54 protein-coding genes and 3 pseudogenes (1 of these 57 cut by a window edge) are annotated in these 56,662 nt (G+C 71.7%); 34 read left to right on the forward strand and 23 right to left on the reverse strand.

Features of this window, described 5'->3' with window-relative positions; translation table 11 throughout:
* Nucleotides 1-46: 46 nt before the first annotated feature.
* Nucleotides 47-1,492: a glyceraldehyde-3-phosphate dehydrogenase gene (locus tag ABZ471_RS12390; RefSeq protein WP_359065334.1), complete on the reverse strand. Its 1,446-nt coding sequence runs from the start codon at nt 1,490-1,492 to the stop codon at nt 47-49.
* 166 nt (nt 1,493-1,658) lie between these two features.
* On the opposite strand from ABZ471_RS12390, the gene ABZ471_RS12395 reads away from it, so the two are divergent.
* The 6 genes from ABZ471_RS12395 to ABZ471_RS12420 all read left to right on the forward strand — a co-directional run bounded on the left by ABZ471_RS12395 (nt 1,659) and on the right by ABZ471_RS12420 (nt 8,016).
* Nucleotides 1,659-2,864 carry a hypothetical protein gene (locus tag ABZ471_RS12395; protein WP_359065336.1) on the forward strand — a complete coding sequence of 402 codons (1,206 nt, stop codon included), beginning with the start codon at nt 1,659-1,661 and terminating at the stop codon, nt 2,862-2,864.
* A gap of 123 nt (nt 2,865-2,987) precedes the next feature.
* Entirely contained in the window at nt 2,988-3,623 is a 636-nt protein-coding gene (locus ABZ471_RS12400; protein ID WP_359065338.1) for a DUF998 domain-containing protein, read from the forward strand.
* Nucleotides 3,624-3,730: 107 nt separating this feature from the next.
* Nucleotides 3,731-4,561 (forward strand): PP2C family protein-serine/threonine phosphatase, encoded by an 831-nt coding sequence (locus ABZ471_RS12405; protein WP_359065340.1) that lies wholly within the window; start codon nt 3,731-3,733, stop codon nt 4,559-4,561.
* Between the two features lie 99 nt (nt 4,562-4,660).
* On the forward strand, nt 4,661-5,686 hold the full coding sequence (locus ABZ471_RS12410) for an MASE1 domain-containing protein (protein ID WP_359065342.1): 1,026 nt from the start codon (nt 4,661-4,663) through the stop codon (nt 5,684-5,686).
* Nucleotides 5,687-5,731: 45 nt separating this feature from the next.
* The gene (locus tag ABZ471_RS12415; RefSeq protein WP_359065344.1) at nt 5,732-6,205 is read left to right on the forward strand and encodes a MarR family transcriptional regulator; all 474 of its coding nucleotides are present in this window, start codon (nt 5,732-5,734) and stop codon (nt 6,203-6,205) included.
* A gap of 74 nt (nt 6,206-6,279) precedes the next feature.
* A complete protein-coding gene (locus tag ABZ471_RS12420) occupies nt 6,280-8,016 on the forward strand; it encodes an MFS transporter (RefSeq protein WP_359065569.1) in 1,737 nt (578 codons plus the stop codon).
* Here ABZ471_RS12420 and sph read toward each other — a convergent pair.
* The 4 genes and pseudogenes from sph to mgrA form a co-directional block, all read right to left on the reverse strand.
* Entirely contained in the window at nt 7,989-8,972 is a 984-nt protein-coding gene (sph, locus tag ABZ471_RS12425) for a sphingomyelin phosphodiesterase (protein WP_359065346.1), read from the reverse strand. The genes ABZ471_RS12420 and sph overlap by 28 nt on opposite strands.
* Nucleotides 8,973-9,107: 135 nt before the next feature.
* A pseudogene (locus ABZ471_RS12430) lies at nt 9,108-10,167 on the reverse strand (cation:proton antiporter); the annotation flags it as partial.
* 32 nt (nt 10,168-10,199) lie between these two features.
* Nucleotides 10,200-10,382 carry a hypothetical protein gene (locus ABZ471_RS12435; RefSeq protein WP_359065348.1) on the reverse strand — a complete coding sequence of 61 codons (183 nt, stop codon included), beginning with the start codon at nt 10,380-10,382 and terminating at the stop codon, nt 10,200-10,202.
* A gap of 119 nt (nt 10,383-10,501) precedes the next feature.
* Nucleotides 10,502-11,545, reverse strand: a complete 1,044-nt coding sequence (gene mgrA, locus ABZ471_RS12440; protein WP_359065350.1) for an L-glyceraldehyde 3-phosphate reductase — start codon at nt 11,543-11,545, stop codon at nt 10,502-10,504.
* Nucleotides 11,546-11,816: 271 nt separating this feature from the next.
* On the opposite strand from mgrA, the gene ABZ471_RS12445 reads away from it, so the two are divergent.
* Nucleotides 11,817-12,656, forward strand: a complete 840-nt coding sequence (locus tag ABZ471_RS12445; protein ID WP_359065352.1) for a chitosanase — start codon at nt 11,817-11,819, stop codon at nt 12,654-12,656.
* 4 nt (nt 12,657-12,660) lie between these two features.
* Here the strand turns inward: ABZ471_RS12445 and ABZ471_RS12450 are convergent, their stop codons facing one another.
* Nucleotides 12,661-13,278 carry a DUF4328 domain-containing protein gene (locus ABZ471_RS12450; RefSeq protein WP_359065354.1) on the reverse strand — a complete coding sequence of 206 codons (618 nt, stop codon included), beginning with the start codon at nt 13,276-13,278 and terminating at the stop codon, nt 12,661-12,663.
* A 188-nt stretch (nt 13,279-13,466) separates the two neighbouring features.
* Here ABZ471_RS12450 and pgm point away from each other — a divergent pair, with 188 nt between their 5' ends.
* Nucleotides 13,467-15,107 carry a phosphoglucomutase (alpha-D-glucose-1,6-bisphosphate-dependent) gene (gene pgm, locus ABZ471_RS12455; RefSeq protein ID WP_359065356.1) on the forward strand — a complete coding sequence of 547 codons (1,641 nt, stop codon included), beginning with the start codon at nt 13,467-13,469 and terminating at the stop codon, nt 15,105-15,107.
* A gap of 126 nt (nt 15,108-15,233) precedes the next feature.
* On the opposite strand, the gene ABZ471_RS12460 is transcribed toward pgm, so the two are convergent.
* Complete coding sequence (locus ABZ471_RS12460) at nt 15,234-16,151, reverse strand: SGNH/GDSL hydrolase family protein (protein ID WP_359065358.1); 918 nt, start codon at nt 16,149-16,151, stop codon at nt 15,234-15,236.
* Nucleotides 16,152-16,678: 527 nt separating this feature from the next.
* Between ABZ471_RS12460 and ABZ471_RS12465 the strand changes: the two genes are divergently transcribed.
* The 11 genes from ABZ471_RS12465 to ABZ471_RS12515 all read left to right on the forward strand — a co-directional run bounded on the left by ABZ471_RS12465 (nt 16,679) and on the right by ABZ471_RS12515 (nt 29,931).
* Nucleotides 16,679-17,203 (forward strand): hypothetical protein, encoded by a 525-nt coding sequence (locus ABZ471_RS12465; RefSeq protein ID WP_359065360.1) that lies wholly within the window; start codon nt 16,679-16,681, stop codon nt 17,201-17,203.
* 401 nt (nt 17,204-17,604) lie between these two features.
* Entirely contained in the window at nt 17,605-19,734 is a 2,130-nt protein-coding gene (locus ABZ471_RS12470; protein ID WP_359065362.1) for a hypothetical protein, read from the forward strand.
* Nucleotides 19,735-19,819: 85 nt separating this feature from the next.
* Nucleotides 19,820-21,331: a GT4 family glycosyltransferase PelF gene (pelF, locus tag ABZ471_RS12475; protein WP_359065364.1), complete on the forward strand. Its 1,512-nt coding sequence runs from the start codon at nt 19,820-19,822 to the stop codon at nt 21,329-21,331.
* Nucleotides 21,328-22,731 (forward strand): hypothetical protein, encoded by a 1,404-nt coding sequence (locus ABZ471_RS12480; protein WP_359065366.1) that lies wholly within the window; start codon nt 21,328-21,330, stop codon nt 22,729-22,731. The genes pelF and ABZ471_RS12480 overlap by 4 nt, the downstream gene beginning before the upstream one ends.
* A gap of 52 nt (nt 22,732-22,783) precedes the next feature.
* Nucleotides 22,784-23,785 carry a GDP-mannose 4,6-dehydratase gene (locus tag ABZ471_RS12485; RefSeq protein ID WP_359065368.1) on the forward strand — a complete coding sequence of 334 codons (1,002 nt, stop codon included), beginning with the start codon at nt 22,784-22,786 and terminating at the stop codon, nt 23,783-23,785.
* A gap of 24 nt (nt 23,786-23,809) precedes the next feature.
* Nucleotides 23,810-24,523 carry a sugar phosphate nucleotidyltransferase gene (locus tag ABZ471_RS12490; RefSeq protein ID WP_359065370.1) on the forward strand — a complete coding sequence of 238 codons (714 nt, stop codon included), beginning with the start codon at nt 23,810-23,812 and terminating at the stop codon, nt 24,521-24,523.
* A gap of 7 nt (nt 24,524-24,530) precedes the next feature.
* Nucleotides 24,531-25,445, forward strand: a complete 915-nt coding sequence (locus ABZ471_RS12495; protein ID WP_359065372.1) for an NAD-dependent epimerase/dehydratase family protein — start codon at nt 24,531-24,533, stop codon at nt 25,443-25,445.
* Complete coding sequence (locus ABZ471_RS12500) at nt 25,442-26,104, forward strand: spherulation-specific family 4 protein (RefSeq protein WP_359065374.1); 663 nt, start codon at nt 25,442-25,444, stop codon at nt 26,102-26,104. Before ABZ471_RS12495 ends, ABZ471_RS12500 begins: the two co-directional genes overlap by 4 nt.
* A 64-nt stretch (nt 26,105-26,168) precedes the next feature.
* Nucleotides 26,169-26,825 (forward strand): 1,4-alpha-glucan branching protein, encoded by a 657-nt coding sequence (locus ABZ471_RS12505; RefSeq protein WP_359065375.1) that lies wholly within the window; start codon nt 26,169-26,171, stop codon nt 26,823-26,825.
* Between the two features lie 236 nt (nt 26,826-27,061).
* Nucleotides 27,062-28,924, forward strand: a complete 1,863-nt coding sequence (locus ABZ471_RS12510; RefSeq protein WP_359065377.1) for a M1 family aminopeptidase — start codon at nt 27,062-27,064, stop codon at nt 28,922-28,924.
* Nucleotides 28,925-29,076: 152 nt separating this feature from the next.
* Entirely contained in the window at nt 29,077-29,931 is an 855-nt protein-coding gene (locus tag ABZ471_RS12515; protein WP_359065379.1) for a lysozyme, read from the forward strand.
* An 18-nt stretch (nt 29,932-29,949) separates the two neighbouring features.
* On the opposite strand, the pseudogene ABZ471_RS12520 reads toward ABZ471_RS12515, so the two are convergent.
* From ABZ471_RS12520 to ABZ471_RS12530, 3 genes and pseudogenes are all read right to left on the reverse strand, one after another.
* Nucleotides 29,950-30,042: pseudogene (locus ABZ471_RS12520) on the reverse strand.
* Between the two features lie 212 nt (nt 30,043-30,254).
* A complete protein-coding gene (locus ABZ471_RS12525) occupies nt 30,255-30,608 on the reverse strand; it encodes a hypothetical protein (protein WP_359065381.1) in 354 nt (117 codons plus the stop codon).
* A 124-nt stretch (nt 30,609-30,732) separates the two neighbouring features.
* Entirely contained in the window at nt 30,733-31,473 is a 741-nt protein-coding gene (locus ABZ471_RS12530) for an SDR family oxidoreductase (protein ID WP_359065383.1), read from the reverse strand.
* A gap of 485 nt (nt 31,474-31,958) precedes the next feature.
* Here ABZ471_RS12530 and ABZ471_RS12535 point away from each other — a divergent pair, with 485 nt between their 5' ends.
* The 7 genes from ABZ471_RS12535 (at nt 31,959) to ABZ471_RS12565 (ending at nt 36,420) form a co-directional block, all read left to right on the forward strand.
* The gene (locus ABZ471_RS12535; RefSeq protein ID WP_359065385.1) at nt 31,959-32,582 is read left to right on the forward strand and encodes a sigma-70 family RNA polymerase sigma factor; all 624 of its coding nucleotides are present in this window, start codon (nt 31,959-31,961) and stop codon (nt 32,580-32,582) included.
* Nucleotides 32,579-33,250: a hypothetical protein gene (locus ABZ471_RS12540; protein WP_359065387.1), complete on the forward strand. Its 672-nt coding sequence runs from the start codon at nt 32,579-32,581 to the stop codon at nt 33,248-33,250. The genes ABZ471_RS12535 and ABZ471_RS12540 overlap by 4 nt, the downstream gene beginning before the upstream one ends.
* 102 nt (nt 33,251-33,352) lie before the next feature.
* Nucleotides 33,353-33,529 (forward strand): hypothetical protein, encoded by a 177-nt coding sequence (locus tag ABZ471_RS12545; protein ID WP_359065389.1) that lies wholly within the window; start codon nt 33,353-33,355, stop codon nt 33,527-33,529.
* Nucleotides 33,530-33,975: 446 nt separating this feature from the next.
* Nucleotides 33,976-34,425: a spore-associated protein gene (locus ABZ471_RS12550; protein ID WP_359065391.1), complete on the forward strand. Its 450-nt coding sequence runs from the start codon at nt 33,976-33,978 to the stop codon at nt 34,423-34,425.
* 333 nt (nt 34,426-34,758) lie between these two features.
* Nucleotides 34,759-34,974, forward strand: coding sequence for a hypothetical protein (locus ABZ471_RS12555; protein ID WP_359065393.1), 216 nt, complete (start codon nt 34,759-34,761; stop codon nt 34,972-34,974).
* Nucleotides 34,975-35,024: 50 nt separating this feature from the next.
* Nucleotides 35,025-35,693 (forward strand): hypothetical protein, encoded by a 669-nt coding sequence (locus ABZ471_RS12560; protein ID WP_359065395.1) that lies wholly within the window; start codon nt 35,025-35,027, stop codon nt 35,691-35,693.
* A gap of 70 nt (nt 35,694-35,763) precedes the next feature.
* On the forward strand, nt 35,764-36,420 hold the full coding sequence (locus ABZ471_RS12565; protein WP_359065397.1) for a hypothetical protein: 657 nt from the start codon (nt 35,764-35,766) through the stop codon (nt 36,418-36,420).
* Nucleotides 36,421-36,530: 110 nt separating this feature from the next.
* Here ABZ471_RS12565 and ABZ471_RS12570 read toward each other — a convergent pair whose 3' ends face one another.
* From ABZ471_RS12570 to ABZ471_RS12580, 3 genes are all read right to left on the reverse strand, one after another.
* Nucleotides 36,531-37,643, reverse strand: a complete 1,113-nt coding sequence (locus ABZ471_RS12570) for an AI-2E family transporter (RefSeq protein WP_359065399.1) — start codon at nt 37,641-37,643, stop codon at nt 36,531-36,533.
* Between the two features lie 188 nt (nt 37,644-37,831).
* Complete coding sequence (locus tag ABZ471_RS12575; protein WP_359065401.1) at nt 37,832-38,266, reverse strand: DUF2267 domain-containing protein; 435 nt, start codon at nt 38,264-38,266, stop codon at nt 37,832-37,834.
* A 26-nt stretch (nt 38,267-38,292) separates the two neighbouring features.
* Nucleotides 38,293-39,723 (reverse strand): carotenoid oxygenase family protein, encoded by a 1,431-nt coding sequence (locus ABZ471_RS12580; RefSeq protein ID WP_359065403.1) that lies wholly within the window; start codon nt 39,721-39,723, stop codon nt 38,293-38,295.
* A 394-nt stretch (nt 39,724-40,117) separates the two neighbouring features.
* On the opposite strand from ABZ471_RS12580, the gene ABZ471_RS12585 reads away from it, so the two are divergent.
* Genes ABZ471_RS12585 through hypE form a run of 7 tightly spaced genes read left to right on the forward strand, consistent with a single transcriptional unit; the run spans nt 40,118 to nt 48,113 of the window.
* Nucleotides 40,118-41,839: a hydrogenase maturation protein gene (locus ABZ471_RS12585; protein ID WP_359065405.1), complete on the forward strand. Its 1,722-nt coding sequence runs from the start codon at nt 40,118-40,120 to the stop codon at nt 41,837-41,839.
* Entirely contained in the window at nt 41,836-42,417 is a 582-nt protein-coding gene (locus ABZ471_RS12590; RefSeq protein ID WP_359065407.1) for a hydrogenase maturation protease, read from the forward strand. Before ABZ471_RS12585 ends, ABZ471_RS12590 begins: the two co-directional genes overlap by 4 nt.
* Nucleotides 42,418-42,477: 60 nt before the next feature.
* Nucleotides 42,478-43,200, forward strand: a complete 723-nt coding sequence (gene hypB / locus ABZ471_RS12595) for a hydrogenase nickel incorporation protein HypB (RefSeq protein ID WP_359065410.1) — start codon at nt 42,478-42,480, stop codon at nt 43,198-43,200.
* The gene (gene hypF / locus ABZ471_RS12600) at nt 43,197-45,611 is read left to right on the forward strand and encodes a carbamoyltransferase HypF (protein WP_359065412.1); all 2,415 of its coding nucleotides are present in this window, start codon (nt 43,197-43,199) and stop codon (nt 45,609-45,611) included. The genes hypB and hypF overlap by 4 nt, the downstream gene beginning before the upstream one ends.
* 3 nt (nt 45,612-45,614) lie before the next feature.
* Entirely contained in the window at nt 45,615-45,905 is a 291-nt protein-coding gene (locus ABZ471_RS12605; protein WP_359065414.1) for a HypC/HybG/HupF family hydrogenase formation chaperone, read from the forward strand.
* Nucleotides 45,902-47,047: a hydrogenase formation protein HypD gene (gene hypD, locus ABZ471_RS12610; RefSeq protein WP_359065416.1), complete on the forward strand. Its 1,146-nt coding sequence runs from the start codon at nt 45,902-45,904 to the stop codon at nt 47,045-47,047. The genes ABZ471_RS12605 and hypD overlap by 4 nt, the downstream gene beginning before the upstream one ends.
* Nucleotides 47,040-48,113, forward strand: coding sequence for a hydrogenase expression/formation protein HypE (hypE, locus tag ABZ471_RS12615; RefSeq protein WP_359065418.1), 1,074 nt, complete (start codon nt 47,040-47,042; stop codon nt 48,111-48,113). The genes hypD and hypE overlap by 8 nt, the downstream gene beginning before the upstream one ends.
* 60 nt (nt 48,114-48,173) lie before the next feature.
* Here hypE and hypA read toward each other — a convergent pair whose 3' ends face one another.
* From hypA to ABZ471_RS12660, 9 genes and pseudogenes are all read right to left on the reverse strand, one after another.
* Complete coding sequence (gene hypA, locus ABZ471_RS12620; RefSeq protein ID WP_359065420.1) at nt 48,174-48,521, reverse strand: hydrogenase maturation nickel metallochaperone HypA; 348 nt, start codon at nt 48,519-48,521, stop codon at nt 48,174-48,176.
* Nucleotides 48,522-48,528: 7 nt separating this feature from the next.
* Nucleotides 48,529-48,678, reverse strand: coding sequence for a hypothetical protein (locus tag ABZ471_RS12625; RefSeq protein WP_359065422.1), 150 nt, complete (start codon nt 48,676-48,678; stop codon nt 48,529-48,531).
* A 50-nt stretch (nt 48,679-48,728) separates the two neighbouring features.
* Nucleotides 48,729-48,935, reverse strand: a complete 207-nt coding sequence (locus ABZ471_RS12630) for a hypothetical protein (protein ID WP_359065424.1) — start codon at nt 48,933-48,935, stop codon at nt 48,729-48,731.
* 20 nt (nt 48,936-48,955) lie between these two features.
* A complete protein-coding gene (locus ABZ471_RS12635; protein WP_359065426.1) occupies nt 48,956-49,546 on the reverse strand; it encodes a DUF5947 family protein in 591 nt (196 codons plus the stop codon).
* Complete coding sequence (locus ABZ471_RS12640; protein WP_359065429.1) at nt 49,543-50,139, reverse strand: NifU family protein; 597 nt, start codon at nt 50,137-50,139, stop codon at nt 49,543-49,545. Before ABZ471_RS12640 ends, ABZ471_RS12635 begins: the two co-directional genes overlap by 4 nt.
* Nucleotides 50,132-51,913, reverse strand: a complete 1,782-nt coding sequence (locus tag ABZ471_RS12645; protein WP_359065431.1) for a nickel-dependent hydrogenase large subunit — start codon at nt 51,911-51,913, stop codon at nt 50,132-50,134. The genes ABZ471_RS12640 and ABZ471_RS12645 overlap by 8 nt, the downstream gene beginning before the upstream one ends.
* A gap of 64 nt (nt 51,914-51,977) precedes the next feature.
* Entirely contained in the window at nt 51,978-53,039 is a 1,062-nt protein-coding gene (locus ABZ471_RS12650; protein WP_359065433.1) for a hydrogenase expression protein HypE, read from the reverse strand.
* A gap of 57 nt (nt 53,040-53,096) precedes the next feature.
* The gene (locus tag ABZ471_RS12655) at nt 53,097-54,662 is read right to left on the reverse strand and encodes a hypothetical protein (RefSeq protein ID WP_359065435.1); all 1,566 of its coding nucleotides are present in this window, start codon (nt 54,660-54,662) and stop codon (nt 53,097-53,099) included.
* Between the two features lie 147 nt (nt 54,663-54,809).
* Nucleotides 54,810-55,438 (reverse strand): annotated as a pseudogene (locus ABZ471_RS12660) (LysR family substrate-binding domain-containing protein); the annotation flags it as partial.
* Between the two features lie 187 nt (nt 55,439-55,625).
* Here ABZ471_RS12660 and ABZ471_RS12665 point away from each other — a divergent pair.
* The gene (locus ABZ471_RS12665) at nt 55,626-56,453 is read left to right on the forward strand and encodes a nucleotidyltransferase domain-containing protein (protein WP_359065437.1); all 828 of its coding nucleotides are present in this window, start codon (nt 55,626-55,628) and stop codon (nt 56,451-56,453) included.
* Nucleotides 56,454-56,469: 16 nt separating this feature from the next.
* On the opposite strand, the gene ABZ471_RS12670 is transcribed toward ABZ471_RS12665, so the two are convergent.
* Nucleotides 56,470-56,662 carry the final stretch of a PP2C family protein-serine/threonine phosphatase gene (locus ABZ471_RS12670; protein WP_359065439.1) on the reverse strand. 947 nt of this gene lie beyond the right edge of the window, so 193 of the gene's 1,140 nt are visible here — the last part of the coding sequence; its start codon lies off the right edge, out of view; its stop codon occupies nt 56,470-56,472.

Genomic DNA, 56,662 nt, shown 5'->3' on the forward strand with positions numbered 1-56,662 from the left:
CCGGAACCCCGGTCGGCGGCCGCATGTGTCACACAGGTCCCCGGCGTCAGACCGCCGTCGACGGGTACGTCGGGTACTCGACGCCCGAGACATGCTGGACGACCCGGACGACCTGGCAGGAGTAGCCGAACTCGTTGTCGTACCAGAGGTAGAGGATCGCGTTGTCCCCCTCCACCTTGAGGGCACCGGCGTCCACGATCGAGGCGTGGCGCGAGCCGATGAAGTCGCTGGAGACCGCGTCCGGCGCCGTGGTGAAGTCGATCTGGCGCTTGAGCGGCGAGGTCAGCGACACGTTCCGCAGGTAGTCGTGGACGTCCTCGCGGGTGGTCTCGCGGGCCAGCTGGAGGTTGAGGATCGCGATCGAGACGTCCGGCACCGGGACGCGGATCGAGCTGCCGGTGATCTTCGCCTTGAGGTCGGGCAGCGCCTTCGCGACGGCGGAGGCGGCACCGGTCTCGGTGATCACCATGTTGAGCGGCGCGGAGCGGCCGCGGCGCTCGGACTTGTGGTAGTTGTCCAGCAGGTTCTGGTCGTTGGTGAACGAGTGGACGGTCTCCACGTGGCCGCGCAGCACACCGTACTCGTCGTCCATCGCCTTGAGCGGCGGGACGATCGCGTTGGTGGTGCAGGAGGCGCAGGACAGGATCTGCTCGTCCGGCTTGATCGTGTCGTGGTTGACGCCGTGAACGATGTTCGGGACGTCGCCCTTGCCGGGCGCGGTCAGGACGACCTTCTCGATGCCCGGGCGCAGGTGCTTGGACAGCCCCTCGCGGTCACGCCACTTGCCGGTGTTGTCGATGAGGATGGCATCCCGGATGCCGTACTCGGTGTAGTCCACGGACGACGGGTCGTCGGCGTAGATCACCTTGATCGCGTTGCCGTTGGCCACGATCGTGCTGCTGTCCTCGTCCACGGTGATCGTGCCGTGGAACTGACCGTGGATGGAGTCCCGGCGCAGCAGCGAGGCGCGCTTGACGATGTCCTGCTCGCCGCCGCCCCGGACGACGATGGCGCGCAGCCGCAGGCCGTTGCCGGAGCCGGCCTTCTCGATCAGGAGGCGGGCGACGAGCCGGCCGATGCGGCCGAAGCCGTAGAGGACGACGTCGCGCGGCTCGCGGCGGTCGATCTTGTTGGCGCCCGTGGCGCCGGCGACGGCCTCGGCGGTGAAGTCGGCCACGCTCAGACCGCGGTCGTCGGCCTTGTAGGTGGCGGCGAGCATGCCCAGGTCGATCTGGGAAGGCCCGAGGTCGAGGGCGGTCAGCGCCTGGAGGAACGGCATCGTCTCGGTGACCGACAGCTCCTCGCCGGCGATCTGCCGGGCGAAGCGGTGCGTCTTGAGGATGCTGACCACCGACTTGTTCACCAAGGAGCGGCTGTGCAGCAGGACGGTCACGTCCCGCTCGCGGTGCAGCTTCCCGATGATCGGGATCATCGACTCCGCGATCTCCTCGCGGTTCTTCCAGTTGGTGAACGGGTCGTCGTTGACAGTCACAGGTCCATCTTTCGAGCTAGGCAGCGCTCATATGCTAACCGCACCCTGTTCTGATCTTGATGGGGGTCTGCCGTTGGTCGGCCGTTGTTCCTGAATCAGGGTGGAACACCGTAAGAAAGCCGGGTCGTGGTTTGCACACCAGGACCGGCGTGATCAAGGTCGGAGAGTGAGCACGTCCTGCGTACCCCGGCCCGAGCCGGCCGCCCCGTCCCTTCCCCTCCGCCCCGCGCTGCCGCGGGTCGTGCGATACCGGATCCCCGAAGGCGCCCTGCGGGCCCTCACGGTGTTCGCGGCGGTCCGGCTGGCCGGGGTCGCCGCGGTGATCGTCGCCAACCACCTCAATGGACACCCGCTGGTCAGGAGCCTGGCCCACTCCTGGGACTCCCGCTGGTACCTGCACATCGCCACGCACGGCTACGGACACCTCATCTGGATCACCCAGAGCGGCGGCGTGCAGGCCGACTGGGCGTTCTTCCCGCTCTATCCGGGACTCATCCGGGCCGTGACCGCGATCCTCCCGCTCACCCCGGGCACGGCCGCGCTGCTGATCGCCTGGGCGGCCGCGGGCACGGCCGCGTACGGCATCTACGTCCTCGGCCACCACCTGTACGGGCGTGCCGTCGCCACCGCACTGGTCGGCCTGTGGGCCGTACTGCCACATGCCGTCGAACTGACCATCGCCTACACCGAGTCCCTCTTCGCCGCGCTCGCCGTCTGGTCCCTGTACTGCGTGCTCCGGGGCCGCTGGCTGTGGGCGGGTGCGCTGGCCGCGCTGGCGGGCCTGTGCCGGCCGACCGGATTCGCGGTCGCGGCGGCTGTCGGCCTCGCCGCCGTGCAGGAGGTACTGCGGCAGCGCGGCCGGGCACCAGCGACCCTGTGGGCCGGCGCACTCCTCGCGCCGCTGGGCTGGCTCGCCTATGTGCTCTGGGTGGGGGAGCGGACCGGGGACCTGCTCGGGGGCTACTTCCGGATCCAGAGCGCCTGGGACTCGCGCTTCGACTTCGGCGCCGGGGCCCTGCGCTTCCTCAGAGCGCTGTTCCTGCACGGCGGAGGCTTCGTCTACCCGGCGGCCCTGGTGATCGTCGCCGTAGGCGTCGTCCTCTTCGGGCTGCTCTGTCTCGACCGCGCCCCGTTGGTCCTGGTGGTCTTCGCAGGGGTGATGGTGCTGCTCGTGGTGGGCGGCTCCGGCTCGTTCTCGTCCAAGCCGCGCTTCCTGCTGCCGGTCTTCCCCCTGCTGATCCCGCCGGCACGCGCCTTCGCCCGCACCTGGCGGGCGCGACCGGCCCAGGCCCTGCTCGTCGGCGGCGCCCTGGCCGTCGTGTCCCTGCTGTACGGCGCCTACGTGATGGTGGTGGCGCACTCCCCGCTGTGAGCCGCCCCGTGGGGACAGCCTCACCTGCTTTCCGGGGGCCTGCCGCAGTGTTCCGGTGCCCTGCCGCGTGATCGGCTGTGGGCACCAGCTCCGAGCGGGGCAGGCCGAGGAGGGGCGGACAAGGTGCGGTATCGGTGGGGGTGTGCGGCGTGGGTCGCGGGCGTGATGCAGTTCTTCGTGTTCCACGGCATCGTCCAGTCGGCGTGGGCGAGACCGTACAGCTGGGCGCGGAACAACATCAGCGATCTGGGCAACGCGCACTGCGCCTGGCAGCCGGATCCCGAGCCGCGCTTCGTCTGCTCGCCCCAGCACACCCTGATGGACGCCTCGTTCGTCGTCCTCGGGGTGCTCTTCGTCGCCGGTGTCGCACTGACCGGGGGCCTGTGGCGGCGCGGTGCGACCGCGGTCGTGTCCCGGCTGCTGCTGGCCGGTGCCGGGACGGGGTACGTCCTGGCCGGGCTCGCGCCCGCGGACGTGAGCGAGAACCAGCACGTCCTGGGCGCCCTGCTGATCATGGGGACGGGCAACCTCGGCCTGCTGCTGGCGGGAGCGGGTCTGGAGGTGCCGGGTTCCCTGCGGTGGGGGAGCGCGCTGCTGGGCGCCGTGGCCCTTGCCGCGGTCGTGCTCTTCCTCTCCCACCACTACCTCGGGCTCGGCATGGGCGGCATGGAACGGGTCGCGGCGTTCCCCCTCCTGGTGTGGGCGGCCGTCCTCGGCGTCCGAGGTCTGGCCGTACGGGCAGCCGTGCCAAGGCCGTGAAGAGGGGGCAGGCCCGATGCGGGCACGCCCCCTGGGGCATGATTCTCCTATAACGGTAAAATCTAGGCGTTTGCCCTGACGGGCCACCGCCCAGCCGGAAGTGATCGATGCCCCGCAAGCGCTCCACGGACGACGGCGACGAGCTGCTGGCCAGACTCGGTTCGCTCACCGCCCAGGCACGGGAGCGCGCGGAGCTGCAGCGCAGCCAGGTCGAGCTGGCCATCGCGCTGCAGCGCGGCATGCTGCCCCGGGACCTGCCGTCGGCAGCCGGCCTGCACCTCGCGGTGCGGTACGCACCCGCCTGCTTCGGCCTGAACGTGGGCGGCGACTGGTACGACGCCTTCGCCATGCCCGACGGCCGTATCGGGCTGTCCATCGGCGACGTACAGGGTCACAACATCGAGGCGGCCGCCTTCATGGGCCAGGTCCGGGTCGGACTGCGTGCCCTCGCCTCCGTCACCAGCGAGCCGGGCGAACTCCTCTGCAGGACCAACGAGCTGGTGCTCTCGCTGGGCAGCGAGCTGTTCGCCACCTGCATCTTCATGCGACTGGACCCGGCCACGGGCGTGCTGGAGAGCGCGCGGGCCGGACACATCCCCTTCGTCTGGGCCACGGCGGACGGGAAGTCCGGCGTCGTGGACGACGAGGGAGGGCCGCCGCTCGGGATCGAACCGGGGACGGAGTACCCGGTGACCCGGCACCGGCTCACCACGGGCGGAGTGTTCGTCCTGCTCACCGACGGGGTGGTGGAGGGCCCGTCCCTGTGCATCGAGGACGGACTCGACCAGGTGGTGCGGCTCGCGGGCATCGCGGCCGTCGCCGGTCTGGAGGCGCACGCTCTGGCCGCAGCCGTGATCAAGGGCGCGGAGAGCGTGGGGCACGAGGACGACGCCGCCGTCCTCGTGGTGGGCCTCGACGGGCCGGTCCTGCAGCCCTAGGGCCGGTCCGGCCGCGGGAATCGCTGCGCGTTCAGCCATAGAGCGGGACCGGGTGCCTCTCGCCTCGCCGACGGCGGGCCATCGGTGTGAGATTGCCCTGTGATGGGTTTCGAGGATCTGCGCAGGCCGGGCGGCTACGCCGTCCAGGTGCTGGCCGTCGCCGCCGTGTACTACGGTGTGGCGCGGCTCGGGCTCCTGCGCCGCCTCGTCGTCGAGGGCTCCGTGGTCACCCCCATCTGGCCGCCCACCGGCGTCGCCGTCGCCGCCCTGCTGATCTTCGGGCTGGGCTGCTGGCCCGGCATCACGCTCGGGTCGTTCCTCTCCATCCTGTACCTCTCCGCCCCCCGCCTCGATGTGCTCGGCTTCCTGCTCGGCAACACCCTCGCGCCCGTGTGCGCGGTGCTGCTGCTGCACCGGGCCCGGTTCCGCACCGACCTCAGCCGGTTACGCGACGGCCTAGCCCTGGTGTTCCTGGGCGCGCTGACCGCCATGCTGATCAGCTCGACCGTCGGCGTCGGCCTCCTGCTGCTCACGGACAAGCTGCCCGCGCACAGCTTCTGGGCCGTATGGCTGGCCTGGTGGGTGGGCGACGCGATGGGTGTCCTCATCGTCACCCCGTTGCTGCTGATGCTGCACAGGGCTCGCTGGCCGCCGCCCGTGAAGCGCTGGAAGGAGGCCACCGCGCTGACCGTCCTGGCCTGCGCCATCGTGCCGCTGGCCGCCTACAGCTCGATCAGCCTGCTCTTCCTCGTCTATCCGCTCATCATCCTGGCCGCCCTGCGCTTCCAGCTCGTGGGCAGCATGCTCTGCGCGCTGCTCACGTCCGTGCTGGCCACCGTCGCCGCGACGGACGCGGTCGGGGCCTTCGCGGGGCTGAGCCGGGTCGAGGTCATGACGAAGCTCCAGGCCTTCAATGGCGCGATGGCTCTGACCGCGCTGCTGCTGTCGGCCGTCATCACCGAGCAGCGCAACACCCGGCGCTCCGTCGAACAGGCCTGCCAGGAACTGGCGGAGGTCCTGGAGCACCTCACCGCGGCCGAGGCCCCGCCTCCCCGTCCTGCCCCGGACGCCGGCGACCCGCCCTGGTCCGCCGGACCCCCGCGCCGCGACCTGCCTGATTACTGAGTCTTGGTTGAGCAGTCCAGACTGATAAACCTATTGTTAGTAATCATGGATGTGGAGGACAGGACCGTGGACGGCACCCCCTCCCCGGGCGGACCGCAGGAGACGGCGGCACTGGCCGCCGCGCTGCGGCTGGCCATGGGCCGGATCGTGCGACGGCTGCGCCAGGCACACGCGGTGGGGGACGTGACCCTCTCCGGCGTCTCGGTACTGGCCCGGCTGGCCGCCGCAGGACCTGACTCGCCCGGCTCGCTCGCCGAGCAGGAGCGCGTCCGGCCCCAGGCGATGGCCACCACGCTCGCCGCGCTCGAACAGCGCGGCCTCGTCAGCCGTACCGCCGACGCCGCCGACGGCCGGCGGGCCATCGTGTCGATCACCGGCACCGGCCGGACCGTGGTGGAGGAACGCCGGTCCGAGTCCGTCGGCCGGCTCGCCCACGCCCTGGACGAGTTCACCCCGCAGGAGCGCGCGGCACTCCGGGCCGCGCTGCCCCTCCTGGACCGACTGGCGGAACGGCTGTGAGCGGGCAGACCCCCGGCCCGCAGCGGCCCGCCGGCACTCCCTCGGACGGGCCCGCCACCGGCCTGCGCGGCCGACTGCTCGCCCGCTCCGCCCGCCTGAGGGACACACCACCCGGTCCCGGCTACAAGTGGGTCGCCCTCTCCAACACCACCCTCGGCGTCCTGATCGCCACGATGGACGCCTCCATCGTGATCATCTCCCTGCCGGCGATCTTCCGCGGGATCGGCCTCGATCCGCTCGCCGCGGGCAACATCGGCTATCTGCTGTGGATGATCCTCGGCTATCTGCTGGTCTCGGCCGTGCTGGTCGTCGTCCTCGGCCGGCTCGGCGACCTGTTCGGCCGGGTCCGCATCTACAACCTCGGCTTCCTGGTCTTCGCCTGCGCCTCCGTCGCGCTGTCCCTCGACCCGTTCCGGGCCGGCGCGGGCGCCCTGTGGCTGATCCTGTGGCGGATCGTGCAGGCATTCGGCGGCTCCATGCTCACCGCCAACTCGGCCGCCATCCTCACCGACGCCTTCCCGGCCCGGCAGCGCGGTATGGCCCTCGGCATCAACCAGATCACCGCGCTCGCCGGACAGTTCCTCGGCCTGCTCGCCGGCGGTCTGCTCGCCGCGGTCGACTGGCGGGCGGTGTTCTGGGTGAGCGTCCCGGTCAGCGTCACCGGCACCGTCTGGTCGTATCTGAGCCTGCGCGAGACCGCGGCCGGCGGGCGCGGCCGCATCGACTGGCTCGGCAACATCACCTTCGCCACCGGCGCCGGGATCCTGCTCGCCGGCATCACGTACGGCATCCAGCCCTACGGCGGACACCCCACCGGATGGACGAACCCCTGGGTGCTCGCAGGCCTGATCGGCGGCGTCCTCCTGCTGCTGGTGTTCTGCGTGGTGGAGACACGGGTCGCCGAGCCGATGTTCCAGTTGTCCCTGTTCCGGGTGCGGGCCTTCGCCGCGGGCAACCTGGCCGCCCTGCTGACCGCGATCGCCCGCGGCGGGCTCCAGTTCATGCTCATCATCTGGCTGCAGGGCATCTGGCTGCCGCTGCACGGCTACGACTTCGAGGACACCCCCCTGTGGGCCGGCATCTTCATGCTGCCGCTGACCCTCGGCTTCCTGATCGCCGGTCCGGTCTCCGGCTACCTCTCCGACCGGTTCGGCGCCCGCCTGTTCTCCACGGCCGGTCTCATCGTCGTCGCGGCCTCCTTCCTCGGCCTGCTGGCGCTGCCCGTGAACTTCGACTACGGCCTCTTCGCCGCACTGCTGTTCCTCAACGGTCTGGGCCAGGGCATGTTCTCCGCGCCGAACACCTCGTCCGTCATGGGCAGCGTTCCGGCCCGCCACCGCGGGGTGGCCTCCGGGATGCGCTCCACCTTCCAGAACTCGGGCACGGCGCTGTCCATCGGTGTCTTCTTCTCGCTGATGGTCTCCGGGCTGGCCTCCTCGCTGCCGGCGACGCTCAGCAGCGGACTCCAGGCCCACGGGGTGCCCGCCGGCACCGCCCACGAGGTGGCCTCGCTGCCCCCGGTCAGCACCCTCTTCGCGACCTTCCTGGGCGACAACCCCATCGGCCACCTGCTGGGCTCCGGCGGCGGGCCGGACCACCTCACCGCGGCCCAGCGCGCCACCCTGACCGGTCACACGTTCTTCCCGCAGTTGGTCTCCGGCCCGTTCCACCAGGGCCTGACCATCGTCTTCGCCGTCGCCGCCGGCATGGCCCTGGTCTCGGCCCTCGCCTCTGCCCTGCGCGGAAGCCACGAGCCCGCCGGCGACGACACCCCGAAGGGCTCTTATCCCGCGTACGCCCGCAAGGGGTAGTGGTCCGAGAGGTTCGTGTAGGTGTACGACGTGCCCCAGCTCGTGACCGTCCAGGGCGCCGACTGCTCCTTGACGACCTCGTTGTGCCACCCCGCCGGGCGGGCGTGACCGGCACGGTGGAGGACGTAGTCGAGGTCCTCGCGCGGGTCGTCCGGGTAGCGGTAGCGGGCGATGGAGTTCTCCTGCGTGTCGAAGGAGTACGGGTGCCCGGTGCGCGCGTCCGCGCCGGCCATACCGGCGTCGGCGAGCATCGACGCGTACTCGCTGCTGCGTGAGTCGACGTTGAGGTCGCCCGCGAGCAGCACCTCCTCGTCTGCGGGGATGTTCTTGGCGTCCAGGAAGGCGTCGACGGCCTTGAACTGCCGGCTGCGCATCGCCGCCGCCTCGCCCGCGTCGCACCCGGGGTCCGTGGACTGTGCGTGCGTGCCGACCACGTGCACCTTGGTGCCGTTGACGTTCAGGACGACGTACGCGAAGCCCTTGTTGGACCACCAGTCCGCGCCGCACGCGTCCTTGTAGACGTACTGCTCCTTGTGCAGGATCGGCCACTTGCTCAGCACGGTGACCCCGCCGTCCTCGGGCGTGGTCGCCGAGTACGCCCCACCGGTCGCGTCCCAGCCGCTCTTGCTGCGGCCCACCACCGGCGTCTGGTACGGGTATTCCGCCGCGGCGGCGCTCTTCAGCGCGTCGGACGAGGAGTTGTCGAAGGCCTCCTGGAGGACGACCACGTCGTTGCCGTGGAAGAAGGACGTCTTCGGGATCTCGGCGGCCCGGTGGTCCTGGCCCCAGTTCGGGTACAGGTTCTTGCTCATGAGGAAGACGTTGTACGTCAGGACCTTCAGCGCCGGTGCCGGTCCGGCTGCCTGCGCCGGTGCCGAACCGGCGAGTGCCGCCGCGGGGAGGGCGAGGGCGAGCACGGCCGCCCCGAGGGCACGGCGGGGTGCGAAGAGCGTCACTGGATCTCCCTGTGGGTGAAGGGGGTTGAGTGGCGCCGCACATCAAACCATCTGGGATTACCCACAGGTAACACCTGTGCGGGCAACAGATGGCTCACGGCCGAGGAGGCAGCGAGTCCGGTTGTGGGGGGCCTGTCAGGGCCGCCCCACCGAGTCCTGGTCCCGCAGCAGGGGCTCGGTGTCCTCCCAGGGCGCCCCGTCCTCGAACGGTCCGCCGGCCGGTGCGGCACGGCGGCCCCGCAGGCCGCTGAGCCGCAGGGCGACCGGCTCGGTCCAGCGGGCGGTCAGCGGCCGAGGACCACCAGGATGAGGACGTACGCCGTGGCCAGCGGACCGAGGTCGGAGTCGATGCCCGCGGTGACGGCAAGACCGGCGATGACGATGGAGAACTCGCCCCGGGCCGGGTGCCGCCGGCCCGCCACCGGCCCCTGGCCGAGATCCCGGCCCGGCGCGCCGCCCAGTATCCCGTCGCGATCTTGGTGAGCGTGGTGACGACCGCCAGGGCGAGCGCGGGCAGCAGCACCGGCGGGATGCTGGCCGGGTCGGTGTGCAGGCCGAAGAAGACGAAGAAGACCGCGGCGGACAGGTCCCGCAGCGGGGCGAGCAGGTTGTGGGCGCCTTCGGCGACCTCCCCGGACAGCGCGATGCCGACCAGGAACGCGCCCACTGCTTTCGAGACCTGCAACTGCTGGGCGACGCCCGCCACCAGCAGCGTCAGCCCGAGCACGACCAGCAGCAGCTTCTCGGGGTCGTCGCTGGAGACGAAGCGGGAGACGTGCCGGCCGTAGCGCACCGCCAGCAGCAGGACCAGGCCCGCGACGCCGAGGGCGACGGCGAGCGTGACGCTGCCTGCGGCCAGTCCCGTGCCGGCCAGCAGCGCGGTGACCACCGGCAGGTAGACCGCCATCGGCAGGTCCTCAAGCACGAGGATGCTGAGGATCACCGGGGTCTCCCGGTTGCCGATCCGGCCCAGGTCGCCGAGGACCTTGGCGATGACCCCGGACGAGGAGATCCACGTGATGCCGGCGAGGACGACGGCGGCGATCGGACCTCGGCCGAGCAGCAGGGCCATGGCCGCGCCGGGCAGGGCGTTGAGAGCGGCGTCCACGAGGCCGGCCGGATACTGCGTCCTGAGGTTGGAGACGAGATCGCTGGCGGTGTATTCGAGGCCCAGCATGAGCAGCAGCAGGACCACGTGCGAAGGGTGTCGGTTGGGCAGGGGGATGACTAGCCGGTGAAGTCGAGGCCGCCCTCGCTGTCGCCCGGGTCGGGCTGGCAGGTGCGGCACAGTTCGTGCGCCCCGTCGCGGGTGACGACAGTTCCCCAGCCGAGGCACTGCGCGCAGTCGCGGGCGAGGTCCACGTCGGGGTGGGGAGGCAGGAGGGGGGTGTGGTGAGCTCCGTGTGCCATGCGGTGAGCGGCTCCTTGGAATCGCGGGGTGTCGCGAGGCAGGGATGACAACGCTGTCCGGATGGCTTCTATTATGTCCTACTTTTCCCTTATGTCTGTGATGTAGGTCACAGGTGTGGTTATCCGAGGTTTCCCAGCCGGGCGTCCCGCCACAGGTCCACGCCGCCCTCGGTGGCGTACTTGTCGATCTCGGCCAGCTCCTCGTTGCTGAAGGCGAGGTTCTCCAGTGCGGCGACGTTCTGCTCCAGCTGCTCGACCCGCGAGGCGCCGATCACCAGGGACGTCACCCGCTCGTCACGCAGGGCCCAGGCCAGCGCCATCTGGGCGAGCGTCTGGCCGCGCCGGGCCGCGATGTCGTTCAGGGCGCGCAGCCGGTCCCGCATGTCGTCCGTGAGCCATGCCGCGTCCAAGGACGTCCCCCGCGCGGCCCGCGAGTCCTGCGGCACGCCGTCGAGGTAGCGGCCGGTCAGCAGACCCTGGGCGAGCGCCGTGAACCCGATGACGCCGAAGCCCTCCTCCTCGGCCGCGTCGAGCAGGCCGTCGGCCTCGATCCAGCGATTGAGCATGCTGTACGACGGCTGATGGATCAGCAACGGGGTGCCCAGCTCGCGGAGGATGGCGGCCGCCTGCCGGGTGCGCTCGGCGTCGTACGAGGAGATGCCGACGTACAGGGCCTTGCCCTGGCGTACCGCTGTGTCGAGCGCGCCCATCGTCTCTTCCAACGGGGTGGAGGCGTCCAGCCGGTGGGAGTAGAAGATGTCCACGTAGTCCAGGCCCGTGCGGCGCAGGGACTGGTCCAGCGAGGCCAGTACGTACTTCCGGGACCCGCCGCCCTGGCCGTAGGGGCCGGGCCACATGTCCCAGCCCGCCTTGGTGGAGATCACCAGCTCGTCCCGGTACGGCGCGAGGTCCTGCTTCAGCAGCCGGCCGAAGTTGATCTCGGCCGCGCCGTACGGCGGACCGTAGTTGTTGGCCAGGTCATGGTGGGTGATCCCGAGATCGAAGGCGCGCAGGGCGATCTCGCGCTGGGTCTCGAAGGGGCGGTCGTCGCCGAAGTTGTGCCAGTAGCCCAGGGACAGGAGCGGGAGGTCCAGTCCCGAGCGGCCGGTGCGCCGGTAGCGCATGGTGCCGTCGTAGCGATCGGGGTTCGCGACGTGGTTCATCGGGTCGTCTCCGGGTCGTGCCGTAGGGGGTGCCCGTCGTGTGCGACGGGGCTCGTCCACCCTGCGCCTTCATGATTCGTAAGTCCAACCGATGCCTTTCATGGCATTGAGCGTTCCGGTTTCTGAATCGGGCGACGGCGGCGTGATGCTGTTCGATCCTACGAACTTCTCGCGGGATGGGTTACCGGTCTCCCTCGTGTTTGATAGGAAACTTTCCTACCAGTGCCGGTACGGACCAACTCTCCACCCCCCACCCCGACTTGGAGTCCTCGTGGAGCACACAGACCACACATCAGCAGCCTCCGCCCACCTCTCGCGCCGGACCGTAGTCGCCGTGCTCGGCGCCGTCGCCTCCGGCGCGCTGCTCGGCGTCCAGCGCGTCGCCGCGGCACCGGCGGCAGCGCCCGGCCTCGACGACCCGGCGAAGAAGGAGATCGCCATGCAACTGGTCTCGAGCGCGGAGAACTCCTCGCTCGACTGGAAGGCCCAGTACAAGTACATCGAGGACATCGGCGACGGGCGCGGCTACACCGCCGGCATCATCGGCTTCTGCTCCGGCACCGGCGACATGCTCGACCTCGTCCAGCTCTACACCGACCGCAGGCCCGGCAACGTCCTGGCCAAGTACCTGCCCGCCCTGCGCCGGGTCAACGGCAGCGACTCGCACAGCGGACTGGACCCCAACTACCCCAAGGACTGGCGCAAGGCCGCCCAGGACTCCGCGTTCCAGCAGGCGCAGAACGACGAACGCGACCGCGTCTACTTCGATCCCGCGGTCGCCCAGGGCAAGTCGGACGGGCTGCGCGCCCTCGGCCAGTTCACCTACTACGACGCCATCGTCATGCACGGCGACGGCGACGACCCCACGAGCTTCCGCAACATACGCAAGCGGGCCCTGCGCAGCGCGAAGCCGCCGGCGCAGGGGGGCAACGAGACGACATACCTCAACGCCTTCCTCGACGCCCGGGTGTGGGCCATGAAGCAGGAGGAGGCGCACAGCGACACCAGCAGGGTCGACACCGAACAGCGGGTCTTCCTGCGCAAGGGCAACCTCGATCTGAACACACCGCTGGACTGGAAGGTGTACGGGGACAGCTACCACATCGGCTGACGCTCTAGGAGAGACGCGGCAGGTCCACGGCGCCAGGGACGGGGAGCGTGGCGGTGAGCGCTGTGGCCTGCCGCGCCGTGACCCGCTGGATCACGGCGATCGCCAGGGCACCGGCGGCCAGGTCGAGGCCTCCGGCGACGAGAAGGAGCGTGAGCGAAGCCCCCTGGCCCAGCCGGGTGCCCACGGTGACGACCACCGTGTGTCCGGCCCACGCCGCCCACCAGACGTTCACCAGCACCCGGTCGCTCTTCCCGGTCGCACCGGGGCCGCTCGCGCGATGAACGTCGAGGACCAGCCCGCGCGGAACCCAGAGGTTGAACACGGGAATCAGCCAGGCGAACACGGCCCAGGCGGCGGAACCGGGGAGCGGCCCGGGGGACAGGAGCTGGGCGTTGCGCCGACAGCGGGAGAACCAGACCAGGAACAGCACGATCGCGACCAGCATCAGGTCCACGTACACCATGGACGCACGCCTCGACGCCCTGAGGGACGTGTCCTGCGGACGAAGGAGGTGCGCGCGCACGGTCACCGCCCGGTAGACGTCCGCCAATGCTGCCGCGGCCACCGCGGCCTGGGCGGAACGGGCGAGCGTCCAGGGTGCCTTGACGGCGGGTCCGTACACGAAGGGTCACCTGCCCGTCGGAGGTGGCACGCGGAGGCGTGGCGCGATGATGTCGGTCGGAGAAGCGGATCATAGGGCAGACGGGCCCGGTCCGCTCCACGCGCCGGTGGCGCACTCGCACGTCGGTCCCCTGACGAGGGAAGATGGGCCGCGAGCTATCGAACACACCGATGCGGAGGAACGGACTCATGCCGCACGAGCGAGCGGGCCGGCCGGCCGGTCCCGAGGACCTTGTCGACGTGGCCCGGCTGGTCACGGCGTACTACGCACTGCACCCCGACCCGGCCGACCCGGGCCAACGGGTGGCGTTCGGCACGTCGGGGCACCGGGGTTCGTCCCTGGCGACCGCCTTCAACGAGGACCACATCGCCGCCACCAGCCAGGCCATCTGCGAGTACCGCGCGGCCCAGGGCGTGGACGGCCCCCTGTTCATCGGCACCGACACGCACGCCCTGTCCGAGCCCGCGAAGGTCACCGCCCTGGAGGTGTTCGCCGCCAACGAGGTGACCGTGTTCGTCGACAGCGCGGACGGCTACACCCCGACGCCCGCCGTCTCGCACGCCATCCTCACGTACAACCGGGGCCGCACCTCCGGCCTCGCCGACGGCGTGGTCGTCACCCCGTCGCACAATCCGCCCGCCGACGGCGGATTCAAGTACAACCCGCCCAACGGCGGCCCGGCGGCCTCGGACGCGACCTCCTGGATCCAGGACCGGGCCAACCAGATCATCACGGGTGGCCTGAAGGACGTACAGCGGCTGCCCTACACCCGTGCGCTCGCCGCGGACACGACCCGGCGGTACGACTTCCTGGGTGCCTACGTCGGCGACCTGCCGAGCGTCCTCGACCTCGACGCGATCCGCGCGGCCGGCGTGCGCATCGGCGCCGACCCGCTCGGCGGTGCGTCCGTCGCCTACTGGGGCCGGATCGCCGAGCAGCACGGCATCGACCTGACCGTGGTCAATCCGCACACCGACCCCACCTGGCGGTTCATGACGCTGGACTGGGACGGCCAGATCCGCATGGACTGCTCCTCGCCGTACGCGATGGCCTCCCTCATCGAGCAGCGCGACCGCTTCCGCATCGCCACCGGTAACGACGCCGACGCAGACCGGCACGGCATCGTCACCCCCGACGGGGGCCTGATGAACCCCAACCACTACCTCGCGGTCGCCATCTCCTACCTCTACCGGCACCGCGAGCAGTGGCCCACAGAGGTGGGCATCGGCAAGACGCTCGTCTCCTCCTCGATGATCGACCGGGTCGCCGCCGACCTGAACCGTCAACTGGTCGAGGTGCCCGTCGGGTTCAAGTGGTTCGTGGACGGACTGGCGGGCGGCACCCTCGGGTTCGGCGGCGAGGAGTCGGCCGGCGCGTCCTTCCTGCGCCGCGACGGCTCGGTGTGGACCACCGACAAGGACGGCATCCTGCTGGCCCTGCTGGCCTCCGAGATCACGGCGGTCACGGACAGGACGCCGTCGGAGCACTACGCCGACCTGACCGCCCGCTTCGGCGCACCCGCCTACGCGCGCATCGACGCCCCCGCCACCCGCGAACAGAAGGCGCTGCTGGCGAAGTTGTCCCCGGCTCAGGTCACGGCCGACACCCTGGCCGGAGAGGCGGTCACCGGAGTCCTCACCGAGGCGCCGGGCAACGGCGCCGCCATCGGCGGGATCAAGGTCACCACCGCCAACGCCTGGTTCGCGGCCCGTCCGTCGGGCACCGAGGACGTCTACAAGATCTACGCCGAGTCGTTCCTCGGCCCCGACCACCTCGCCCAGGTGCAGGAGGAGGCCAAGGGCGTGGTCCAGGCGGCGCTCGGCGGCTGAGACCCCGGAACCGACGACCACCGCACGGCGGCCCTGCGACGACGGTACGACAGGAGTACGACAGGCGTACCACGGCGGTGCGACGGCCTTCGCGACCACGAGCGCGGAGGCCGTCGCCGCTCCTGCTCAGCCGCGTCCGCGTCCGTGCTCCAGCCGGTCCAGCACGGCCTGCGCCATGGCGGCCTCGCCCCGGGCGTTCGGATGTGCGGGGGCCGCGGGCGAGGCAGGCTGGAGCGGCTCGATCCAGCGGTCCGCGGGCGCCTTGCACATGTCGTGGCCGACCGTGGGGCCGTAGGTGTCGACGTATGCGACCCGGTTCCAGGCGGCGACCGCGCGCAGCATCAGGTTCAGCCGCTTCTCGGTGTCCCGCAGATAAGGGAAGTCCCGCTGCGCGAACGGCACCGAGGGGAAACAGCCGCTGCCGTCGTCCGGCAGCAGGTCCGGGTAGCCGACGAGGAGCACGCGCGCGTGCGGCGCGCGGGCGTGCACGGCCCGCAGCACCCGGTCGATCTTCGGCGCGGTCTCCAGGACGGTGAGAGCCAGCCGGTCGTACCCAGACGCCTTGTACGCACGCTCGCAGGGGTTGCCCGTCGGGTCCTGGACGCCCAGGCGGGCGCAGGTGCTGATGATCGAGCCGAAGCCGACGTCGTTGCCGCCGATCTGCACCGTCACCAGGTCGGTGTCCCGGCTCAGCGCGTTCAGCTGCGGGCCGTTGGTGCCCTGCGGCTGCCACATCTCGTTCGTCGTCGCCCCGCCGCAGCTCACGTCCTTGAACGCGGTCGCGTCGCGCTCCGCCGCCACGAGCGAGGGGTAGTTGTGGTCGGAGCGGGCGCAGTCGGCGTCCACCTGGCGCGGGATGAGGGGGCCCGAGGTGTAGGAGTCCCCGAGGGAGACGTAGGCGAGGTCGCGGCCGTGTCCGGCGGGGTGCGCGGCGGCCGGTGTCGTCGAGGCGGCGACGAGGGCGCAGCCCCCGAGTGCCGCCCCCAGCACGGCGACCCGCCGCCGGCCTCTCGCCCCGTCTGCCGCCCGTGTGTCGTTCGCCATGGAATCCTCCCCCTGAGGCCGGGACAGTGCACGCGGCCCGCACCGAAGCGCGGTCCGCGCGTGTCAACTGGGCCTGTATACCGTCCGGTAGGTCTTGCGGACCAGAAGCGGGAACGAACATTCACGCCGGGGCAAGGGGTTGGAGAGGGCAGCGTTTGAACCTGTGTGCGAGCGGCGCGTCGGCACTCTCCCCGGGAGTCATGAGCGGGCGGTGGGCCGGAAAGGCAACGCCAGGCCGGAAAGCGGTGTTTGGCCGAGAATCTCCCCAGTAGGCAAGCGGTGGACGGCATTCCCTGTGGCCGCGGTGGACTCGTCCCCGCCAATAGCGCCCGATCGCACCGGCGCTCCGCCGGCCCCCACGGGTTCCTCGGGTCACCCGCCGGCACCGTGCGTGGATACGGCCTACAAATCATCGTCACAGGTTCACCGCATCGCCTTCACGGAACGATCACTTTCAGCCGACCGGCGTGTGGGGCGCCGCCGGTGGGGCAGACGGCGTGCCTGCCGCGTGCCTAGCCTCCCGGGCCATGCGATCACCTCTGATGAGACGCCTCGGTCTCACCGCCGTCCTCGCGTTCGTCCTCGCCGTCTTCGGCCTCGCGCCGGCGGCCGGCGCCGATCCCGCGCCGGCCGCGCTGACCTTCAGCACCGACAGCGCCACCACCACGCCCGGCGGCACGGTGAACCTGTCGATGACCATCACCAACAACAAGATCTACGACATCTGGTTCGTGTACCAGACCGTCGACCCGACCTGGCTCACCACCCAGCGCCCCGACCTGAAGTACAGCTTCACCGGCTGCAGCCTGGCCACGGCCGGTGGCAGCACCTCCTGTTCCGGCACGGGCCCGGCCAACCTCGGCGGCAACTACGGCGCCACCATCCCGCCCGGCCAGAGCCGCACCGTCACGCTGACCCTGCGGGTCGCCGCCGACTCCGGCTGCAACGGCAACATCGGCTTCTACTCGTACTACTACGCAGAATTCAGCGACAGCAGCAACACCAGCGGCGGGCCGGTCTACACGCCCGAGACGCGGGTGCTCTGCGCCTGACGGACCAACCGGACGCAGGGTGCGAGTGGCCTGAACCGGACACTCTGGACAGGCCTCCGCCCGGTCTGGACCACTGACACTCAGCCCGGCGGGCCACCACGGCCCGCCGGTGCGTCGTCCCGGGCCCGGACCAGCACACCGAAGCTGACGGAATGCCGCCAACCCCCGTGCCGCGCCGACGAGAAGACGGCCCATCAGGTTGCCTGGGTGGGCCGTTGGACACCTGCACTTTTCCGTCAGATTTCGTAACTCGACCACAGAAGCTACACACAGCCATCACCATGTGACGCGACGGATGCGTCGACGACCGGCTTCTGAGGGGGACGCCGGCGTCACGCGAGGGGGTGCGTCCGCTCCACGGGAGCCGTGCTCACCCCTGCCCGGGGAGGGGACTTCACCGCATGAAGCGGACCATACGCGCCACCGCACTGTCGGTGGGCGCGCTCATCGCCGCGCTCGGACCGCCGGCCGGCGCGGCCCGGGCCGACAGCACGGCGCCTCGCATCGACCTGAGAATCCTGGTGGTCAGCGACGGTGGACCGGCCACCGACGCCGTCGCCGCCGAACTCGATGCCGCCGGAACCCCGTACACCGAGGTCGACCTCACCCGGTCCGACCGCCCCACCGTCGACGCCGCCTTCCTCGCCGACACCGTCGACGGGCGGCCGCGCGCCAAGTACCAGGCCGTCGTCCTGCCCAACGACAACCCGTTCGCCGCAGGCTCCGCCGAGATGGCCGCGCTCGCCTCCTACGAGCGGACGTACGCCCTCCCCCAGGTCGACGCCTACACCTACGCCCGCCCCGAAGCGGGCCTGCAGTACCCGGTCTCCGGCGGCTACTCGGGCACCGTCGACGGCGTCCGGGCCCAGGTGACCGCCGCCGGCCAGGCGGGCCCCTTCGGCTACCTCGACGGTGCGGTGCCCTTCGAGGACAACTCGCCTTCCGTCGGCGAGAGTTACGCCTACCTGTCGCCGCCGGCGGCCGGCGCCGACTTCACCCCGTACGTGCAGGCATCCATACCGGGCACGTCGAAGCAGGGCTCGCTGGTCGGCGAGTACCGGCACGACGGGCGGCGCGAGCTGGTCGTCACCTTCGTCTACAACCAGTACCAGCAGCAGTTCCGGCTGCTGGCCCGCGGCATCGTGGAGTGGATGACCGGGGGCGTCCACCTCGGCGCCGCCCGCAACTACTTCGCCGTGCACGTGGACGACGTGTTCGCCGCCGACGACCGCTGGGACACCCAGCTCAACTGCACGCCCGGCGACGTGGACTGCACGGGCGGGGCCGGCACACCCAACCCGATCCGCATGACCCCGGCCGACGTGGACTACGCCACCGCCTGGCAGAGCAGCCACCGCTTCACGCTCGACCTGGTCTACAACGGTGCGGGCAGCGTCGACCAGCGCGAGGACAACAACGGCGTCGACCAGCTCGCCGACAAGCTCATCGCCGACCGTGACCAGTTCCGCTGGGTCAACCACACCTACACGCACGCCTTCCTCGGCTGCGAGCAGAACACCACCGTGGTGCCCTGGACGTGCCGGACCGACGCCGACGGCAGCACCAAGTGGGTCGACCGGAGCACCATCGACCACGAGATCGCCACCAACCGCGCCTGGGGACAGGCCGCCGGACTGCCGCTCCAGAGCGACGAGTTGGTCACCGGGGAGCACTCCGGCCTGAAGCTCCTGCCGCAGCAGCCCGACGACAACCCCAACCTGGCCCCGGCCCTCGCCGACAACGGCATCGACTGGCTCGCCTCGGACAACTCCCGTGACCCCGAACAGCGCAAGGTCGGCCCCGCCACCACCGTCTCGCGCTACCCGATGAACGTCTTCTACAACACGGGCCGGGCCGCCGAACAGGTCGACGAGTACAACTGGATCTACACCGGCCGCGCCCAGGGCGGCAGCGGCATCTGCGAGGACAACCCCGCCACGACCACCTGTCTGCCGTCCCCGCTGAACACCGGCACCGGCTACGGCGACCACATCGTGCCGCTGGAGACCCGGATCGCCTTCGGCCACGTCCTGTCCAACGACCCGAAGCCGCACTTCATCCACCAGTCCAACCTCGCCGAGGACCGCATCGCCTACCCCGTCCTGAACGGCGTACTCGACGGCTACGACACCCTGTTCGCGGACAACACCCCGCTGGTGAACCTGAGAATGAAGGACATCGGCACCGAACTGCAGCGCCGCGCCGCCTGGAAGACCGCTCTGAGCGCCGGTCAGGTCACCGCCTACCGCATCGGCGACGCCGTGACCGTGCAGGCGCCGAGCGGTGTCGCCGTCACCGCGACCCTGCCCACCGGCACCACGCTCGGCGGCAACGCCTTCGGCGGCGCGTATGCGGGCGAGGTGTCCGGCTGGACGGCCTCCTCCGGCAGTGCTCTCACCTTGACTCTGCCGTCCTCCGCCGTCGCCCCGGCCGCGGCCGCGGCAGCCGAGACACCGGCCACCCGGCCCGCGCCGCACACCAAGGTCCCCGCGGGCATGACCGAGCAGGTCCCGTACACCCCGGACAGCTGAACGGCGCACCGAACCGAGGTCCCGGCCGCCCACCTGCGGCCGGGACCGGCACGACCACCCCACTTCTCGGCCGTGGAGCACATCCATGCACGTTCACCACGGCGCGCGCAGCCACGTCGCGACGCGCGTCACCCTGCTCACCGAAGGCACCTACCCGCACAGCCACGGCGGCGTCAGTGTCTGGTGCGACCAACTCGTCCAGGGCATGCCCGACCTCGACTTCGACGTCATCGCCGTCACCGGCACCGGACGCGAACCCGTCGTCTGGGACCTGCCCGCCCACGTCCGCAGCGTGCGGTCCGTCCCCATGTGGGGCGCCCCGCCCGAGGGCCGCCCGCCCCGGGGCCGCGCCCGCAACCGACTCGCCGCCGCCTACGAGCGGTTCCTGACGGCGCTGCTCGACCCGCGCGCCGAGGAGGGCTTCGCACCTGCCCTGTACACGATGGCGCGGTCCGCGGCGGACGGCTCCCTGAGCCCGTTCCTGCGCGGCGACCGGGCCATCGCCATCCTCGCCGCGGTGTGGAACCGTCCCGGACTCGCCGTCCACGAGGCCCGGCCCACCCTGCACGACGCGGTCACCGCGACCGCCCTGCTCGAACACGCCCTGCGCCCCCTGGCCGCACCACCACCTCGGGGCGGCGTCGCCCACGCGGTCAGCGGCGGAGTCGCCGTCCTGCCGGGCCTGGCCGGCCTGGACCGCTACGACGTCCCGCTGCTGCTCACCGAGCACGGTGTCTACCTGCGCGAACGCTATCTCGGCTACCGCACGGCGCCCTACCGCTGGCCGGTGAAGGCCCTCGTGCTCGGCTTCTTCAGGCTGCTCGCCGAGGAGAGCTACCGGCGGGCCGCCCTGATCACCCCGGGCAACCGCTACAACCGGCTGTGGGAGGAACAGGGCGGTGCCGCACCGGAGTCGATCCGCACGGTCTACAACGGCGTGGACCCCGCCGCCTTCCCGCCGGCCGGACCCGAGCCCGACGCACCCACGCTCAGCTGGGCGGGCCGCGTCGACCCGATCAAGGACCTGGAGACCCTGATACGCGCCTTCTCCCTGGTCAGGGAGCGAATACCGGAAGCCGTCCTGCGCCTGTTCGGCGGCACGCCCCGGGGCGGAGAGGCCTACCGGGAGCGGTGCGAGGCGCTCGCGGCCGAACTGGGACACGCGGACGCCGTCACCTTCGAGGGCCGGGTCGACGACATCAAGGACGCCTATGCGGCCGGCAACGTCGTGATGCTGTCCAGCATCAGCGAGGGCTTCCCGTTCACCCTCATCGAGGCCATGTCCTGCGGCCGGGCGACCGTCTCCACCGACGTCGGCGGCGTACGGGAGGCCGTCGGCGACGCAGGGCTCGTCGTCCCTCCCCGCGACCCGGCCGCCATGGCCGCAGCCGCCCTCGACCTGCTCGCCGACCCGGGCCGGCGCAGGGCGATGGGGGAGGCGGCCCGGCTGCGCGTGATCGAACAGTTCACCCTGCGCCAGACCATCGACACCTTCCGCTCCATCTACCGCGAACTGCCCACACTCGCACGGCCGTTGACCACAGAACCCGTGCTGCCCCAGGACGCCCGTGCCGACGCCGGGAGCCTGGCCGGATGAGCGGACCGATGGCACTCGAACCGGGCGGAACGGAACAGGACACGCTCGTCCTCCGGCTCGCCGGGCCAGCCGCGCGCGGCCGCCGCGGCGACGACCACACCCTCGCCCTCCGGCTTCCCGGACACGGCCCCGACGCGGAGGCGGTCAGCTGGCTCGCCGCCGAACTCGCCGACCGCATCGGCCCCGCGGTCCACCCCTACGAGGTGGCCGCACTGCTGGAGGCCGAGGGCCTGTCCGCCGAGCTGATCAAGGAACGGTACGGCCATCCCAGCCTCTTCTCGCTCGCCACGGCCCTGTACGAGCAGGTGCCCAGGGCCTTCCCGGAACCGGCACCGGCGGCCGACCCCTGGCGCCCGGACCACGTGCGCTGCCTGCTGCGGGGCGTGCTGTTCGCCCTGCCGGGGCTCGCCTACCTGCTCACCGCACCGCTGTGGCACCCCGGCCGGCACGCCACGGCGCTGGTCGTCGCGGGCCTCGTCTCCTGGGCGTGGGGGCAGGGGCTCGGCCACCGCGCCCACCTACGGACGGCCACCGGGCGCCGGGAAGCGGCCCGCACGCTGCTGACCGGGGCACCCGTGGGCGCGGTGGTGGCCACGGCCGCCGCCGTACCGTTCGCCGACGGCGGCCCGGTGATCCTGGCAGCGGCAGCACAGTCGCTGTACCTGGCCGCCGCGGGCGTCCTGCTCGTACTGGCCCGCGAGCGGATGCTGCTCGCCGCGCTCACCCCGCTGATCGCCGGCGGCGTCGTGCTGCCCTGGTGGGAACCGGGCACCCTGGCGCGGGCGGGGCTCCCCCTGCTGGCCCTGCTGGCGACGCTCGCCGTCACCGGTCACGCGCTGCACGGCGCCCACGCCGCCCCGGCCGCGCCCGCCGGCAGACGGCCCCGCCTGCTGTGGTCCCTGCCCTACGGGCTGTTCGGCCTGGCCGCCGGCCTGCTGGTGCTGCTGGAGGGGCGGCAGGAGCCGTACGCGGTGATCGTGCTGACCGTCAGTATGGGACCGGCCGAGTGGCTGCTGTTCCGCTACCGGGGCCTGTCCGTGTCGGCCCTCCGGGCCGCCGCCACGCCCGCCGGATTCCTGCTGCGCTCCGCCGCCGTCCTCGGCCTCTGCCTGCTCGCCTACCTCCTCCCGCTGCTGCCCGCGGCGCTGCTCACCGGCGCCGAACCGGCCGCCCTGCTCCTGCTCGCCGCCACCCTGTGGACCGCTCTGCTCCTCCAGGCGTTCGGGGCCGCCTGGCCGCCGGCCGCCATCTGTCTCGCCGCCGCGGGCACGGCCTGCGCGGCCGTGTTCCTGCGCCTGCCACCGGGCCCGCTCGCCCTGCCGCTGTGCTGCGGCGCCGCCGCGCTGTGCCTGGTGGCATGCGCGCTGCGGCTGCTCGGCCGGCCGGCCCGGCACGCCTGATGCGCTCGCATCACCGACCACACCCATGCAACCGACCGGAAGGACCCACGAGTTGACCTCCGCACCGCTCGCCGCCGTCACGGGAGCCGAGGGCTTCATCGGCTCTCATCTCACCGAGGCCCTGGTCGCCTCCGGGCACCGGGTCAGAGCCATGGCCCAGTACAACTCCTTCTCCTCCTACGGCTGGCTGGAGACCCTCGCCCCGGACGTCCTCGACCATGTGGAGATCGTCCTCGGCGACGTCCGCGACCCCGGGTCGGTCCGCGGCCTGCTCGAAGGCGCCGACGTCGCCTACCACCTGGCCGCCCTCATCGCGATCCCGTACTCGTACCAGGCGCCCCACAGCTACGTGGAGACCAACGTCACCGGCACCCTCAACGTGCTGGAGGCCGTCCGCGCCCTGGGCACGCCCCGGCTGGTGCACACCTCCACCAGCGAGACGTACGGCACCGCGCAGACCGTGCCGATCACCGAGGACCACCCCATCAACACCCAGTCCCCGTACGCCGCCTCGAAGGCCGGCGGGGACCGGCTGGCCGACAGCTACCACGCCAGCTTCGGCACGCCGGTGGTCACCCTGAGACCCTTCAACACCTTCGGGCCGCGCCAGTCGATGCGCGCGGTCATCCCCACCGTCATCGGCCAGGTCGCGGCGGGGGAGCGCACCATCACCCTCGGCGACCTGCGCCCCACCCGGGACTTCACCTTCGTCAGGGACACCGCGCAGGCGTTCCTCGCCGTGGGCACCGCGCCCGCCGGCCAGGTCGTCGGACGCACCTTCAACGCCGGTACCGGCGGCGAGATCTCGGTCGGCGACCTCGTCGCGCTGATCGGCAAGGTCATGGACACCGCCCTCGACGTCCGCGAAGACGCAGAGCGCATCCGGCCCGCGGGCTCCGAGGTGATGCGGCTCGTCGCCGACGCCACCCGGCTCGCCGGGGCCACCGGCTGGCAGCCCGCCCACACCCTCGAACAAGGCCTCGCGCACACCGTGGACTTCTTCCGCGACCCGGCCAACCTGGCCCGCTACAAGACCGGCATCTACAACATCTGACCCCGTCAGGCAAGGAGAGGTCCCATGCACGCAGTGATCCTGGCGGGAGGCAAGGGCGTCCGGCTGCGGCCCTACACCACCGCACTGCCCAAGCCGCTCGTCCCCATCGGCGACCAGCACGCCATCCTGGAGATCGTGCTGCGCCAGCTGTCCGCCGCGGGCTTCAGCCGCTGCACCATCGCGATAGGCCACCTGGGCGAGATCATCCGCGCCTACGTCGGCGACGGCTCCCAGTGGGGCATGGCCGTCGACTACGCCACCGAGGACAGCCCCCTCGGCACCATGGGCCCGCTGCTCACGCTGCGCGATCGGCTGCCCGAGAGCTTCCTGGTCATGAACGGCGACGTCCTCACCGACCTCGACTACGCCGACGTCCTGCGCCGGCACGAGGTCTCCGGGGCACCGCTGACCATCGCGACGTACGCCCGGAAGGTGCACATCGACTTCGGCGTGCTGACCACGGACGCGACCAAGGTCGTCGCCTTCACGGAGAAGCCCAGCATGGACTACCGGGTCTCCATGGGCGTCTACGGCCTCAGCCGTGCGACCCTGGACGGCTACACGCCGGGCCTGCCGCTGGGCTTCGACGAACTCGTCCTGGACCTGCTGGCCGCCGAGAACCCGCCGCACGCCTACGAGTTCGACGGGTACTGGCTGGACATCGGCCGCCCCGACGACTACGACCGGGCGAACGCCGAGTTCACCACCCGCAAGTCCCTTCTGCTCAAGGGAGCCTGAGTACCGCATGCGCATTCTCGTCCTGGGCGGCACCGGATACCTGGGCCGCCACGTGGCAGAACGGCTGCGCGCCCTGCACGGCGCGCAGGTCCTCGCCGGCGGCCGCTCGTCCGCAGCGGAGTTCCGCGTCGACCTCGCCACGGACCGGCCGGAGCGGCTCGCGAAGACGCTGGCCACGGTCGCACCCGACGCCGTCGTCAACTGCGCGGGCGCGACCGGGGGCGACCCGATGACCCTCGCCGAGGTCAACGCCCGCGGCCCGGCCGCGCTGTGCGCCGCGCTCCGTGAGGCGGCGCCCACCGCCCGCCTGGTCCACCTGGGCTCCGCCGCCGAGTACGGTCCCGGCGTTCCGGACACTGCGACGGCCGAGTCGGCGCCCGCCCGCCCGGTCACCCTCTACGGCGTGACCAAGCTCGCGGGCACCGTCGCGGTGACCTCCGCCGCCCTGGACGGTGTGGTGCTCCGGGTCGGCAACCCGGTCGGTCCCGGAGCACCCGTCGCGAGCCTGCCCGGCCGCATGGCGGCCCAGCTGCGCGCGGCGGGGCGGAACCCCGACGCGGTCCTGCGGCTCGGCGACCTGTCCGCCCACCGCGACTTCGTGGACGTACGCGATCTCGCCCGGGCGGTCGCCCTCGCGGTCACCACCGCGGGCCCGCTCCCGTCCGTTCTCAACATCGGCGGCGGCGGGGCCGTACGGGTACGGGAGCTGGTGCGGGGCCTGGCCCGGCGCGCGGAGTTCCGGGGGCGGCTGGAGGAAAACACGGAAGGCGCCGTCGGCTCGGCCCGTTCCGCCCGGGTGTCGTGGCAGTGCTCCGACATCACGGCCGCCGACCGCGCCCTCGGCTGGCGGCCCGTCCACGACCTGGACGACGCCCTCGACGCGCTGTGGGCGGGCACGGCCACGAACGGACCCTTGCCATGAGCCTGTTGATACCGCTGTACGTGCATCCGGCCGAGGACCCCGGCGCCTGGCACCGGCTGATCACCGCGGCTGCCCGCACGTACGCGGTGGTGCTCAACCCCGCGAGCGGCCCCGGGGAGGCCCCCGACCCCGCTTTCACGGCGGCCGCCCGGGCGCTCCGGGCGGCCGGCGCCCGGTTGCTCGGGTACGTCGACATCGACTACGGCGCCCGGGACCGTGCCGAGGTCGTCGAGGACGTGCGCCGGCACCAGGAGTGGTACGCGGCCGAGGGCTGCTTCCTCGACCGGGCGACCGCCACCGCGGAGAGCCTGCCGGACTGCCGGCGCCTGGTCCGGGAGGTACGACGGCTCGGCGCAGGGACGGTCGTCCTCAACCCGGGGGTCCACCCGGTCCCCGGCTACGTCCGTCTCGCCGACCTGACCGTCACGTTCGAGGGCCACTGGTCCACGTACGTCTCGGCGTTCACCCGCCCGGTCTGGACGGCACGCCACCCGGCCGACCGGTTCTGCCATCTCGTCTACGGCGTGCCCGAGGCCCTCGTCCCCCTCGCCGTACGCACCGCGCACGACCGCGGTGCGGCGGTCTGCGGACCGGTGACCGGACAACCGCCCAACCCCTGGGCCGAGTTGACACCCGCGCTGACCGGGGCGGAGGGATGACCGGCTCGGACGGTGTGGAAAGCTTCGGCGGTACGCATCGGCACGACGGAAGAGAGCCACCGGCATGGCCATCATCCACCACACCACCCTCAAGCCGACCAAGGTGGAACTTCTCGCGGACTGGCTGCCCACGCGGCCGTGGTACCGCGGCGGTGCGCACGCCCCCGTGCTGACGAAGTCCGGCGGCTTCCGGCTGGACGACCCCGCGGGCGAGGTCGGGATCGAGATCATGGTGGCCACGGACACCTCCGCCGCCGAGCCGACCGCCTACCTGATCCCGCTCAGCTACCGCGGTGCGCCGCTGCCCGGGGCGGAGCACGCACTGGTCGGCACCATGGAGCACGGCGTGCTGGGCCGGCGCTGGGCCTACGACGGCTGCCACGACCCGGTGCTGGTCACCGCGTTGCTGTCGCTGATCGAGGGCCGGGCGCAGGCCATGGCCCAGACAATCTCGGACACCCCCGACCCGGAGGTGACCCGTTCCTACACGGGCGAGCCCTTCACCCTCCAGGACCTCGCCCCCGAGCCGACCGACGACGAGCGGGGCACGCACCTCGCCGCGCCGCACGGCACGACGCTCCACGTCCACCGCGTCCTGAGGCCCGTCCCCGAGAACCCGCCGCTGCCCGCGCAGCCCGTGACCGGCCATGTCGCGAGCGGCTGGCCGGCGCCGGACGGCAGCCGCCTGCGGGGGGTGTTCATGGTCCTGGACACCCGCTGATCCACCGTCCGCTGTTGCGCCATCAGGAGCCCAGTCACCCACTTCCCCTGACCTTCTGGCATGCCCCGGTCAAATCTGTCACTCTTTCGGCAGTCCTCGCCCTGACCCCATGAGGGCGCGGCGCACCACCCGCACAGCGATCGCGCAACCCCACCCCAGGGCCGCCCCGGCGCACCCCAGCCGGCCGGGCGGCCGTCGAGCAGGCCGGAATCCCGGCCGCCGCAAAGGAGTAGCGTGTGAGATCGACCCCCCACAAGGCCCTCGGTGCCGGTGTCCTCACCGTCGCCGCGCTGGCCGCCCTCTCCCTCCCCGTCACCCCCGCCGCCGCCCAGCCCGCCCAGGAACCGGTGGCCGCCGCCTGCACTCCGGCGCAGGCGGTCACCAACGGCGGCTTCGAAAGCGGCACCTCGCCCTGGACCCAGTCCTCGTCGAGCGTGATCACCAGCCGCACCGGCCAGAGCGCCCACGGCGGCTCCTCCTTCGCCTGGCTGAACGGAGTCGGCAGCACCCACACCGACACGCTCGCCCAGAGCGTCACGATCCCGAGCGGGTGCAGCACCGCCACCCTCACCTTCTGGCTGCACATCGACACCGACGAGACGACCTCGTCCACCGCGTACGACAAGCTGACGGCCAAGATCGGCAGCACCACGCTGGCGACGTACTCGAACCTCGACGAGAACACCGGCTACGTGCAGAAGTCGTTCGACGTGTCGTCGTTCGCGGGCCAGACCGTGAACCTCACCTTCACGGGAACCGAGGACTCCAGCCTCCGGACGGACTTCGTCCTGGACGACATCGCCCTGGACACCTCCGGCGGCACCACCCCGCCCCCGACGGACTCGACCCGCACCCCGGCCGCGCCCTCCTACACGGTCAGCCTCAGCAGCGACACGAGCGGCACCGTCTGGAACGGGCACGAGAGCGCGTCCTTCACCAACACCTCCGCCACCGCGCTCAGTGAGGTGTACCTGAGGCTGTGGGACAACTACCACGGCACTTGCTCGGAGATGCCCATCACGGTCACCAACGTCACCGGCGGCACCGCGGGCGCACCCTCCGTGAACTGCACCGCCCTGAAGATCACCCTGCCGGCACCGCTGAACCAGGGGCAGACCGCCACCATCGGCTTCGACCTCGGCATCACCGTGCCCAGCGGCGCCGACCGGTTCGGCCACGACGGAGCCTTCAGCTTCATCGGCAACGCCCTGCCCGTCCTCGCGGTCCGCGACAGCGCCGGCTGGCACCTGGACCCGTACACCAACAACGGCGAGTCCTTCTACTCCCTGGCCGCCGACTTCAAGGTCACCCTCGACCACCCCAACAGCCTGCTGGTCCCGGCCACCGGCACCTCCACCGACACCCCCGGCTCCAGCGGTCGCACGGTGACCACCGCCACCGCGTCCAAGGTCCGTGACTTCGCCTGGGCCGCCGGCCCCTTCAGCAAGATCTCAGGCGCCTCGGCGGGCGGCGTTCCCGTGAACATCTACTCCGTCTCGGGCATCAGCTCCTCCAGTGCCCAGTCGATGCTCAGCACCGCCAGGACCGCCGTCGACGCCCACGCGGCACGCTTCGGCGCCTACCCCTACGGCGAGCTGGACGCGGTCATCGACAACAACTACTGGTTCGGCGGCATGGAGTACCCCGGCTTCGTCCTCGACCTGGTCAGTACCACGGCGCTCACCCACGAGATCGGCCACCAGTGGTGGTACGGCATCGTCGGCGACGACGAGTACACCAGCCCGTGGCTGGACGAGGCGTTCACCGACTACGCCACCGACCTGGCTCTCGGCAAGACCGGCAGCAACTGCTGGAGCAGCGTCTCCTGGGCCTCCAGCGCCGAGAAGATCACCAACTCGATGGCCTACTGGGACGCCCACTCGTCCCGCTACTCCACCGTGGTCTACGGCTACGGCAAGTGCGCCCTGCACGATCTGCGGCGCGTCCTCGGCGACACCGCCATGGCCAAGCTGCTCAAGGACTACGCGGCCGCTCACTGGTACGGCGTCTCGACCACGGCCGAGTTCAAGGCGGCCGCCCAGGCCGCCACGAGCACGGACCTGACCTCCTTCTGGACCCAGCACCGCATCGACGGCTGACCCGGACCGGCCGGTCGTGGGCGGCACCTTTCCCGGTGCCGCCCACAACCATGTCGACATGACTGCCGAGCCACTCACCTGGCGTATATACCGGGCCGAATTGGCGTAGTTGGGTGGAATCCGGAGTGCGGGACGGACCGGCTGCGGGTCAGATGGATTGCGTGACAAGCCATATACCGCTTCACCGCCGCCGCTCGCGCCGGTTCGTCACCGGCGCCCTGACCGGCCTCCTGCTGACCCTGTCGATCCCCGCGGCCGCGCCCTCGCCGGCCGACTCCCGGTCCCTGCCCAGGCGCGGCAGCGCCTACATGGGCATCGGTGTGCTCACCCACGACGGCGTGGACGCCACCCCCCTCGAGTCCGATTCGGTTCACCGGGTGACCCAGACCGAAGGTGTGGACGTCGCCAGCTACCAGGGCAACGTCGCCTGGTCGACGCTGTGGGGAAGCGGCGTCAGGTGGGCGTACACGAAGGGGACGGAGGGCACGTACTACAAGAACTCCAGCTTCACCCAGCAGTACAACGGCTCCTACGACATCGGCATGATCCGCGGCGCCTACCACTTCGCGACGCCGGACACCACGGGCGGTGCCGCCCAGGCCGACTACTTCGTCGACCACGGCGGCGGCTGGTCCAACGACGGCAAGACGCTGCCCGGCGCGCTCGACATCGAGTGGAACCCGTACGGCGACGACTGCTACGGCAAGTCCAAGAGCGCCATGGTCACCTGGATCCGCGACTTCCTGGACCGCTACAAGTCCCGCACCGGCCGCAACGCCGTCATCTACACGGCCACCAGCTGGTGGACCCAGTGCACCGGCGACTACGCGGGCTTCGGTGCGACCAACCCGCTCTGGGTCGCCCGGTACGCCTCGGCGGCGGGGACGCTGCCGTCGGGCTGGTCCTCGTACACCATGTGGCAGTACACGTCCTCGGGTCCGACGGTCGGGGACCACGACAGGTTCAACGGCTCGGTGGACAAGCTGAAGGGCCTCGCCACCGGGTGACGAACCGCGGAAGTCAGGCGGAGAGGGCAGGATTTGAACCTGCGTGGGCCCTGAGGCCCGACCGTGAGGCGTACTCGTCGGTCCCCGATAAGCCACTCCGGGCACCTCTCCTCGCTCCCGGCCCGGTCTCCCGTGCCGTTCACGGGAACAACAGTGGCAGGGAGCGCTGACGCCACGCTGACGCAGCGGCCCGGCCCAGCGCACGCCGCGGATCGGCAGGGCACCGCCGAACAGGAACAGCTGGGTCGCGGCCGGTCCGGTATTCCGTTAGCGAGGCGAAGTGCTGCGGCGCCGGACAGCCTTCAGGTGCCGTGCGACTCCGGTCACGACGTCATCACCCGCCACGTCCCCGCCAGCCCGGCCGCGTACACGAGCGCCCCGATCGGCAGCCCGCACCACACCCGGCCCCCGCGCCACCACGCAGCCGCGGCGAGCGCGGCCCCCACCGAGCACGCCAGTCCCGCCCACGGGAGTCCCCACATGGTCAGCAGACCCGCGCCCGTGCAGCGGAACGCCGGGTTCTGCGAGGAGCAGTCGTCCGTTGCGAAGATCGAGATGTAGAAGGCGAGCGCGTTCAGGAGAGCGCCGCCCCCGGCCAGCAGACCGACCACGACCAGGTACGCGGTGGGCCACCGTCCCGGACCGGTGACGTTCGCTCCGTACACACCGCTGCTCATGGCTGCCCCCTGTGCCCTCGTACGCTCACTGGAGGCCACGGTAGGAGGCGCCGACGGGCAGGGCCTGAGCGCACGTACTCAGGCTCGCGTCGCCGCTACTCGGCCGGGGTCAGCCCGCAGTGGATCAGACGATGTGCCGGCCCCCGTCCACGGTCAGCACATCACCGGTCGTGTACGCGGCGGTGGTGAGGTAGTGGACGGCCTCGGCCACGTCCGCCGGTGAACCGACGCGGCGCAGAGGCGTGTTGGCGGTGATCCACTCCACGGAGTGGTTCCACGTCTCGTCGGCGCCGTCGTACCAGGGCGTCTCGATGAGTCCGGGAGCGACCGCGTTGACGCGGATGCGCGGGCCGAGTTGGGAGGCGAGCAGCCGCGTCATGTGGTTGAGGGCGGCCTTGCTGACGGCGTAGGGGACCGAGCTGCCCAGGGCCCGGGTGGCCGAGACCGACGAGATGTTGACGATCGAGGCCGCCTCCGACCGCTGGAGGTGCGGGACGGCGGCCGTGGTCAGTTGCCAGACCCCGAAGACGTTGACGTCGAAGATCTCCCGCCAGGCTGTGACATCCGCCGCGTCCAGGTTCTCCAGCGGGATGAATCGGGTCGTGCCCGCGTTGTTCACCAGGATGTCGAGCCGGCCGTACGCGTCGATCGCGCCCTGCACGATCCGCCGGGCGTCGTCCGGGTCGGCGACATCCCCCTGCACATACACCGCTTCGGGCAGCCCGGCCGCGAGTTCCATGCCCGCGGTGGCGCTCCGCGCGGAGTTGACGACGATCCGGATGCCCTCCGTGGCCAGCCGCCGGGCCACGGCGGCTCCGATCCCGGACGACGAACCGGTGACGAGCGCCACGCGACTTTCGCGCATGCTTCCCCCTCGTGTTGATGACCGCTGCTGTGATCGAGGGGCGGAGCGTAACTTATCGCTAGACGGAATTTCTATTCCAGAATATGGAAATATTCAATGCCGTCGATCCAGTGATGGAGTCACTCTTCGTGATGCTCAGGGGTGTGCAGAAGAAGCCTGCGCGGGGCGCATGCCGGGTCGCGGAGCTGGTGTGACGCAGAACACGACAGGGATGCGCAGAACTGTTCGTCAGTTCCCTCGATCGGGTCAGGCCTGGTCAGCGCACTACTGAGGGTGACTAGCGGTGCTTGTTGAAGAGTGCACGGTGCCGTTGTGCCGGGACGCTCGGTGATTTTTCCGCGACGGCCATGAGTGATCCGTCCGCTGAATCACTTAGGTAGGTGTCAGGCCCAACGGGCCGTCGGCGCACATGAGTTGGCGCCGGTCCCAGTCGACCCTCAATGGAGAGGAAGCCTGCGCATGTGCCTTGCCGACGGGAGGCCCGCGTGAGTTACGACGACGCCCTGGAGGGACCTCCGCCCCATGCCCAGGGTGCCGGGCTGTCGCAGTCCCTGTACCTGCCGCTGGACCTGCCGCTGGACTTCGAGGCCTTCTACCTCGGTCACCAGGAGGTGTTCCACGCCTACGCCGAAGTCCACTTCGGTACGCGCGAGGCGTCCGAAGAGGTCATACACGAGGTGTTCCTGCAGATCCATGCCGGCTGGACCGAACTGCTGAGCGCGGGCAACCTCGAGCAGGGCGCCTGGGCGATCGTCCGACGAGCCGTGCACGACCGCCTCGATCTGGAGGGGCGCGCGCCGGCCTTCGTCATCAACGGGCCCATCGCCCAGGCGATGAACAAGGCCCTGGCCACGGCCCGGGACAAGCTGCAGAAGATGGAGTCCAGCAGCGGCCTGTACGAGGCGATCGCGGAACTGCCCAACCGGCAGTTCGAGGTGATCGTGCTGCGCTACATCCTCGGCTACCCCACCTCCAAAGTCGCCTGGTACGTGGGCATCGACGAACGCACCGTCGGCCACCACCTCCGCCGCGGCAAGGAACGCCTGCGCATCAAGCTGGGCCTGCCCGACGAACGCAAGAAGCCCAAGCAGAGGAGAGAAGGACCGTGACCACCACCCTCGACACCCTGCTGGCCGAAGCCAGGGTGCCCGTGACCGGGCCGCGCCGCTTCGACGTCGCCGCGGGCCTGCGGCGCCTCGCCGCCGACGCCTCCCGCCGCACTCCCACCCTGGAGATCGCCCGTGCCGCCCAGGCGGGCCAGCGCCTGGGCGTGGTGTGCCGGTGGGTGCTGAACGAACCGGCCGCCGCTGACCATGTCGCCAAGATCGCCGAAGACCCCGACCGCGGACCGCTGACGGAAGACCGCATGGACGTCGACGGCGCCCTTGTGTTCGCCTGCCTGCTCCACCTGACGGGGCATCCGGAGTCCGCCCAGTTCTGGTGGCAGCTCGCGGCGGGCGCCGGCAGCCGCGCTGCCGCCTACTGCCTGCACCTGCACCACCTTGCCGTCGGTGAGTCCAAGCGGTCCTGGCACTGGTTCCACCAGCTCACTCACTCCATGACCGACTCCGCTCCGCCGGATGCGGCGTTCATAGAGGGGCTGGAGCTCTTCGCCCGCTACGTCCGCACCAACGGCTCCCGCGCGCTGCCCCCCACCGGCGGCCTGGAGAACGAAGTCGACCGCCTCGCGGCGCGCACGCCCGGCTCCTCCGTCATCGTCGCCCGGCCCGACCGCCAACTGGTCGCTCGTCTGCAGGAGTTCACTGCGGGCCGCTGAACCGGGCCCCGAACGCAGGAGGAGTCCCGTCCCGGCCGCCGGTTCCGACGCCACCGACCGGGCGGACTCCCGCCACGACACCGTCTGAAAGGGACGTCTTGCATGAACCCTGGCCCCTGCCTGCCCCCGGCAGGCAAGAACCGGCGGACGTCGGCCCGGGCATGGTTCGCCCGACGCCGGCGTACCGCGCTGGCGCACCTCCTGCGCGGGACCTGCTACGGCATCGGCACCGGGCTCACCGGCCTCGTCTTCATGTGGGCGGAGCAGCGCCTGCTGTGACCTGTGCAGGTGGGCGTGCCCTTCGTGCCCGGTCAGCCGGTGAAGCCGTCGACTGATCCGTTCGGCGTACCGTCGCGCGGCTCAGGGAGGATCTGCCGCAGGTGAGGGCTCGTCGGACTCGGGCACGAGGTACAGGTGATCGACCCGGCCGCGACGGAGCCCGTGCTGGTCGGAGCGATCCGTGCCCCGGGACGGCTGCCGGGCGAGGGGGAGGATGCGCACTATGTCGGGCTCGACGAGGGCGGCAGGCGGAAGGTGATGTCCGGCGCCCTCTCCGGCGGCCAGTTGCTCTCGCTGCTGCGCCGCGCGGACCTCCTCTTCCGTGCGGGGGGCGAGCCCGTGCCCCGGGCCGCGACACCTCATGCGAAGTGGGGCACAACCATGTGGTTGCCTCACGGGTCACACAAGCCAGGAGCAACTACCTTCAAGGATCTCAAGGGGGAAATATGAGATTCATCCGTTCCGCCCTGGCTGCCACCGCACTGGCGGCTCTGTCGGTGGGGACCACGACCGCCTTGGCGGCGCCCGCCTCGGCCGCGGCCAACACCACACCGCAAAAGGTCTGCGGAAGCGGCTACAAGACCGTGAACTCGGCGCCGGTCGGCTCGCTGGGCAGCGTCTACCTGACGTACAACTCCGCGAACGGCAAGAACTGCGTCGCGACCATCCGCAACAACCCGGGTACCGCCGTGGCCATGTCCGCATGGATCTACGTCTCCGACACCGATCAGGGTGACGAGGACTACGGGCAGTACACGTCGTACGCGGGGCCGACCTACGTCTACGGCAAGGGCCACTGCGTCGACTGGGGCGGCAACATCAGCAACGTGTACGTGCAGGTGTCCGGCTCCAACTGCGGCACGCTGAAGGAACACCGGGTCACCTTCACCCGTTGACCCGGCGGTCCGGCTCGCCCTGGCAGAACTCACGCGGTTCCGCCAGGGCGAACCCGTGTCCGGGGCACGAGCTCACCCGTGCGACCCTGATCCACTGTCAGTGGCCGGTGCCATGATGGCGCGCATGGGGCACTTCGTGGGGGCCGCTGCTCAAGCGGTGGAGCGAAGAATGGCTGGACGCGCCGGCCGCGAAGGAGCCGGAGGAACTCCAGGAGCTGGACGCGGACATCGTGCGGAACCGATGACTGGGATTCGCCCCGGCCGGTCCCGCACGGATGGCGGCGCAGGAGGATCGGGTGAAGGACTCGGCACAGAGGTGCTGTTACGCCGTCCTTGCGCTCCTTCCTCGAGACGACGGACGGTTGGCGCCATGCGGGTGGCTTCGTCTGTTTGCTGGCGGGGGCGGAGCACATCGGGCCATACGGAGATCCGTACGACCAGCAGTCGATGTACGAGGAGTATCTCGACGAAGACCCGCCCGCGGAGGAGGTGCTCCTGGCCGGCATGCGGGGCCGGGCGCTGCAGCTGTCGCTCGACTCTCGGACCTGACGGATGTACTGCTCGACCCGGGCGATATGCGCGCCGGCGGGGAGTGGGCGGTGTACGTGAATCACGGCTGGGGCGGTGAACGGCCGGAACGGTACGACTCGTTCCGCGTGTTCATGGAGGAAATGTACAAAGAGTTCTACCGCCTGGGCGGTGGTCACTCCGACTTTGAGAACGCCGTGACGCAGGAACTCGACGCCAAGGTGGAGGAGGTCCGACCGGCCTGTCTGAGAGGCGAGTTGGACGCGGCGCTCGTCTTCCTCGGCGAGGCGGGGGAGCTGGGCAGACCGCGGGCCGCCCTGCTGTCCGCACAGCTCCGGGCGCTGCTCGACGGCGGACGGGGCTGGGTGCCGGTGGACCCGCGCATGGGCGATCCGCTGTACGCGGGCGAGGTGCTGCCCCTGAAGGTGCGCGCCCACCTGCGCGAACGCCGGAGCGACGACGCCTTTGTGTTCGGCCCTGTGACCGAGGACTACGCGACGGACAGGGAGCGGGCCAAGGACGTCCTGGAGCAGATCCGGCAGCGCACCTACGAGTACACCTCGCCGGGCCGCTTCGGGCACGCGGTCAAGGAGGCCAGAGAACTGGCACGCTGGGGCGACACCGAAGGCTCCTGGCGGGCGCTGCGCGGCGGCGGGGGAGTGCGCTGCCGGCCGTTGACCGACGGGATCCTCACCGTGGAACCGGCGGTGTTCGGGATCCGGGAACCGCAGGAGACGTAGGCGAACGAGGCACGGCGGATGAGTACGACGACTCAGGCGCCACCCTCCGGAACTGATGAAAGCTGAGGGCATGACAACGCCCTCGCCGATCAGCCGGCCCGTGTACCCCGTCCCCGCCCCGCAGCCCACGCCGAAGCGGCCGCGCCGTCGGCTGCTGGTCGGCACGGTGGCCCTGCTTCTCGTCGCCGCGTGCGCGCTGGCCGCCGTCTGGTGGACCAAGGGTGAGGGCGACGACCCGCTGGCGGGCCGCCCCCGGGTCACCGACACGCGCGCCGGACTCTCCTACGCCGTGCCGGAGGGCTGGAAGCACGACGCGGCCAAGGACAAGCACCTGATCGACGCCTTCTCCTCGCAGATGAGCAGGACCTCCCGCGGCAACTCGTCGGGGGGCGCCACCGTGCTGGCCGGCCGGGCCGGGCAGGCCGTGCCGCGCGCGAACCTGCGCCGGGCGGCCGAGAGCGCCGCCCGCTCCAACGCGGAGTTCTTCTTCCCCGACCAGCCGGCAACCCTGGAGGAATCGCACGCCACGGAGCTGGACGGCCGGCCCGCCCACACGGCCGTCCTGCGGATCCGGAACGACGACGACGGCGCCGCCCGCCTTCAGATGACCCTGGTGACGGTCGACGGCACACGCACCGCGTTCCTCCTCGCCGTCACCACGGACGCATCCGACACACAGAACACGGCGGACATCCGGGCGGTCGTGGCCGATGCCGCAGTCGACTGACACGGGACAGGGAGGGGAGCGCGTCTTCCGGGGAGGCATCGTCGTCAGGACCCTTCAGTCACGCGGTGAGCCGATGGCGCCGCGCTTCTTCACACTCGGCAGGCCGCCCTCTACGGCGGCACCGTCCGCAGCGCGCGCAGCACCGACCAGACCACCGAGATGAACGGGACGGCCACGACGGCTCCGATCACCCCCGCGACGATGCTGCCCGCGATGACGGACACCGCCACGACCAGCGGGTGCAGCCGGACCGCCCAGCTCATCACCAGCGGGTGCAGCACATGACCTTCGAGCTGGCCGATCACCACGATGAGCACCAGCACCGCAGCGGCCGTGAGCGGACCCCGCCCGGCCAGGGCGACCACCGTGGCCACCCCGAGCGCCACCGGCGAGCCCACCAGCGGCACGAACGCCGCGAAGAACTCCAGCAGAGTCAGCGGCAACGCGAGCGGCACCTGCAGGACGAACAGGGCGATGCCGACGAGCACGGCATTGGTGGCCGCCACGATGATGATCCCGCGCGTGTACCCGGCGAACGTCCGCCAGGCCGCACGCCCCACCCGGTCCCAGGCCGGCCGGGCGCCGCTCGGCAGCAGCTGGTCGCGCGCCCAGCCCCACATGCGCTCGCCGGAGTGGATGAAGAAGACGGACGCGAAGAGGGCGAGCGCGCCGCCGGTGATCAGCTCGACGACGCGGCCCAGCCCCGAGAGGGCGCTGCTGAGCAGACTTCCCCGGTGCCCGGAGATGTAGTCCGTCACCTGACCCTGCAGATCGGCGAGCCGCACGGGACTGAGCCGGAACGGCGGACGCTGCAGCCACTCCTCGATCCGGTGGACGCCGCCGCGGAACTCGCTCGCGAGCTTGGCCGACTCGCCCGCCACCGCATTGCCGACGAGCGCGAGCAGGGCCAGCAGGAGCAGCAGGCTGCCGACGACGGCGACGGCGACGCTCAGCGGCCTGGGCAGGACACGGTTGAGGAGATCGGTGAGGGGACGCAGCACCGAGGTGACGACCAGGGCGAGGAACAGGGCGACGGCGACGAGCTGGAAGCGGCCGAGGACGGTGAAGACGCCGTAGACGACGATGCCGACGAGGATGAGTCGCCAGGAGTAGGCTGCGGCGACTCGCAGCCACGGCACCGTGCGCACGGCCACCAGGGTGTCCGGCTCGGAACGGGCGACTCCCGGCAGCCGCACGGAGTGCGCCGGCCGGCTGCCCGGCACTGCTCCGCCTGCCCGGCGACCTCGTCCCGACCGCCGCCCCGCACCGCCCACCACGCCCTACGCCTCCGCTCCGCAACCGGATCTTGACTGCCGGTCACATCTACAGAACGGTAAGCGCAAGCCGCGCGAGGGGACCGTGCAACGCGCGGTCGCGGGAACATCGCTGCCGGGCGGACGACCGGCGGGCCTCAGCCCCTCTCCCCGCCGCTCTCGACGGCGCGCTCCATGGGCAGCAGCTCCCGGATGTCCGCGGGCAGCGCCGCGTCGATCCGCTCGGTCAGCTCCGGGGCGAGGGCCGCGTCCAGGACCTCCAGTACGGCAGCGGCGTCGCGCAGGGCCGCGTCCTCGTCGGTGCCGGCCCGGTCGGCGATCCGTCCGGCGAACACGGTCAGCCCGAACACCTCACCCGAGGTGCCCGCGTCGGCGCCGGCCGAGGCGTCCGCCGCCTGCCGCATGGCCGCCGCCAGGTCCGGCGGCAGCTGAGCGGCCACATGGCGGGCGAGCCCGGACGGCAGCCGTTCCGCCAGCGTGCTCACCACGGCGTGCGTCGTCCGCTCCGCCGACCTCCGGTCGGGCAGCTGGGCCAGCACCTGCACCTTTCCGATCAGCTCGTCGTGATGCATGAGGCCGCTCCCTTCCTCATTCCTGCTCACTCCTGCGTGGGCAGCCACGTCCCGTGCAGACCGAGGGGGACCCGCACGGGGATCCGCACGCGCGCGAGTGGTCCGGTGACGGGATCCTCCGCCGGGAAGACGAGCAGCCAACTGCTCGTGTCCGTGCGGTCGGTGGCGAAGGCCAGCCAGTAGCCCTCCCGGTCGTCGGCGCGGCCGGGGGAGGGCGCGAACGCCGGTTCGCCCACGGAGAGATCCCCGCCCTGCCATGTCCGGGACGGCACGGCCGCGTCCCCGGTGTCGTACCAGCGCAGCGCGTCGAACTCCCCCGGCAGCAGCCCAGGGGTCCGTCCGCTGTCCGCGGCCACGGCCACCCGACGATGCCGGCGGCCGATCCGGCGGTCGTCGATGCGCGGGAACTCGATGCGTGCGTCGTCCAGGGGCGTACGGCGCATCCGGCCCGTGGCCGGGTCGATCACGGCGCTCATCAGATGGCTCCGGTTGGCCTCCCCTTCCGCCTGGGCGCCGAGGGACAGCCGCGACCACTGCACGTACTGGAGCACCACCGGGCCGTCGCCCTCCGCGTCGTAGGCGTTCACGGTGTGCCACAGCCAGAAGGCGTCGTCCTGGGCCCAGCGCACCGGTGAGCCGTCCCGTGGGATCAGCGCCACCCGGGTGCCCGCCTCGGGACGCCAGTCGATCAGGGAGCCGCCGCTCAGTGCCGCGGAGAGGTCGAAGAAGACCGGGGCGAGGACCAGCACCAGGTAGCGGGCCGTGAGCGCCATGTCGTGGATCATCATCGGCTCGTCGAGCCCGTCGACGGGCGTGGGCCCCCGGACGACCGCACCGCTCGCCGCGATCAGGGACCAGGTCAGATACGGCGGCTCCAGCGCGTAGCAGAAGACCGCCATCTCTCCGGAGAGCGGGTCGATCTTCGGGTGCGCGGTGATACCGGCGGGCAGGGCTCCGTCGAAGGTCTCCTTGCCGATCGTCTCCAGCTCCGGCGTCATGCGGTACGGGCACGCGGACTCGGCGAGCGCCAGCAGCCGGTCGGCATGGCGGACCACGTTGATGTCCGGCAGGTCCTTGAGGGTGTGGGCGAGCTGCGGACCCACCTCGTCCGGGCCGGGCATGATCAGCGACTCGATGCCACCCCACAGGGCGCGGCCCGCCTTCTCCTCGGCGAGCAGGGCGGGGGTGCGCACGAAGCGGTTGCGGTACCGGGCGCGGCCCTGCTCGAAGCGGACGCCGTGCAACATGCCGTCGCCGTCGACCGGGTACAGGTACGAGCCGATCGGGGTGAACCGCGGATTGGGGCCGTTGCGCAGATAGACGCCGTCCAGGTCGCCGGGCAGTTCGCCCTCGACCGCCAGACAGGTCTCGTCCACCTCTTCCGTGACGGGGGCGAAGCGCCCCGACAGATGGGCCACCCGCGAGGGGTCGAAGGGCCGTACGGCCGAAGCGGTCATGGTGCCTCCCGGGACGGGGGCCGTGCCCACCGGTCAGGGCCGGCCGCGACGGGACGCGCAGTGGCGGCGGGCGAAGCCGAGGGCCCGAACCGGCAGCGCGACCGGCAGGACCCAGCCGCCCGCCCGGTCCCTGGTCGCGGATCGCTGCGCCGTGGGATCACTTCCAGTGCGGGAGGCGACCCTGCCCGGGAGGCGACCTGCCCGGGACCCGACCCGCTCTTCCATCGTGCCGCCGCGACCCGGCACCCGCATCCGCGCCCGCGCGGTGCGTCCGGCGCCTGCTCGGGCCTTCCCCGGGAATGCGATCCGGATGGCGGAAGCGACCGGGCCGAGGCGGACGAAACGCCGCGGCGGTTCTTCACGGCACCCCGGGAAAGGACGAACATGCCGTGTCATGGACATTTTGCTCGTCGCGAGCGCGTTCAACAGCCTCTCCCAGCGGGTGTACGCCGAGCTCTCGGACCAGGGACACCGGGTGGACGTCGTCCTCGCCACGCACGGAACGGACCCGGTCCGGGCCGCCGTACGCGAACGGCCGCCGGAGCTGATCATCGCCCCGATGCTGAGAACGGCCCTGCCCGAGGACGTCTGGCGGGAACACACCTGCCTCATCGTGCATCCCGGCCCGCCCGGCGACCGAGGCCCCTCCTCGCTGGACTGGGCGATCGCCGAACAGGCGCCGTTCTGGGGCGTGACAGTGCTCCAGGCCGAGGCAGCCATGGACGCCGGGGACATCTGGGCGGCGGAGCCGTTCGCCGTGCCGTCCGTCGGCAAGAGCGACCTGTACCGCAACGAGGCCTCCGACGCCGCCGTGTCCGCCGTCCTGCTGGCCGTGGACCGGTACGCCGACGCCTCGTACAAGCCCCGCCCGCAGACCGACGACTCCGACGACTCCCCGCACATCGTCTGGCGCGACTTCTTCCGGCAGGAGCGGCGCCGCATCGACTGGGAGGGCGACAGCACCGAGACCGTACTGTGCAAGCTCCGCGGCGCCGACTCACAGCCCGGCGTCCTGGACGAACTCCTCGGCCGCGAGGTGTTCCTGCACGGCGGACACCCCGAGGACCGGCTGCGCGGCCGCCCCGGCGAGCTGCTCGCCACCCGGGCGGGCGCGGTCTGCCGGGCCACCCGCGACGGCGCCGTGTGGATCCCCGAACTGCGCCCGCGCAGGAACTCCGGAGACCCGGCACCCTTCCGGCGGCCCGCCGCCTCCGTGCTCGCCTCGTACCAGCCCTCGCTCAGGCTCCCGGCATGCCCCCTGCCGCTCGAACTGTCCCCGGACCGTCGGACCTGGACCGACATCCGCTACCGGCAGCGCGGCGACGTCGGCTTCCTGACCTTCTCCTTCCCCGGCGGGGCCATGAGCACCGACCAGTGCCGCAGGCTGCTCGCCGCCTACGAGTCGGCCCTCGCCCGCCGCACGTCGGTACTGGTGCTCGGCGGAGACCGCGACTTCTTCTCCAACGGCATCCACCTGAGCGTCATCGAGGCGGACGCCGACCCGGCCGAGGAGTCCTGGGCCAACCTCAATGCGATGGACGACCTCGTCGAGGCGGTCCTGCACACCACGGACCGGCTGGTGGTGACCGCGCTCGCGGGCAACGCGGCGGCGGGCGGCGCCATGCTCGCTCTCGCCGCCGACGAGGTGTGGTGCCGTACGGGCGCCGTTCTCAATCCCCACTACCGGCGGATGGGCCTGTACGGCTCGGAGTTCTGGACGTACACGCTGCCGCGCCGCGTCGGAGCGGACACGGCCCAGCGGCTGACGACCGAGGCGCTGCCGGTCAGCGCCGCGAGGGCCGAGCGGATCGGGCTGGTGGACCGGCTCGTGCCGACCGGGGCGCAGGACTTCGCGGCAGAGGTCGAGCGGATGGCGGACGAGGCCGCCGCCGCTCCGGACCTCATGCGGCGCATCGCCGCCAAGGCGGCGGCCCGCCGGTCGGACGAGGAGGCACGGCCACTGGCGAAGTACCGGCAGGTCGAAATGGCCCGTATGCACGCCGTCTTCTTCGACCCCGAAGCCCCTTACCACGCGCTGCGCTCGGCCTTCGTCCGGAAGGTGCCCGGCGGTTCCGTCCGCCCCCTCGACACACCGGCCGCCGGAGACCTCCGTTGACGCCGCGGCTGCTGGTGGCCGGCGTCGGCAACATCTTCCTCGGGGACGACGCGTTCGGCCCCGAGGTGATCCGCGCCCTCGACCTGCGCCCGCTGCCGCCGGAGGTGCGGGTGCGGGACTTCGGCATCCGAGGCATGGACCTCGCCTACGCGCTGCTGGACGGCTGCGCCACCGCCGTCCTGGTCGACGCCGCCCCGCGCGGACACCGCCCCGGCACCCTCACCCTGATCGAGCCGGAACCGCCGGGCGGCACGGCCGTGCCCGAGGCCCACGGCATGGACCCGGAGAAGGTTCTGGCCCTGGCCGCGCACCTCGGCGACGAGCCGCTGCCCCGGGTCCTCGTGCTGGCCTGCGAGCCCGGCGTCCTGCCGAGCGGTGACGAGGACATCCTAACGGGGCTCAGCACGCCGGTGCGTGAGGCGGTCGACCGGGCCGTGGACGCACTGCACACGCTGATCCCCGCCTTGCTGGCGGATCCCGGAGCGCCGGCACCGCCGTTGGGCCGCCCGATGGAATCCGGGCCCCCGCACGCGGCTGCGCTGCCCGGTCTCGCGGCCGACGGAGCCGAAGATCGGTGAGACCCCGGGCCGTACGCGACACGGCCGGGGTTCCGCCTTCGACTCCGAGGAGCTGCGCCCATGTGCCGGTCCGACGTCAAGCAGGCCGTCCTGGCGAAGAACGACGACCTGGCCGCGAGCCTGCGCGACGATCTGGCACGGCAGGGGGTGACGGTCGTCAACCTGCTGTCCAGCCCCGGCAGCGGCAAGACGGAACTGCTCGGCCGGGTCCTGGCCCGCGCGGTGGAGCGGCGCGTTCCGGTGGCCGCGCTCACCGCCGACCTCGCGACCGAGAACGACGCCGTGCGCCTCGCGCGTTCGGGTGCGCCGGTCCAGCAGCTGCTCACCGACGGACTGTGCCACCTGGAGGCCCGGCAGGTGCGCGGCCGGCTGGAAGGCTGGCTGCCGGCGGACACCGCGCTGCTCTTCGTGGAGAACGTCGGCAACCTCGTCTGCCCTGCGTCGTACGACCTGGGCGAGACCCTGCGGATCGTGCTGATGGCGGTGACCGAGGGCGAGGACAAGCCGCTGAAGTACCCGACCGCGTTCGGCTCCGCCCATCTGGTCGTCATCACCAAGACCGACCTGGCCGCGCCGGCCGGCTTCGACGAGGCCGCCTTCCGGGCGAACGTCCAGCGGGTCAATCCGGGGGTGGAGATCCTGGGGTCGTGCGCCCGCACCGGCGACGGCGTCGACACCCTACTGGCCCACGCGCTCGCCGCCCGGAAGGGAGCCCCGCCGCACCGGCCTCCGCTCGCCCCGCACCCCCACGGTCACCACCACGCCACCGCCCCTGTCGCGTGACCGCGCCCGTCACCGGCCCGGTCCGCCGCCGCATCACCGTGCGCGGCACGGTGCAGGGGGTCGGCTTCCGGCCCTACGTGCACCGGCTGGCCGCCGACCTCGCGCTGGCCGGGTTCGTGAGCAACACGGCGAACGGCGTGCTCATCGAGGTCGAGGGCCCGGCGGGCGAAGTCGGTCTGTTCTGCGACCGGTTGGCCGTGCAGGCACCCCCGCTGGCCACCGTGACCGGCGTCGGCTGCGAGGACCTCCCCGCGACCGGCGCCGCCGTCCCGTTCGCCATCCGCCCCACCGAGCGGTCCACGGGCCGCACCCAGCTCCCGCCCGACACCGCGACCTGCGCCGACTGCCTGCGCGAGCTGGCCGATCCGGCCGACCGCCGCCACCGCCACCCGTTCGTCACCTGCACCCACTGCGGCCCCCGGTTCACCATCGCCACGGGGATGCCGTACGACCGGCCTGCCACCACCATGGCCGGGTTCCCGATGTGCCCCTCCTGCGCCCGGGAGTACGGCGATCCCGTCGACCGGCGCTTCCACGCCCAGCCCGTCGCCTGCCCCGACTGCGGCCCGAGGCTCCGCCTGGTCCCCGCCGACGGTGCGGGCGTGCGCCCGGCCCGCGACGCGGACGCCCTGGCGACGGCCCGGGCACTGCTGGCCGCGGGCCGGATCGTCGCCGTGAAGGGCGTCGGCGGCTACCACCTGGCCTGCGACGCCACCGACGCACGGGCCGTCGCCACCCTGCGCACCCGCAAGGAACGCGGCGGCAAGGCCTTCGCCGTGATGTGCGCCGACCTCGACACGGCGGAACACCTCGCGGTCCTCTCCGAGGCCCAACGGGCCGCGCTCACCGGCGCCCGGCGCCCCATCGTCCTGCTGCACCGACGCACCCCCACGGACGGGCCCCGCCTCGCCGACCAGGTCTGCCCGGGCAGCCCGCACGTCGGCGTGATGCTGCCCTACACACCTGTGCACACCCTGCTGTTCGGGCTGCCCGGCGATCCCCCCGGCCCCCGCGTGCTCGTCATGACCAGCGGCAACCGCTCCGGCGAACCCATCGTCACCGACGACACCGAGGCGCTGACCCGGCTGGCCGGACTCGCCGACGCCTGGCTCGCCCACGACCGGCCCATCGCCTCCTTCTGCGACGACTCCCTGCTGCGCGTGCGCCCCGACGGCACCGAACAGGTGCTCCGGCGCTCCCGCGGCTACGTGCCCCGCCCGGTGCGCCTGCCGCTCCCGGTCCGTCCCGCGCTCGCGGCCGGCGGCGACCTGAAGAACGCCCTCTGCCTGGGCGAGGGAGACCTCGCCTGGTTCGGGCCGCACATCGGCGACATGGGCGACCTGGCCACCCTCGCGGCCGCCGAGCGGGCCGAACGGCATCTCACCCGCCTCACCGGAGTCACCCCGCACCTGGTCGCCGCCGACCGGCACCCCGGCTACCGGTCGACGAGCTGGGCACGCCGTCGGTCGTCCGAACTCTCCCTGGATCCGCCGACGCTGGTCCAGCACCACCACGCGCACATCGCCTCGGCGATGGCCGAGCACGGTCTCGACGGCACCACGCCCGTGATCGGCGTCGCCTTCGACGGCACCGGGTACGGCGACGACGGCAGCGTGTGGGGCGGCGAGGTGCTGCTCGCCGACTACACCGGCTACCGGCGCTTCGCCCGGCTGACCCCCGCTCCGCTGCCCGGCGGAGACGCAGGTGTCGCCAACCCGTGCCGGCTGGCGCTGGCCCGGCTGTGGGCGGCGGGGCTGCCGTGGGAGCGGGACCTGCCGAGCGTCGTCGCATGCTCGGACACCGAACTGGCGGTACTGAAACGGCAGTTGGAGCAGCAGGTGGCCTGTGTCGCGACGTCCAGCATGGGCCGCCTCTTCGATGCCATGTCGTCGCTGGCCGGTGTGTGCCACCGCGCGGGATACGAGGCGCAGGCGGCGCTGGAGCTGGAGGCGGCGGCGACGGAGGCGTGGCATGCGGACGCCAAGGCCTACCGCTTTGGACTCAGGACCGTCCGACCACCCCAGGGGGGCGGGGGTTCAGTCCCGTCCCGCGCCCCTCTCGGCCGCCTGGGCCGGGCGGGCACGTGGGACATCGCGCCCCCGCTGCAGGCCGTCCTCACCGACCGGAGTCGCGGCGTCCCCACCCCCGTGCTCGCGGCCCGCTTCCACCGGGGCGTCGCTCGGGCCGTCGCCGAGATCTGCCGGCGGGCCCGTGGAACAACCGACCTGACCACAGTCGCCCTCACCGGGGGCGTCTTCGCCAACTGCCTGCTGGAGGAGGAGTGCGCCGCCCTGCTGGCCGCGGACGGGTTCACGGTCCTGCGGCACGGCGAAGTGCCCCCGAACGACGGCGGGTTGGCGCTCGGCCAGCTCATGGTCGCGGGAACAGCTATCCACCACGAGACGGAGTGACCCATGTGTCTGGCAGTGCCCGGCAAGGTCGTGGCCATCGATGACGGCGCCGACCCGCTCACCGGGCTGATCGACTTCGGCGGAGTCCGGAAGCAGGCGTGCCTCGAGTACCTGCCCGATGTCCGGGTGGGGGAGTACGTCATCGTGCACGTCGGGTTCGCCCTGCAGCGCCTGGACGAGGAATCGGCCCGGGCGTCCCTGGAGCTGTTCGAGCAGCTCGGACTGCTGGAGGAGGAGTTCGGCGACGCCTGGGAGCAGGCCGCCCGGCAGAAGAGCGGGAGTGAGGTCCAGTGAAGTACATCGACGAGTTCAACGACCCGGACCTGGCCCGCCGGCTGCTGGACGAGATCCGCGCCGTGGTCACCCGGCCCTGGGCGCTGATGGAGGTCTGCGGCGGTCAGACCCACTCCATCATCCGCCACGGCATCGACCAACTCCTCCCCGACGAGGTGGAGTTGATCCACGGTCCCGGCTGCCCGGTGTGCGTCACGCCCCTCGACGTCATCGACCAGGCGCTGGAGATCGCGGCACGCCCCGAGGTGATCTTCTGCTCCTTCGGCGACATGCTGCGGGTGCCGGGTACCGACCGCGACCTGTTCCGGGTCAAGGGCGAGGGCGGTGACGTACGGGTCGTGTACTCGCCGCTCGACGCTCTCGACCTCGCCCGCAGGAATCCCGGCCGCCAGGTCGTCTTCTTCGCGATCGGCTTCGAGACGACCGCCCCCGCCAACGCCATGGCCGTACACCAGGCCCGCCGCCTCGGCCTGGACAACTTCAGCCTGCTCGTGTCCCATGTCCGGGTCCCCCCGGCGATCGACGCCATCATGTCGGCCCCCGCCTGCCGGGTGCAGGGCTTCCTCGCCGCCGGGCACGTGTGCAGCGTGATGGGCACCGCCGAGTACCCGGAGCTGGCCGAGAAGCACCGCGTGCCGCTCGTCGTCACCGGCTTCGAACCCCTCGACATCCTCGAGGGCATCCGTCGCGCCGTCCACCAGCTGGAGCGCGGTGAGCACCGGGTGGAGAACGCCTACCCCCGGGCCGTGCGCGACCGGGGCAACCCGGCTGCCCTGCGCATGCTCGAGGAGGTGTTCGAGGTCACCGACCGTAACTGGCGCGGCATCGGCCCCATTCCGGCCAGCGGCTGGCGCCTGACCGACGCCTTCCGCGCCTACGACGCCGAGCACCGCTTCGACGTCAGCGGCATCCGCACCGCGGAACCCGCCGAGTGCCGGGCCGGCGAGGTGCTCCAGGGTCTGATCAAACCGACCGAGTGCGCCGCCTTCGGCACGACCTGCACCCCGCGCACCCCCCTGGGCGCCACCATGGTCTCCAGCGAGGGCGCCTGCGCGGCCTACTACCTGTACCGACGGATGACCGACAGCCCGGCACCGCGGGGATCCCGCATTCCCCAGGAGGAGATGAAACCCGTTGGCTGACCTCGCCACCGAAGCGGCCGTCGACCCCGCGAACTGGACCTGCCCCGCACCCCTGCGCGACCAGCCGGTCGTGGTCATGGGCCACGGCGGAGGCGGCGCCCTGTCCGCCGAACTGATCGAGCAGGTCTTCGCGCCCGCCTACGGCAACCCCATCCTGGCCGCCCTCACCGACTCGGCCGTCCTCGACCTGGGCGGCGCCCGGCTGGCCTTCTCCACCGACTCCTACGTCGTACGGCCGCTGTTCTTCCCCGGCGGCAGCCTGGGTGATCTCGCGGTCAACGGCACCGTCAACGACCTGGCGATGAGCGGTGCCCGACCCGCCTACCTGTCCACCGCCTTCGTCCTGGAGGAGGGCGTGGAACTGGCTGTCGTCGGACGGATCGCCCGTGCCATCGGGGCGGCGGCCGAGGCGGCGGGCGTCATCGTAGCCACGGGCGACACCAAGGTCGTCGAGTCCGGACACGGCGACGGCGTCTACGTCACCACCGCAGGCGTCGGCCTCGTCCCGGACGGGGTCGACATCCGCCCGCAGCGCGCCCGACCGGGCGATGCCGTCCTCGTCAGCGGCCCGATCGGCCTGCACGGTGTGGCGATCATGAGCGTGCGGGAGGGACTGGAGTTCGGGGTCGAGATCGCCTCCGACACCGCGCCCCTGGGCGACCTCGTCGCGGCCATGCTGGCGGTGACCAAGGACATCCACGTCCTGCGCGACCCCACCCGGGGCGGGCTCGGCGCGTCCCTCAACGAGATCGCCCGCGCCTCCGGTACCGGCGTACGGCTGCGGGAGCGCGCCCTCCCGGTCCCGGAGGAGGTCGCGAACGCCTGCGGCTTCCTCGGCCTGGACCCGCTGTACGTCGCCAACGAGGGCCGGCTCGTCGCCTTCGTGCCTCCGGAGCGGGCCGACGCCGTACTGGCCTCCATGCGCGCCCACCCGCAGGGTGCGGGCGCGACGCTCATCGGCGAGTGCGTCGAGGACCACCCGGGCATGGTCGTCGTCGCCACCGGGCTCGGCGGCACCCGAGTGGTGGACCTGCCCCTCGGGGAGCAACTGCCCCGCATCTGCTGAGGGATCCGGACAGCGTTCGGCCCCGCCGGAGCCCCAGGGCACCGGCGGGGCCGAACGTCGTCAGGACGCCGCTTCGACGCCCGTGATCTCCAGCTCTCTCCCGCTGCGCAGGTCCTGCGAGGGCTGGTCGCAGCAGGGGCACCAGAAGAACGGCGGCATGCCCACCGCGAACTCCTCCGCGCACCCGCCGCACCAGGCCCGCGCCGTCACCTGTTCGACGACGAGCCGGGCCGTGGCGAGGGCCGTGCCGTCCCGCGCCACCTCGAAGGCGAAGTGCAGCGCGTCCGGCACGACACCCGCCAGCTCCCCGACCCGGACGGTCACCACCGACACGTCGTCGGCGCCGTCCGTCCGGGCGATCTCCTCGGCCTGCTCCACGATCGCGGTAGCGATCGACAGTTCGTGCACGGCCGGCTCAGGGGTAGCGGCGGTTCGCGCGCAGGCCACCGGTCATCCGGTAGATCCGCAGCTCGCGCACCACGCCCGGCAGCTCCTTCAAGAACAGGGCCAGCGCCAGACCGCCCACCAGAGCGGCCTGTGCGATCAGCACCTGACGTCCCGACATCACTGTCCTCCCTGTTCGGCGGCGTTTGTCCACGCTCACTCCCTGCCCTCTCATCCCGGTGAGATGTTCGGCATGGCGTCAAGCAGGGCGTCATGCCGCTTCCAGTGGATCCCCGTGGAACGGCGGGCGTCCGAGGTGCCGTCCTCGTGGAATCCGGTCTGATGGTGGTGCGGGCCCTTGTTGCCCTGGTGCAGGCCCGGGACGTGACTGGGCGTGTCGGGCCTCGCCTGCGGGCGGCCCACTCTGATGGTGCCCATGGTGGTCTCCTTTCTGGGCTTCACGATCGCTCGGTGAGCTGCGCGAAGAACCGCTCCACGGCCGGCCAGACCCGCTCGCCGCCGGACAGGCCCCGCCACTCCCGGCGAACGAGGGCGACCATCCGGAAGCAGTCGTCGACCGGCACGATCCAGTGCTCGTCGAGGCCCCGCACCGTGTTCACCAGCAGGGCCTCCACATCGGGTTCCATGGACGCGAGCTGCGGAAACGTGGCGATCAGCCGCTGCCAGGCGGCCGCGTCCACCTCCCAGCGCATGGCCCCGGCCGGGCTCGGCCCCTGCGCGGTGACCGTGCCGTCGGAGCGCGGCACGAAGAACACCAGACCCACCGGCACGCCCAGCACCGCCGTGTCGACGGGCGGCAGCCGGAGCCGGCGCCGGGGCACGAGCCGGTGGCGTCCCTCGCCCGCCCCGTCGTCGGCGAACAGTACCGAGCAGGGTCCGCACACGCACCGCACCTCGGCGGCCGAGATGTCGTACAGATGGGGGTGCTCGTCGGCCGTCGGGGCGGCGCACAGGTCGCACACCTCGGCCTCCGCCGCCCGGCCGGCGGCCGAGCGGATGACGCGGGCGAGCGCTCCGTCGACGGTCACCGTGCCTCCTGCGGCTGCGGCTGCGGCTGCGGCTGGGGCTGCGGAGCGGTGCGGCGCTTCAGCGTCGTCAGAGGGACGAAGGCCGGGGCCGCCCGGCGCTCGGCGACGACCGGTTCCATGGTCTCCAGCTCCGGGGCGGCGGCCAGCACCGCCGCGCGGACGGCCTCGGTGACGTCCGCCGACCCGCTGCCGCACCCGGAGCCGCATCCGCCGCCTGCACTGACCCGCACCCGGGCCGTCCGTCCCTCGACGCCGGCCCACTCCAGGTCACCGCCGCGTTCGCGGACCGCGGGCCGGAGCCGCTCGACCGCTCGGGCGGCCCGGCGCTCGGCCGGCTCGGGGTGGACGGCGTGCAGCACCAGCAGGTGCCCCAGCAGCTCGTCCTCGGCCAGGCGCTCGCGCAGCCGCTCGTCCGCGAGGTCCAGGACCCGGGCGAGCGCCTCGCCGTAGACCTCGGTCAGCAGCGTCACGGACTCCAGCGCCTCGCGGGCGACCGGCCCGGGCGCGGACTCCAGCCCGGCCAGCACCTCGTCGAGCCGGGCGAGCCGCGCCTCCACCGCACGGTCCGGGAGCCTTACGGTCTGGTCAGCCACGACCCGCTCCGTACGTGGGCGAGTGCACCGTGGACAGCGTCCTGCCCTTGCCGACGTACATGTGCACCCCGCAGGGCAGACAGGGGTCGAAGCTGCGCACGGTGCGCATGATGTCGACGCCCTTGAAGTCGTCCGGCCCGTTCTCCTCGAAGATCGGCTGTCCCTGGACGGCGTCCTCGTACGGCCCCGGGGTGCCGTAGATGTCGCGGGGGCTGGCGTTCCAGGGGGTCGGCGGGTACGGGTGGTAGTTGGCGATCTTCTTGTCCCGGATCACCAGGTGGTGCGAGAGGACACCGCGCACCGCCTCGTGGAAGCCGCAGCCGATCGCCTCGTCGGGCACCTCGAAGTTCTCGTACACCTTGGTGTCGCCGTTGCGGAGCATGCCCATCGCCTCCTCCAGGAACTGCAGGGCCATGGCGGCGGCGTAGGCGACGAAGTACGGCCGGGCACGGTCCCTCTCAATGGTGTTGCTCCACTTCGGGATGTGCCACTCCAGCGTGGTCTCCGGCAGTGACTCGCCCTTGGGGAGCGAGATGCGCACGCTGTGCCCGGTGGACTTGATGTACGGCGTGTCGACCAGGCCGCTCAGCGCGGTCGTCCACAGGCGGGCGAGCGGCCCGCCGCCCGTGTCCAGTGCCAGGTGGTCACCGGTCTCCGGGTGGTACCAGCGCGGGCTCATCACCCAGCTGTACTTGCCGTCGAACTCGCGCTTCTGCGGCACCGGCACGGTGGTCTGGTTCCACGGGTGGCGCATGTCGACGGGGTTGCCGAGCGGGTCGTGGGTGACGAAGGGCTGCTCGTTGACCCAGTCCTCGTAGAAGGAGCTGCCGAGCATGATCCGCAGACCGAGGTTGATGTCGATCAGGTTGTTGGTGACGAGCTTGCCGTCCACGACGATGCCGGGGGTGACGTACATCGCCTTGCCCCACTCGTTCATCGTCGCGTAGCGGTAGTCGACGACGTCCGGGTTCTGCCAGGCGCCCCAGCAGCCGAGCAGGATGCGGCGCTTGCCGACCTCCTCGTAGCCGGGCAGCGCCTCGTAGAAGAAGTCGAAGACGTCGTCGTTCATCGCCACCGCCTTCTTGACGAAGTCGATGACGTGCATGAGCCGGCTGAGGTAGTCGGTGAAGGTGTTCGGCTGCGGCATCGTGCCGACCCCGCCCGGGTACAGTGTCGACGGGTGGACGTGCCGCCCCTCCATCAGGCAGAACATCTCCCGGGTGACCCGGCTGACCTTCAGGGCCTCCTTGTAGACCTCGCCCTCGAAGGGGTTGAAGGCCTTCATGATGTCGGCGATGGTCCGGAAACCGTGGATGTCCCCGCGAGGCGCGTTCGTGCGCTCGGCACGGGCCAGGACACCGGGGTTGGTGGCCTTGACCATCGCCTCGCAGAAGTCCACGAACACCAGGTTGTCCTGGAAGATCGTGTGGTCGAACATGTACTCGGCCGCCTCGCCGAGGTTGGTGATGTGCTCGGCGAGCTTCGGCGGCTTGACGCCGTAGGCCATCTGCTGGGCGTAGTTGGAGCACGTGGTGTGGTTGTCGCCGCAGATGCCGCAGATGCGCGAGGTGATGAAGCCCGCGTCGCGCGGGTCCTTGCCCTTCATGAACACCGAGTAGCCGCGGAACAGCGACGAGGTGCTGTGACACTCCACGACTTCCCGGTTGGCGAAGTCGATCTTCGTGTAGATGCCCAGGTTGCCGATGATCCGGGTGATCGGATCCCAGGACATGTCCACGATCTGCTCGGGCTTGCGTTTGGCGGAGGTGGTCATCTGCGGTACTGCCCCTCGCTGTTCGGGTTCGGCGGATCGGTGGCTGGATGCGGGAAGGACGGGGTCACGGGCGGTAGCGTGGGTCGTAACCGCTGGTCAGCTTCTGCTTGTTGTGGCGCCACTTGGGCTCGTGATTGACCACGTCGTTGGTCAGGCCGCGCAGCCGGCGGATGATGGCCCCGTACGGCTTGACGGCGAGGGTCGACAGCGTCGCCCCGGGCGGCTCGTCCATGAACGGCATGAACGCGTCGGGGAAGCCGGGCATCGTGCAGCCGATGCAGATACCACCGACGTTCGGACAGCCGCCGACACCGGCCATCCAGCCGCGCTTGGGCACGTTGCAGTTGACGACCGGGCCCCAACAGCCGGTCTTCACCAGGCACTTGGGCGAGTTGTAGTCGAGGCCGAAGTCGGCCTGCTCGTAGTAGGAGCCCCGGTCGCAGCCTTCGTGCACGGTCTTCCCGAACAGCCACTGCGGACGCAGCATGTGGTCCAGCGGCGGCGGAGGAGCCGTGCCGGCCGCGTGCTGGAGCACCCAGATGAGGGTCTCCATGAAGTTCTCGGGCTGGATGGGGCAGCCGGGCACGTTGACGACCGGGAGCCCCGCCAGGGACTTGAACTCCCAGCCCAGGTAGTCCGCGAGACCCATGCAGCCCGTGGGGTTGCCGGCCATGGCGTGGATGCCGCCGAAGGTCGCACAGGTGCCGGCCGCCACCACCGCCCAGGCCTTCGGGGCGAGCTGGTCGATCCACCAGTTCAGGGTCTGCGGCTCACCGGTCTCCGGGTCGTTGCCGAAGGACGTCCAGTAGCCTTCGCCGTCGATGATGTTCTGGTTCGGGATCGAACCCTCGATGACGAGGATGAACGGGGACAGGTCACCGCGGGCCGCCGCCCGGTACGGGGCGAGGAAGTCCTCGCCGCCGAGGCTCGGCGAGAGCACCTTGTTGACCAGGTTGACCTTCGGCAGGCCCGGGATGAGGCCGAGCACCACGTCCTCGATGGAGGGCTGGTCGGCGGCCGTCAGGGAGACGGTGTCGCCGTCACAGCTCATGCCCTCGGAGATCCAGAGGATGTGGATCTCGTCGATCCCCGTGCGCTCCTCGGTGGTACTGCTCTGGGTGCTCATGTCGTAGGCCTTTGCTGCAGTCGGTCACGGAGTCGGACTTGGGCGTGCGCCGTCGGGTCAGGGGCGTCCATCGAGCCGTCCCTCCTCCGGCCCGCCGGCCGGACGTCGGGGCCGCGGGGACTGCGGCCGGGGTGGGTGGACCGGGTCCGCGGGAGCCGGCGCGTCCGCGTGTGCGAGCGGTTCGACCTCGTCGGGCCGGAAGTAGTGGAAGCGGCCGTACCAGCCGTGCAGTTCGGCCGCGGGATCGTCGTCGACGGTCACCGCGAGGTGCACGCTGCCGTCCACGTCGTGGAAGAGCGCCGCGACCCGGGCGCTCCGGCCGGCCAGGAACATGTCCTGGGCGTCGGCACCCCGGACGCGCGGCCGCAGCCGTACCCGGCTGCCGCCTCGGACGGGGACGCCGTCCACGAAGACCGTGTCGGTCGTCGGGGACAGCCCCTCGTCGGCGCCCTCCTGCCACCAGGCGGGCCGCTCGGCGGGGACCTCGGGGGCGGCGGGCGCGACCGGGGTCAGCGAGCGGATGGCGCCGTGCAGCCGGGCGAATACCTCGTCCGGCATGGTGTCGACCCGGTCGAGGATCCGCGCGGCACGCGGGTCGGTGGCCCGCGCCTCGGCCTTCTCCTCGTCCGTCAGAAGCATCGTGCGCAAGGTCAGGATCTCGTCGATCTCCGCCGCGTCGTGGAGATCGCCCGGACTCTCCGGCGCCACCTGCGGGCGGTCCGGGAGGATGATCGGGGAGGACAGGACGACCCGACCGATGGGCCCCGTCTCCTGCGGCTCGCCGCCCAGGACGGGAAAGGTGAACGCGTTGCGGCACTCGCGCACGGACTCCTGGAGGCCGGCGGGCGGGTCGGTCGGCGAGACGAACTCCACGCCCTCGCCGCCGAGGAGGGTGTGCGCGGCGAGCAGCGCCTGCCGCAGCGCGTCGCCCCGAGCGGCCCCGGCATCCGGCGCGTGCCCGGTGTTCTCGGTGCGCACGCGCAGCCGGCACAGGCCGTCGGCGACCGGCTCGGCCGCGGCCGTCGTCCGCGCCCGGACCTCCTCGCGTCGCCGTACCACTCGCCCGGCGCCCCCGGGCAGCGGCTGCGCCTCCTCGCCCGGCGGCGCCCCGGCCGTGGCGACGCACTCGCCCCGCAGCAGATCCTCCAGCGGCCACTCGAAGCGGACCTCGTGCGGCACCGCCTCGTCGAAGGTGAGATGGGCCGTCCCGTCGTCCGTCCGCAACGACTCGACCGGATGGCACCGGCCGTCCGCACCGGTCTTCTGCACCTGCTTGTGCTGCATCTGCAGGTAGCGCACCCGCACTTGTACGACGGCCCCGGGCCGCTGTACGCGCAGGAGGCACTCGGTCTGCTGGTACCAGGAATCCGCCGAGCCGGAGATGCCCGGGGTGACGGGTCCCTCCGCCTCCGCCCAGTTCCGGGGCAGCAGTACACCGAACTGCCAGCGGACGCGGTTCTTGGTCGAGGAACGGCGGTACGGGTAGAGGAGGTACCCCTCGTAGAGGACGGCATCGGCGACGCCGCTCAGCTGCGCGAAGGCATCGCCCGAGCCGGCGTACGACGCGTCGTCGTCCGCCACGGCGGCACCTGCCGCGCCCCTCACGCCGCCTGTCCGAGCCATTCCGCCTCCTCGTCAGAGATGCACCCGCGCATCCCTTCCACCACGGTCACACCGCTCACGGACCCTCGCCCTTCCGGCGGAGCGGGATTGCTCCGGGCAGGGGACAAGAACACGCTGAGCAGTCGATCCCGCAGGAGGCCGGGCGGCTCAGGCCCGCTTCGCGAGGTCGAGGCAGCACCGGACGAAGTCCTGCACCACCGGATTGCGGTCGTCGGCGGGGGTCCAGGCGCCCGTCACCGTGTGGGGCTCACACCGGTGACCGGGCGGTAGACCACGCCGGGGCGGGCGTGGAACCGTGCGGCGGACTGCGGTGCGAGGGCGATGCCGTACCCGTTGGCGATCGCGCTCAGCCAGTCGTCGGGCTGCTCGGTGACCGCGCCGACCCGCACGGGGTGGCCCTCGCGCTCGTCGGCGGCCAGCCAGAAGTCGCGCCACGCGCCACGCGCCGCTGTCTCCGGCGGGGCGGCGACGAACGGCTCGTCCCACAGGTCGCGGAACGCGATCGTCTCCCGCGCGGCCAGCGGGTGCGTGCCGGGCAGGGCGACCCAGCGCGGTTCGGCGAAGAGCGGCTCGAAGCGCAGAGCCTCCTGGCCCGGGAAGGGCAGCCGCAGCAGCGCGGCGTCCACGTCCCCGGTGGCCAGGCCGGCGCTGGGGTTCGTCCAGGGCGCCTGGCGCAGCTCGGTACGCCGGCCCGGCCGGCGTCGGGTGAACGCGGCGACGATCTCCTGCGTCGCCTCGTTGGCCGCGCTCGCCACGAACCCGACGCGGAGCGCGCGCGGCCTGCGTCGCGTGCAGGGCGGAGTCCCATGCCTGCCCTCCTCGGCGACGGCCAGGAAGGAGTTCCTGGCACTGGCGGTGGGATCCCTGGCCCTCGCGGCGCTGCACTGGGTGCCACGGCGAAAGGGCGGGAGGTGTGACCGCACACGGGGTCGGTGGCATCCCTGATCGTCTAGCGTGGCCGTCATGGCATGGGCTGCGCTTCCTGAAGAGGTCCGTCGATCGGTCGAGACCTACCTGCAGTTGACCGACGAGGCGGTCCCGGGGCTGGTGGAGGGCCTGTATCTGCACGGGTCGCTCGCGTACGGCGACTTCCGTCCCGGGCGGAGTGACATCGACTTCCTGGCGGTGCTGAGCGAGCGTCCTTCGGCCGGGTCGGTGGAGGCACTGCGCGGGGTCTTCCATGAGCTGAGCGAGCGTCATCCACAGCCGCACTTCGACGGGTTGCACGTCACGCACGCGGATCTGGCCGGCCCGCCACAGGCCTGCCCGGACGTGCCGTGCGTCCTGGAGTGGGACTTCCAGCCGGCGGGCCGCCGTGCCTGCAACCCCGTCACCTGGCACGAACTCGCCCGGCAAGCCGTTGTGGTGCGGGGTCCGCGGTTGACGGCGAACGACATCTGGGCGGACCAGAGTGTTCTGCGCGCCTACTCCCACGCCAATCTGTCCACGTTCTGGACGCCGTCGCTCGACGAACTCCGCGCGGGGGAGGACTGGGTGCTCTCCGGCCCGCCCGAGCGGGGCGAGTGGGTCACCGCGTGGTTCGTGCTCGGTGTCGCGCGCCTGCATCACCTGCTGGCCACCGACCGGCTCACGTCCAAGACCGGCGCCGGGCAACACGCTCTTACCGCCTTCGGCGAGCGCTGGCATCCCATCGTCGGCGAAGCACTCCGCATACGCACCGGCTCCGGTGCGGGGACCCCCGCGTACGGGGGCGAGCCGCTCGCGCGGCTGCGGGACACCGTCGCGTTCGCGGCGATGGCGATCGAGGAGGGACGCAAGCTCGTGCCCTAGGTCCTGTCGGACGCTGTCACGGCAGCCGTTCCAGTGCCACCAGCGCCGCGTCGTGGCCGAGGTCGCCGTCGACGTGGTGGAGGAGGGCGTGCCGGAGGGCGGAGACCATGGACGGCAGGGGGCGGTGGGCGTGCGCGCGGGCATGGGCGGGCAGGTCGTAGAACCGGCCCAGCCGGTCCCGGGCCTCGATGAACCCGTCCGTGTAGAGG

The sequence above is a fragment of the Streptomyces sp. NPDC005728 genome, from assembly GCF_040630895.1.
Taxonomy (GTDB): Bacteria; Actinomycetota; Actinomycetes; order Streptomycetales; family Streptomycetaceae; genus Streptomyces.

Coding starts and splice junctions, on each gene's coding strand:
- ABZ471_RS12405 (WP_359065340.1), top strand. CDS start 3,731: ATGCCCCGCAAGCGCTCCACGGACGACGGCGACGAGCTGCTGGCCAGA.
- ABZ471_RS12415 (WP_359065344.1), top strand. CDS start 5,732: ATGGATGTGGAGGACAGGACCGTGGACGGCACCCCCTCCCCGGGCGGA.
- ABZ471_RS12435 (WP_359065348.1), bottom strand. CDS start 10,382: ATGGCACACGGAGCTCACCACACCCCCCTCCTGCCTCCCCACCCCGAC.
- mgrA (WP_359065350.1), bottom strand. CDS start 11,545: ATGAACCACGTCGCGAACCCCGATCGCTACGACGGCACCATGCGCTAC.
- pgm (WP_359065356.1), top strand. CDS start 13,467: ATGCCGCACGAGCGAGCGGGCCGGCCGGCCGGTCCCGAGGACCTTGTC.
- ABZ471_RS12460 (WP_359065358.1), bottom strand. CDS start 16,151: ATGGCGAACGACACACGGGCGGCAGACGGGGCGAGAGGCCGGCGGCGG.
- ABZ471_RS12465 (WP_359065360.1), top strand. CDS start 16,679: ATGCGATCACCTCTGATGAGACGCCTCGGTCTCACCGCCGTCCTCGCG.
- ABZ471_RS12470 (WP_359065362.1), top strand. CDS start 17,605: ATGAAGCGGACCATACGCGCCACCGCACTGTCGGTGGGCGCGCTCATC.
- pelF (WP_359065364.1), top strand. CDS start 19,820: ATGCACGTTCACCACGGCGCGCGCAGCCACGTCGCGACGCGCGTCACC.
- ABZ471_RS12480 (WP_359065366.1), top strand. CDS start 21,328: ATGAGCGGACCGATGGCACTCGAACCGGGCGGAACGGAACAGGACACG.
- ABZ471_RS12490 (WP_359065370.1), top strand. CDS start 23,810: ATGCACGCAGTGATCCTGGCGGGAGGCAAGGGCGTCCGGCTGCGGCCC.
- ABZ471_RS12495 (WP_359065372.1), top strand. CDS start 24,531: ATGCGCATTCTCGTCCTGGGCGGCACCGGATACCTGGGCCGCCACGTG.
- ABZ471_RS12500 (WP_359065374.1), top strand. CDS start 25,442: ATGAGCCTGTTGATACCGCTGTACGTGCATCCGGCCGAGGACCCCGGC.
- ABZ471_RS12505 (WP_359065375.1), top strand. CDS start 26,169: ATGGCCATCATCCACCACACCACCCTCAAGCCGACCAAGGTGGAACTT.
- ABZ471_RS12515 (WP_359065379.1), top strand. CDS start 29,077: ATGGATTGCGTGACAAGCCATATACCGCTTCACCGCCGCCGCTCGCGC.
- ABZ471_RS12525 (WP_359065381.1), bottom strand. CDS start 30,608: ATGAGCAGCGGTGTGTACGGAGCGAACGTCACCGGTCCGGGACGGTGG.
- ABZ471_RS12530 (WP_359065383.1), bottom strand. CDS start 31,473: ATGCGCGAAAGTCGCGTGGCGCTCGTCACCGGTTCGTCGTCCGGGATC.
- ABZ471_RS12545 (WP_359065389.1), top strand. CDS start 33,353: ATGAACCCTGGCCCCTGCCTGCCCCCGGCAGGCAAGAACCGGCGGACG.
- ABZ471_RS12550 (WP_359065391.1), top strand. CDS start 33,976: ATGAGATTCATCCGTTCCGCCCTGGCTGCCACCGCACTGGCGGCTCTG.
- ABZ471_RS12565 (WP_359065397.1), top strand. CDS start 35,764: ATGACAACGCCCTCGCCGATCAGCCGGCCCGTGTACCCCGTCCCCGCC.
- ABZ471_RS12575 (WP_359065401.1), bottom strand. CDS start 38,266: ATGCATCACGACGAGCTGATCGGAAAGGTGCAGGTGCTGGCCCAGCTG.
- ABZ471_RS12580 (WP_359065403.1), bottom strand. CDS start 39,723: ATGACCGCTTCGGCCGTACGGCCCTTCGACCCCTCGCGGGTGGCCCAT.
- ABZ471_RS12585 (WP_359065405.1), top strand. CDS start 40,118: ATGGACATTTTGCTCGTCGCGAGCGCGTTCAACAGCCTCTCCCAGCGG.
- hypB (WP_359065410.1), top strand. CDS start 42,478: ATGTGCCGGTCCGACGTCAAGCAGGCCGTCCTGGCGAAGAACGACGAC.
- ABZ471_RS12605 (WP_359065414.1), top strand. CDS start 45,615: ATGTGTCTGGCAGTGCCCGGCAAGGTCGTGGCCATCGATGACGGCGCC.
- ABZ471_RS12625 (WP_359065422.1), bottom strand. CDS start 48,678: ATGTCGGGACGTCAGGTGCTGATCGCACAGGCCGCTCTGGTGGGCGGT.
- ABZ471_RS12630 (WP_359065424.1), bottom strand. CDS start 48,935: ATGGGCACCATCAGAGTGGGCCGCCCGCAGGCGAGGCCCGACACGCCC.
- ABZ471_RS12645 (WP_359065431.1), bottom strand. CDS start 51,913: ATGACCACCTCCGCCAAACGCAAGCCCGAGCAGATCGTGGACATGTCC.
- ABZ471_RS12650 (WP_359065433.1), bottom strand. CDS start 53,039: ATGAGCACCCAGAGCAGTACCACCGAGGAGCGCACGGGGATCGACGAG.
- ABZ471_RS12655 (WP_359065435.1), bottom strand. CDS start 54,662: ATGGCTCGGACAGGCGGCGTGAGGGGCGCGGCAGGTGCCGCCGTGGCG.
- ABZ471_RS12665 (WP_359065437.1), top strand. CDS start 55,626: ATGGCATGGGCTGCGCTTCCTGAAGAGGTCCGTCGATCGGTCGAGACC.